At 30.0% G+C, this 57,671-nt stretch carries 53 protein-coding genes, 6 tRNA genes, 1 other RNA gene and 2 pseudogenes (1 of these 62 running past the window's edge); 29 read left to right on the forward strand and 33 right to left on the reverse strand.

All coding sequences use genetic code 11. From position 1 onward, the window contains the following. Positions 1-124: 124 nt before the first annotated feature. The 16 genes from L8W68_RS03210 to tig form a co-directional block, all read right to left on the reverse strand. A complete protein-coding gene (locus L8W68_RS03210; protein ID WP_263674989.1) occupies positions 125-991 on the reverse strand; it encodes a hypothetical protein in 867 nt (288 codons plus the stop codon). Between the two features lie 101 nt (positions 992-1,092). Then, a tRNA-Leu gene (locus L8W68_RS03215) sits at positions 1,093-1,177 on the reverse strand. 5 nt (positions 1,178-1,182) lie between these two features. After that, positions 1,183-1,259: transfer RNA gene (locus tag L8W68_RS03220), tRNA-Arg, on the reverse strand. Between the two features lie 27 nt (positions 1,260-1,286). Continuing rightward, positions 1,287-1,363: transfer RNA gene (locus L8W68_RS03225), tRNA-Arg, on the reverse strand. Between the two features lie 3 nt (positions 1,364-1,366). After that, positions 1,367-1,443: transfer RNA gene (locus L8W68_RS03230), tRNA-His, on the reverse strand. 12 nt (positions 1,444-1,455) lie between these two features. After that, positions 1,456-1,533 (reverse strand) — tRNA-Pro (locus tag L8W68_RS03235). 86 nt (positions 1,534-1,619) lie between these two features. Further along, positions 1,620-2,342: a TerC family protein gene (locus tag L8W68_RS03240; RefSeq protein ID WP_039629122.1), complete on the reverse strand. Its 723-nt coding sequence runs from the start codon at positions 2,340-2,342 to the stop codon at positions 1,620-1,622. Between the two features lie 42 nt (positions 2,343-2,384). Beyond that, complete coding sequence (gene purN, locus L8W68_RS03245) at positions 2,385-2,957, reverse strand: phosphoribosylglycinamide formyltransferase (RefSeq protein WP_263674990.1); 573 nt, start codon at positions 2,955-2,957, stop codon at positions 2,385-2,387. Then, positions 2,948-4,294: an NAD(P)H-hydrate dehydratase gene (locus L8W68_RS03250; RefSeq protein ID WP_263674991.1), complete on the reverse strand. Its 1,347-nt coding sequence runs from the start codon at positions 4,292-4,294 to the stop codon at positions 2,948-2,950. The genes purN and L8W68_RS03250 overlap by 10 nt, the downstream gene beginning before the upstream one ends. Next, a complete protein-coding gene (rmuC, locus tag L8W68_RS03255; protein WP_263674992.1) occupies positions 4,278-5,618 on the reverse strand; it encodes a DNA recombination protein RmuC in 1,341 nt (446 codons plus the stop codon). The genes L8W68_RS03250 and rmuC overlap by 17 nt, the downstream gene beginning before the upstream one ends. Positions 5,619-5,620: 2 nt before the next feature. Next, complete coding sequence (locus tag L8W68_RS03260) at positions 5,621-6,310, reverse strand: NYN domain-containing protein (protein WP_039619378.1); 690 nt, start codon at positions 6,308-6,310, stop codon at positions 5,621-5,623. Positions 6,311-6,318: 8 nt separating this feature from the next. Further along, the gene (locus L8W68_RS03265; protein ID WP_263674993.1) at positions 6,319-7,827 is read right to left on the reverse strand and encodes a YifB family Mg chelatase-like AAA ATPase; all 1,509 of its coding nucleotides are present in this window, start codon (positions 7,825-7,827) and stop codon (positions 6,319-6,321) included. Then, a complete protein-coding gene (def, locus tag L8W68_RS03270) occupies positions 7,824-8,348 on the reverse strand; it encodes a peptide deformylase (protein WP_039642414.1) in 525 nt (174 codons plus the stop codon). The genes L8W68_RS03265 and def overlap by 4 nt, the downstream gene beginning before the upstream one ends. Then, on the reverse strand, positions 8,345-9,385 hold the full coding sequence (locus tag L8W68_RS03275) for a GGDEF domain-containing protein (protein WP_263674994.1): 1,041 nt from the start codon (positions 9,383-9,385) through the stop codon (positions 8,345-8,347). The genes def and L8W68_RS03275 overlap by 4 nt, the downstream gene beginning before the upstream one ends. Positions 9,386-9,399: 14 nt before the next feature. Next, complete coding sequence (clpP, locus tag L8W68_RS03280; RefSeq protein ID WP_039619386.1) at positions 9,400-9,990, reverse strand: ATP-dependent Clp endopeptidase proteolytic subunit ClpP; 591 nt, start codon at positions 9,988-9,990, stop codon at positions 9,400-9,402. Next, a complete protein-coding gene (tig, locus tag L8W68_RS03285) occupies positions 9,990-11,309 on the reverse strand; it encodes a trigger factor (RefSeq protein ID WP_263674995.1) in 1,320 nt (439 codons plus the stop codon). Before tig ends, clpP begins: the two co-directional genes overlap by 1 nt. Positions 11,310-11,418: 109 nt before the next feature. Between tig and folE the strand changes: the two genes are divergently transcribed. The 10 genes from folE (at position 11,419) to L8W68_RS03335 (ending at position 20,110) form a co-directional block, all read left to right on the forward strand. Next, on the forward strand, positions 11,419-11,991 hold the full coding sequence (folE, locus tag L8W68_RS03290) for a GTP cyclohydrolase I FolE (protein ID WP_039619389.1): 573 nt from the start codon (positions 11,419-11,421) through the stop codon (positions 11,989-11,991). Further along, complete coding sequence (fliI, locus tag L8W68_RS03295; protein WP_087699169.1) at positions 11,991-13,301, forward strand: flagellar protein export ATPase FliI; 1,311 nt, start codon at positions 11,991-11,993, stop codon at positions 13,299-13,301. Before folE ends, fliI begins: the two co-directional genes overlap by 1 nt. Positions 13,302-13,355: 54 nt before the next feature. After that, complete coding sequence (locus L8W68_RS03300) at positions 13,356-13,844, forward strand: hypothetical protein (protein WP_263674996.1); 489 nt, start codon at positions 13,356-13,358, stop codon at positions 13,842-13,844. Positions 13,845-13,897: 53 nt separating this feature from the next. Continuing rightward, on the forward strand, positions 13,898-14,077 hold the full coding sequence (locus L8W68_RS03305) for a putative motility protein (RefSeq protein WP_039619394.1): 180 nt from the start codon (positions 13,898-13,900) through the stop codon (positions 14,075-14,077). 77 nt (positions 14,078-14,154) lie between these two features. Then, complete coding sequence (locus L8W68_RS03310; RefSeq protein WP_263675037.1) at positions 14,155-15,300, forward strand: hypothetical protein; 1,146 nt, start codon at positions 14,155-14,157, stop codon at positions 15,298-15,300. Between the two features lie 127 nt (positions 15,301-15,427). Continuing rightward, positions 15,428-16,606, forward strand: a complete 1,179-nt coding sequence (locus L8W68_RS03315; protein ID WP_115646283.1) for a NifS family cysteine desulfurase — start codon at positions 15,428-15,430, stop codon at positions 16,604-16,606. A 10-nt stretch (positions 16,607-16,616) separates the two neighbouring features. Further along, positions 16,617-17,588, forward strand: coding sequence for an iron-sulfur cluster assembly scaffold protein (locus tag L8W68_RS03320; RefSeq protein WP_263674997.1), 972 nt, complete (start codon positions 16,617-16,619; stop codon positions 17,586-17,588). 81 nt (positions 17,589-17,669) lie between these two features. Next, positions 17,670-18,830, forward strand: a complete 1,161-nt coding sequence (nhaA, locus tag L8W68_RS03325; protein ID WP_263664068.1) for a Na+/H+ antiporter NhaA — start codon at positions 17,670-17,672, stop codon at positions 18,828-18,830. Next, positions 18,827-19,981, forward strand: coding sequence for a Na+/H+ antiporter NhaA (nhaA, locus tag L8W68_RS03330; protein ID WP_263674998.1), 1,155 nt, complete (start codon positions 18,827-18,829; stop codon positions 19,979-19,981). The genes nhaA (L8W68_RS03325) and nhaA (L8W68_RS03330) overlap by 4 nt, the downstream gene beginning before the upstream one ends. A 54-nt stretch (positions 19,982-20,035) precedes the next feature. Further along, positions 20,036-20,110 (forward strand) — tRNA-Glu (locus L8W68_RS03335). 190 nt (positions 20,111-20,300) lie between these two features. Here the strand turns inward: L8W68_RS03335 and L8W68_RS03340 are convergent. From L8W68_RS03340 to L8W68_RS03365, 6 genes are read right to left on the reverse strand one after another with little or no spacing between them, the layout of a single operon-like run. After that, positions 20,301-20,927: a trimeric intracellular cation channel family protein gene (locus L8W68_RS03340; protein ID WP_039627190.1), complete on the reverse strand. Its 627-nt coding sequence runs from the start codon at positions 20,925-20,927 to the stop codon at positions 20,301-20,303. Positions 20,928-20,960: 33 nt separating this feature from the next. Then, complete coding sequence (locus L8W68_RS03345) at positions 20,961-22,004, reverse strand: Cj0069 family protein (protein WP_214097910.1); 1,044 nt, start codon at positions 22,002-22,004, stop codon at positions 20,961-20,963. A gap of 54 nt (positions 22,005-22,058) precedes the next feature. Next, on the reverse strand, positions 22,059-23,147 hold the full coding sequence (gene aroC, locus L8W68_RS03350; protein WP_263674999.1) for a chorismate synthase: 1,089 nt from the start codon (positions 23,145-23,147) through the stop codon (positions 22,059-22,061). Next, positions 23,144-23,812, reverse strand: a complete 669-nt coding sequence (rnc, locus tag L8W68_RS03355) for a ribonuclease III (protein ID WP_257904746.1) — start codon at positions 23,810-23,812, stop codon at positions 23,144-23,146. The genes aroC and rnc overlap by 4 nt, the downstream gene beginning before the upstream one ends. Then, positions 23,805-24,245 carry a ribonuclease HI gene (rnhA, locus tag L8W68_RS03360; RefSeq protein ID WP_039668930.1) on the reverse strand — a complete coding sequence of 147 codons (441 nt, stop codon included), beginning with the start codon at positions 24,243-24,245 and terminating at the stop codon, positions 23,805-23,807. Before rnhA ends, rnc begins: the two co-directional genes overlap by 8 nt. Beyond that, positions 24,242-25,204 (reverse strand): hypothetical protein, encoded by a 963-nt coding sequence (locus tag L8W68_RS03365; protein WP_263675000.1) that lies wholly within the window; start codon positions 25,202-25,204, stop codon positions 24,242-24,244. Before L8W68_RS03365 ends, rnhA begins: the two co-directional genes overlap by 4 nt. A gap of 74 nt (positions 25,205-25,278) precedes the next feature. Here L8W68_RS03365 and dnaG point away from each other — a divergent pair, with 74 nt between their 5' ends. Continuing rightward, positions 25,279-27,066, forward strand: coding sequence for a DNA primase (dnaG, locus tag L8W68_RS03370; protein ID WP_263675001.1), 1,788 nt, complete (start codon positions 25,279-25,281; stop codon positions 27,064-27,066). A 65-nt stretch (positions 27,067-27,131) separates the two neighbouring features. Beyond that, positions 27,132-28,115: an MnmA/TRMU family protein gene (locus L8W68_RS03375; RefSeq protein ID WP_214135261.1), complete on the forward strand. Its 984-nt coding sequence runs from the start codon at positions 27,132-27,134 to the stop codon at positions 28,113-28,115. A 23-nt stretch (positions 28,116-28,138) separates the two neighbouring features. Here the strand turns inward: L8W68_RS03375 and L8W68_RS08255 are convergent. From L8W68_RS08255 to L8W68_RS03390, 4 genes and pseudogenes are all read right to left on the reverse strand, one after another. Beyond that, positions 28,139-28,519, reverse strand: a pseudogene (locus tag L8W68_RS08255) (methyl-accepting chemotaxis protein); the annotation flags it as partial. Between the two features lie 1,077 nt (positions 28,520-29,596). Further along, positions 29,597-30,220 (reverse strand): annotated as a pseudogene (locus L8W68_RS08260) (hypothetical protein); the annotation flags it as partial. 193 nt (positions 30,221-30,413) lie between these two features. Continuing rightward, positions 30,414-32,618 (reverse strand): penicillin-binding protein 1C, encoded by a 2,205-nt coding sequence (gene pbpC, locus L8W68_RS03385; RefSeq protein WP_263675003.1) that lies wholly within the window; start codon positions 32,616-32,618, stop codon positions 30,414-30,416. Next, positions 32,615-37,927, reverse strand: a complete 5,313-nt coding sequence (locus tag L8W68_RS03390) for an Ig-like domain-containing alpha-2-macroglobulin family protein (RefSeq protein WP_263675004.1) — start codon at positions 37,925-37,927, stop codon at positions 32,615-32,617. Before L8W68_RS03390 ends, pbpC begins: the two co-directional genes overlap by 4 nt. A gap of 73 nt (positions 37,928-38,000) precedes the next feature. On the opposite strand from L8W68_RS03390, the gene L8W68_RS03395 reads away from it, so the two are divergent. After that, positions 38,001-38,363, forward strand: a complete 363-nt coding sequence (locus tag L8W68_RS03395; RefSeq protein ID WP_263675005.1) for a hypothetical protein — start codon at positions 38,001-38,003, stop codon at positions 38,361-38,363. Between the two features lie 31 nt (positions 38,364-38,394). Continuing rightward, a complete protein-coding gene (locus L8W68_RS03400) occupies positions 38,395-38,709 on the forward strand; it encodes a hypothetical protein (RefSeq protein ID WP_263675006.1) in 315 nt (104 codons plus the stop codon). On the opposite strand, the gene L8W68_RS03405 is transcribed toward L8W68_RS03400, so the two are convergent. After that, positions 38,706-40,577 (reverse strand): mechanosensitive ion channel family protein, encoded by a 1,872-nt coding sequence (locus tag L8W68_RS03405; protein WP_263675007.1) that lies wholly within the window; start codon positions 40,575-40,577, stop codon positions 38,706-38,708. The two genes, L8W68_RS03400 and L8W68_RS03405, sit on opposite strands and share 4 nt — an antisense overlap. Then, a complete protein-coding gene (locus L8W68_RS03410; RefSeq protein ID WP_263675008.1) occupies positions 40,561-41,211 on the reverse strand; it encodes a carbonic anhydrase in 651 nt (216 codons plus the stop codon). Before L8W68_RS03410 ends, L8W68_RS03405 begins: the two co-directional genes overlap by 17 nt. A gap of 159 nt (positions 41,212-41,370) precedes the next feature. Between L8W68_RS03410 and L8W68_RS03415 the strand changes: the two genes are divergently transcribed. The 9 genes from L8W68_RS03415 to L8W68_RS03455 all read left to right on the forward strand — a co-directional run bounded on the left by L8W68_RS03415 (position 41,371) and on the right by L8W68_RS03455 (position 47,675). After that, positions 41,371-42,072, forward strand: coding sequence for a Bax inhibitor-1/YccA family protein (locus tag L8W68_RS03415; protein WP_039619421.1), 702 nt, complete (start codon positions 41,371-41,373; stop codon positions 42,070-42,072). 102 nt (positions 42,073-42,174) lie between these two features. Further along, positions 42,175-42,519: a preprotein translocase subunit SecG gene (gene secG, locus L8W68_RS03420; RefSeq protein WP_133319019.1), complete on the forward strand. Its 345-nt coding sequence runs from the start codon at positions 42,175-42,177 to the stop codon at positions 42,517-42,519. A 12-nt stretch (positions 42,520-42,531) separates the two neighbouring features. After that, positions 42,532-43,089, forward strand: coding sequence for a ribosome recycling factor (frr, locus tag L8W68_RS03425; protein WP_039668941.1), 558 nt, complete (start codon positions 42,532-42,534; stop codon positions 43,087-43,089). 2 nt (positions 43,090-43,091) lie between these two features. Continuing rightward, positions 43,092-43,700, forward strand: coding sequence for an orotate phosphoribosyltransferase (gene pyrE / locus L8W68_RS03430; RefSeq protein WP_263675009.1), 609 nt, complete (start codon positions 43,092-43,094; stop codon positions 43,698-43,700). Further along, a complete protein-coding gene (locus L8W68_RS03435) occupies positions 43,700-44,116 on the forward strand; it encodes an RDD family protein (protein WP_263675010.1) in 417 nt (138 codons plus the stop codon). The genes pyrE and L8W68_RS03435 overlap by 1 nt, the downstream gene beginning before the upstream one ends. Beyond that, positions 44,113-45,135: a ribonucleotide-diphosphate reductase subunit beta gene (locus tag L8W68_RS03440; RefSeq protein WP_173786944.1), complete on the forward strand. Its 1,023-nt coding sequence runs from the start codon at positions 44,113-44,115 to the stop codon at positions 45,133-45,135. Before L8W68_RS03435 ends, L8W68_RS03440 begins: the two co-directional genes overlap by 4 nt. 124 nt (positions 45,136-45,259) lie before the next feature. Then, positions 45,260-45,427: a hypothetical protein gene (locus L8W68_RS03445; protein WP_039619427.1), complete on the forward strand. Its 168-nt coding sequence runs from the start codon at positions 45,260-45,262 to the stop codon at positions 45,425-45,427. A gap of 10 nt (positions 45,428-45,437) precedes the next feature. After that, complete coding sequence (locus tag L8W68_RS03450) at positions 45,438-46,955, forward strand: disulfide bond formation protein B (RefSeq protein WP_263675011.1); 1,518 nt, start codon at positions 45,438-45,440, stop codon at positions 46,953-46,955. Positions 46,956-47,045: 90 nt separating this feature from the next. Next, the gene (locus L8W68_RS03455; RefSeq protein ID WP_133319188.1) at positions 47,046-47,675 is read left to right on the forward strand and encodes a protein-L-isoaspartate(D-aspartate) O-methyltransferase; all 630 of its coding nucleotides are present in this window, start codon (positions 47,046-47,048) and stop codon (positions 47,673-47,675) included. Here the strand turns inward: L8W68_RS03455 and L8W68_RS03460 are convergent, their stop codons facing one another. After that, the gene (locus tag L8W68_RS03460; protein WP_263675012.1) at positions 47,676-48,035 is read right to left on the reverse strand and encodes a GNAT family N-acetyltransferase; all 360 of its coding nucleotides are present in this window, start codon (positions 48,033-48,035) and stop codon (positions 47,676-47,678) included. Positions 48,036-48,176: 141 nt separating this feature from the next. Between L8W68_RS03460 and L8W68_RS03465 the strand changes: the two genes are divergently transcribed. Continuing rightward, positions 48,177-48,917 carry a carbonic anhydrase family protein gene (locus L8W68_RS03465; RefSeq protein WP_263675013.1) on the forward strand — a complete coding sequence of 247 codons (741 nt, stop codon included), beginning with the start codon at positions 48,177-48,179 and terminating at the stop codon, positions 48,915-48,917. Between the two features lie 11 nt (positions 48,918-48,928). Here L8W68_RS03465 and L8W68_RS03470 read toward each other — a convergent pair whose 3' ends face one another. Beyond that, a complete protein-coding gene (locus L8W68_RS03470) occupies positions 48,929-49,561 on the reverse strand; it encodes a poly(A) polymerase (protein ID WP_263675014.1) in 633 nt (210 codons plus the stop codon). Then, entirely contained in the window at positions 49,561-51,369 is a 1,809-nt protein-coding gene (gene typA / locus L8W68_RS03475; RefSeq protein WP_039629177.1) for a translational GTPase TypA, read from the reverse strand. Before typA ends, L8W68_RS03470 begins: the two co-directional genes overlap by 1 nt. A gap of 127 nt (positions 51,370-51,496) precedes the next feature. Between typA and L8W68_RS03480 the strand changes: the two genes are divergently transcribed. The 4 genes from L8W68_RS03480 to L8W68_RS03500 are packed head-to-tail and all read left to right on the forward strand — an operon-like array spanning position 51,497 to position 56,207. Next, the gene (locus L8W68_RS03480) at positions 51,497-51,835 is read left to right on the forward strand and encodes a hypothetical protein (protein WP_263675015.1); all 339 of its coding nucleotides are present in this window, start codon (positions 51,497-51,499) and stop codon (positions 51,833-51,835) included. A 3-nt stretch (positions 51,836-51,838) separates the two neighbouring features. Beyond that, positions 51,839-53,518: a flagellar hook-length control protein FliK gene (locus tag L8W68_RS03485; protein WP_263675016.1), complete on the forward strand. Its 1,680-nt coding sequence runs from the start codon at positions 51,839-51,841 to the stop codon at positions 53,516-53,518. Positions 53,519-53,569: 51 nt separating this feature from the next. Further along, a complete protein-coding gene (locus L8W68_RS08265) occupies positions 53,570-54,577 on the forward strand; it encodes a flagellar hook capping FlgD N-terminal domain-containing protein (RefSeq protein WP_412175268.1) in 1,008 nt (335 codons plus the stop codon). 4 nt (positions 54,578-54,581) lie between these two features. Beyond that, positions 54,582-56,207 (forward strand): flagellar hook protein FlgE, encoded by a 1,626-nt coding sequence (locus L8W68_RS03500; RefSeq protein WP_263675017.1) that lies wholly within the window; start codon positions 54,582-54,584, stop codon positions 56,205-56,207. 10 nt (positions 56,208-56,217) lie between these two features. Here L8W68_RS03500 and L8W68_RS03505 read toward each other — a convergent pair whose 3' ends face one another. Beyond that, a complete protein-coding gene (locus tag L8W68_RS03505; protein WP_263675018.1) occupies positions 56,218-56,661 on the reverse strand; it encodes a hypothetical protein in 444 nt (147 codons plus the stop codon). A 52-nt stretch (positions 56,662-56,713) separates the two neighbouring features. Here L8W68_RS03505 and ffs point away from each other — a divergent pair. After that, positions 56,714-56,811: signal recognition particle sRNA small type (ffs, locus tag L8W68_RS03510), an RNA gene on the forward strand. A gap of 4 nt (positions 56,812-56,815) precedes the next feature. Here ffs and L8W68_RS03515 read toward each other — a convergent pair. After that, positions 56,816-57,671: the 3' portion of an HD domain-containing protein gene (locus L8W68_RS03515; RefSeq protein WP_039629186.1), read on the reverse strand. It continues 368 nt past the right edge of the window; only the last 856 of its 1,224 coding nucleotides appear in the window; its start codon lies off the right edge, out of view; it ends in the stop codon at positions 56,816-56,818.

The following is a 57,671-nucleotide window of genomic DNA, read 5'->3' on the forward strand; positions in this document are numbered from 1 at the left end:
ATAGAATAAGAGATATAAGAGGATAAAAAAACTCCAAAAATTTTAGCAAGGCTTTTAAATTTTTGCATAAAACATATTTAACTATAAAGTTAAAACGCTTGTTTTGCCAAAACAATATACGGTTTTAACCAAATAGTTCCATAGCGTCTTTGTATGCACTAACTAATGAAGCTAAAGTAACAAAACCACCGATAATTAAAAAAATCATTTCGATTTTTTTTCTTTTATTCTCTTTTATCTTTTCCTTTTTATCTTCTTCTTGATTTTGTTCAATATGTAAAATATCAACAAGATTTTCTATCTGGATTTTAAGTTCTTGATGTTGCTCTAAAATATTGTAATATTGAAATATAATTTTCCATATTGCATGTTTTTGTTGGTAGTTATAGTGCACTGGATTACTAAAAAAATACTTTAGATTAAAAACATAAAAATCTTTTTTAATATCAATAACATCATGATAATTTTCTTTATCTATAATGCTTGAAGTTAAATTTAAATAATACTCCATTTTCTCACGATAAGCCAAAGAAAGCGCGAACATAGTCATTGTATCGTTAAATTTACTTTCACAATTATTAAATCTAGCCTGAAACAAAAAGCCTTTTTCTGAAAACACAACTTTAATATCTGGATTATCATAACAATTTGATTTATCTATTTTTAATGTAGAACTACCTCTTAATAGTTGCGATATTTTACCATCATTCATGTTTTCATCAATATATACAACTATATGATCTATCACACCTTTTTTAAATTGACAATACTCTTGACTTACCGAGACTCCATCTTTTATACATATAATACATATATCAAAAATTTTATATATTAATATTGTATCTTTGGCATACTTTTGATCTTCTATATTGGTATAAATTTCTAAATTTTGAGCCAAAAAGGTATGAAAAAAATCTTTTGTTCTTGTATCTTTTTTAAATTTATCCTTGCAAAAATTTTCGATAATTTTAACTTGATATGTATTTATCATGACATCTTCCTATTTTATAATATTATAAATTTAACTTATTGTTATAAATACGATTAAGATGAATTGTAAAAATTTAAATGCTTAAAAGAATTTTAAAATAGTGGTGCGGATGAAAGGACTTGAACCTTCACGCATTGCTGCACCAGATCCTAAGTCTGGCGTGTCTGCCAATTTCACCACATCCGCAAAAGTGGTACGCTCAAGAGGATTCGAACCTCTGACCTACGGCTTAGAAGGCCGTTGCTCTATCCAGCTGAGCTATGAGCGCATAAAAATAAAAGTAACAATGGGCTTATGGTGCGCCCGATAGGAATCGAACCCATAACCTACAGATCCGAAGTCTGTCGCTCTATCCAGTTGAGCTACGAGCGCTGATGGGGTGAGTGATGGGAATCGAACCCACGACCCTCAGGACCACAATCTGATGCTCTAACCGACTGAGCTACACTCACCATTTATAAAAATGGTCGGGGTGAAAGGATTCGAACCTTCGGCCCCTTGGTCCCAAACCAAGTGCGCTAACCAGACTGCGCTACACCCCGATGTACAAAAATAAAGCGTTATTTTACATAAAAAAATATTAAAAGTCAAGATAAAAAAATATTTAGCATAAAAAATGCTAAATATTTTAAGAATTGTCTGTTTGTTTTTTTTGTGAAATGATATTTAAAATTTCTACTATCAAAGAAAAAGCCATAGCTGTATAAATATATGCTTTATCTATATGGATATCAAAACTTTCACATACTAAAACAAAGCCTATCATTACTAAAAATGCCAAGGCTAAGATTTTAATGCTTGGATATTTTTCTACAAAATCTGCAATTGGTTTAGAGGCAAAAAGCATAACTAAAACTGCAATAATCACGGCAATAATCATAATCTCTATATCTTGAGCAATGCCCACAGCAGTAATAACACTATCAAGAGAAAATACTATGTCTATCACGGCTATTTCAGCTACTACAACCCAAAGCTTATTGCTAATTTTTATATTACTTTGACTTTCCTCTTGATGCATTATACTTTCTTTAATTTCCTTAATAGACTTAACTATTAAAAACAAACCTCCAAGCAAAAGCACCAAATCCCTACCTGAAATTTCATTGCCTAATATACTAAATAAAGGTGTGACAAGTTTCATTACCCAAAATAAAGACAATAATAATAAAATTCTAGTAATCATCGCAAAGGCAAGACCTAGAATTCTACCCTTATCTCTATGTTCTGGTGGTAATTTAGAAACTAAAATCGCTAGAAAAATGATATTATCAATCCCTAGTACAATCTCCAAAGCTGTAAGAGTAAGCAATACCACCCAAGCATCTACACTAAAAATCCATTCAAACATTTACTTTCCTTAAACAAAAAGCGTAATTATAATGATGAAAAATTAATCATTTTCAAAAATTTTTACAATGGTTTCAGGCAAAAGTGTATGTTCAAGCTGGTGGATTTTATCTTCAAACTCTTCAAAGCTTAGCTTAGCTTTTTCAAACGCCTTTTGTGCAATGATTTTACCACCATCAAGCTCTTCATTAACCCAATGCACACTAATGCCCGCTACTTTCATATCACTTTCATAGCTCTCTTTGATAGCATGAGCGCCTTTAAATAAAGGAAGTAAAGAAGGATGAAGATTAATAGCTTTTATATTTTGAGTGAAAATAGGACTTAAAATTCGCATAAATCCTGCTAAGATGGTCAAATCTGCTTGACTTTCTTTTATAATTTTTACTAATTCTGCATCAAATTCTTCTCTTGAAGTAAATTTTTCATGTTCTATGATTTTAGTATCAAGGTTATATTTTAAAGCTCTTTGTATGCCATAAGCTTCTTTTTTATTGCACACACACAAAACCACTTCAAAGGTATTTTTACCAAAAGTTTTTTTATGTAATTTTTCTAAAATATTTTCCAAATTACTTCCATTACCACTAAATAAAACTGCTAATTTTATAAGCATTTTAACCCCTTTATTAATTTTAAAGCATCAAAACTAATTTTATTTTTCTTATAATTTTTAGCTACTAAAGCATGAGCTAATACTGCATTTTTAGCAGCTTCTAAAGCATTAAATTTAACTCCAAGTAAAGCTGCTATCATGCCACTTAGCACATCCCCACTTCCACCTTTTGCCAAAGACTCATTGCCACAATTTACCACAAAAAGTTTTTCTTTTTGAACGATGATGGGATTGGCCCCTTTTAACACCAAAGCACATTGGAATTTAAAACTAAATTTTCTTGCATAAAAAAAGCGTTTGTTTTGAATTTCTTCTACACTTACATCCTCATTAAAACAAAGTTTTAAAAGCATAGAAAACTCTTTAGGATGAGGGGTTAAAACAACATCTTCTCTGTTAAGATATGAAAGCAAATTTTCACTTTGAAAGCAATTTGCATCTAAGACTAAAGGAATGTTTTTTAATCTTTCATCTTTTAAAATACTTAAATCATCAAGTCCCATACCTATAGCAGCTGCATTTATTTTGCCTTCAATATCATCTTTTAGCATAATCAAAGGCGAAAAGCTTTCTTTAGCCACTAAAGACACAAGCCCCGCTCCAAACTCTAAAGCACCAAGTCCAGCTAAAGTACCCGCGCTTTTATTGGCAAAAATATAAACATGGCCAAAATCACCTTTATTTGAGTTAGCCTTTTTTGTAATGAGTTTTAAATCTTTTTTTTCTAGTAAAAAGCTTGAAGTATTTTGCATATAAGGTTTTAAACCCAAATTCGCAATTTTAATTTTACCTACAAATTCTTTTGCGAAATCTTCTAATAAAATTTCTTTAATTATCCCCATGCAAAGAGTATAATCAGTCTTAAAACATAGTTCTTGTCCAAGCCCGCTAGGAATATCACAAGCTATTTTTAAAGCTTTGCTTTTAGCAATTTTTTTAAAAATTCTTTGTAAATTTTCATCTAAAGCTTTATTTAAACCACTTCCAAAAACACAATCAACTATAATGTCAAAATCTTTAAATTTAGGTTCTTTTTTTAAGAAATTAAAACCTATATTTTTTAAAATTTGCTCTTGCTTGGTAAACACTGTACTTTTTTTATATGGTACAGTATAAGCAAAAGCTTTTTTTAAGTGTCTAATGGCCACAAGTCCATCAGCTCCATTTCCACCAGTACCAAGCAAGAATAAAATTTTAGCATTTTTTATGTTTTTACTTTTTTTCTTAATCAAATTTGCAAGCTCTATACCTGCATTTTCCATCATTAAAAACTCATCCAAACCTTTTTCAATAAGCTCTTTTTCATAAGAAATATTATCTTTAAATACTGCTTTCATCACTCATCTCACATTTTATAAGCTTTTGGGTTTTAGCGCCTAGTTCTTTAAGTTTTATCACTCTTGAAGCAATATTTCCACTTCCATGAGTAAGTTTTGTTTGCATATTATCTACATTTGTGTTTAATCTTTTGATGTTTTCTTTGATTTTTTCAAAATCATCTAAAACACCTGCAAATTTATCATGAAATTTACCAAGCTCATCAAAAGCTTTTAAGATATTTTCATTACTTTGTATATTTTTCCATGAAATATTTATCGTATTTAGCGCCATAAAAAGAGTGTTTGGTGTAGTTAAATAAACCTTTTTTTTATAAGCGTATTGATAAATTTCAAGATCTACATTTAAAATCAAATCTAAGATATTTTGATAAGGTATAAAAAGCAAAACAAACTCATAAGTGTGTTTATCATACTGCATATAAGGCTTTTTGGCTAACTCATCAATTCTTGATTTTAGATTATAAGCTAGATCAAGACAGGTGTTTTGACTAATATCTTCAAAAGCAAAATCACTTGGTAGAGAAAATTTTGCATCTATGATTATACTTTTTTGTTTATCTAAAAATACTACCGCATCAGGAATATAGGTTTTACCCTCATCTTGAAATCTCTCTTGCAATTTATACTGCACGCCCTCTACCAAACCACTATTTTCTAAAACAGATTTTAGTTGCAATTCTGCAAAATTGCCACGAATTTTTTTATCACCCTTTAAAATTTTAGCTAGTTTATCTGCGTTTTCTGTTATATTTTGACTAAATTTAAACATATGATCGATTTGTGTTTTAATGCTAACTTCATTTTGGCTAAGTTTTTCACTGTATTCTTTAACACTTTTTTTCACAGGCAAGAAAATTTCTTCTAAGATTTTTTTTGTATCTTCATTGAGCATAAGTTTGTTTTGGCTTAAAATATTAGCATTTTGTTTTTGTAAATTTTGCTCTAATTCTTGTTTTAATTCTGCTAAACCTTGCTTGTATTTTTCTTCTAGTTTTATTAAAGTTTGAGTGTATTCTTCTTTTAAGTTCGCACGCTCTTTTAAATGTATATTTAAAAGTTCTTGCTGGGTTTGTTCTTTTTGAGCTAATTTTGCTTCTAAAGCTTCATTTTTAGATAAATATAATATTTTTTCATCTAAAAGTTTGGAATTTTTTTCCATAAGTGTAGTTTTTTCAAGCTCTAAATTGGCAAGTTGATTTTGTAAGGCTATATTGCTTTGGTTTAAAAACTCCAATTTTGCTTTTTCTTTTTGGATTTTAAACACATACCATATAAAAGCTAAAATTACAACAACTAAAAAGGCTATCAAGATATTTTCCATTTTTAAGCCTTTGTTTTTTCAATAAGAAAATAAATATTTTTTTCATTACCTTCTTTAAATTGTTTCATTTGTGGTAAAAACTCTTTTACTAAAGCTCTAAAATTTTTAAAACCAAAATTTTGAGGGATAAAATTTGCGTGTTTTCTATTCATATTAGTGCGAATTTGAGCATATTCAGCACGGCCTTTTTCTTCTATTAAGGCTTCTGTGATATTGATTAAATCTTTGATATATTCTTTAGTGCTTAATATTTTTTCTTTGGATTCATCTTGATCTAAATAAAAAAATTCACTAAAAGAATTCACATAAGATTTTACAGCTTGTTTTAAACCCATACCTATAACTTGCTTTTTGCCCTCTTTAAGTCTTTGAATTAAACTAGTATAATCACTATCACTTGAAACAATGACAAAAATATCAATATCTTTTTCATAAAAAAAACTCATAATCTCAGTGATTAAGTACATATCGCTTGAGTTTTTATTAGCTATAAAATTAAATTGTTGCATAGCGATAATAGAGTATTGTGCGATTTGTTCTTTCCAATTTTGTATATTTTTTTGTGTCCAATCTCCATAAATTCGTTTTATAACGATTTCTCCATAATCAGAAGCGATATCAAAAATAGATTTTGCATATTTTGAAGGAATATTTTCTGCATCAATAAAGATCGCCACACTTTTGTTATCCATTTTTTCTCCTATGTAGTTCTCATTCTAAAACTTAATGCTTTTAAAATATGAGTTTTTAAAATCAACTCACTTTGCTCTAAATCTGCAATGGTTCTTGCTACTTTTATGGTTTTATTTACCCCTCTTTGAGAAAGATTATATGAATTTATAGCCTTTTGTAAAATTTCATTCGCAGTAGAGTCTAAAATACAAAATTGCTTCAGCTGTTCATCATTTAATTTAGCATTAAATTCTTCTTGTTTTCTTTGCTTTTGAAATAAAAATCCTTTAAAAACCATTTCACTCATCTGTTTAGAGCTTAAACTTGTTTTATCTTCATGCGAAATCTCATCCATGGCCACATAAAGATCAATCCTATCTAAAATAGGAGATGAAATTTTATTTTTATATTTTTTAATTTCTATCTCTTGGCAACGACATGTAAGACTTTTAGAAAATAAATTTCCACAAGGACAAGGATTTTGCGCACAAGCAAATAAAAATTTAGTTTCATAAATTACTTTGGTATTAACTCTTGAAATAAGAATTTTAAAATCCTCTAGTGGCTCTCTTAAACTTTCTATGATTTGTTTTGAAAAATGAGGAAACTCATCAAAAAACAAAACCCCTCCATTTGCAAGTGCTATTTCTCCTATCTTGGCATTTTTGGTTCCTCCACCAAAAATACTAGCTCTAGTACTTGTATGATGAGGACTTCTAAAAACCCTACTAGCACTAAAATCATCATCTAAAGAGTTTAATGACTTATAGGCATTTTGGGCTAAAATTTCTTTCAAACTTTGTGGTGGCATGATGAAAGGAAGTCTTTTAGCACACATACTTTTACCACTACCTGGACTACCTTCAAATAAAATATTATGCATACCCAAAGCTGCTATTATGCAAGCAAATTTAGCATTTTCTTGACCCTTAACTTCTTTAAAATCATAAGGGTAAATAGAATTTTTTATATATTTTTGATTATTAATTTCTATGGCATTTTCAAACAAAGGATGAGCATTATTTATATGATAATTCTCATAATTTTTTTCTTTAAAAAAATCCATAGCTTGAGCTAAATTTTCCAAAGCATAGATTGTTAAGTTAGGTATCATCGAAGCTTTTTGTGCTATGGCTTTTGGTACCACTACTTTGGCATTTTGTACTTTTGCACTTAAAAAAAGTAAGATAGAAAATAAACTAGCAGTACTTTTTATACTTCCATCTAATCCAAGTTCTCCAAAAACAAAAAAGTCATCTAAATTTTCTTTTTGAAATAAAATCAAAATCGCAATAGCCAAATCAAAATGAGAGCCATTTTTAGGGATATCTGATGGACTAAGATTGATAGTGATTTTTTGAGCTGGGAAATTGAAATTTTGACTTAGTAAAGTTGCCTTAACTCTTTCTGTGCTTTCTTTGATAGTAGAATTTGCAAGGCCTACTATACTAAAACCTGGCAAACCTCTTGTGAAAGTTGATTCTACATCGATAATATCAAGCTCTGTAGAAAAACTTGCACATTTTAGTTTTTTCATTTGTTCTTTTTGGATTTTTTCTTAAAGTCTTTATCAAATTTTTGGCGTTTTAAAAAAGAAAGTTTTTCTATAAATAAATGTCCATCAAGATGATCAACTTCATGTTGAATAGCCACTGCTAAAAAATCATGCGCTTGTAAACTTTGTGGCTTGCCAAATCTATCTTGATAATCAAGTTGTATATTTTTATAGCGCATTACATCTTCATAAAAACCTGGTATGCTTAAACAACCCTCGTTGCAAGAAATTTTTTCATCATCTAAAGGTGTTATAATAGGATTAATAATTTCTAAAAGAGTTTGCTTATCTTCTTTTTGCTCACCTTCTTCATCACCAATATCTACAAGCAAAGCTCTAATTGGTACATCAACTTGAATAGCAGCTAAACCTACACCCTTATTAGCTATCATTGTTTCATACATATCATCTAAAAGTATATGTAAATCTTTATCAAAATTTTCTACTTTTTTTGACTCTAAAAATAATCTTGGATTAGGATAGGTAATTATTTTTCTTATCATTTTTCTTTTTCCACTATTATAAAGGGTTCTAAATTTTTTCCTGAATCTTTTAAAGCTTCAATGCATTTTTCTATTAATTCTTCACCCTTGCTATCTCGATTAACAGCACTTATAGCCACTTCAACATCTACTTCTATTTCTTTATCTGCTAGGAAAAAATTTGAATTTTCTAAAGATTCTAAAATTTTATTGCATATTTCTTGTGCTTTTTCTAAATTTGTATGAGAAATCATCATAGCAAAAATATTGTTTCCACAATGAGCTACTATATCACTTGAAGAGACATTTTTACTAAAAATTCTACACACGCCTTTTAAAAAAGCATTTTTTTCTTTTTGAGTATAAGTTTGCTCAAGAATTTCTTCTTTTACTCTAAAAAATATTAAGGAAGTATGATAGTTATATTTTGCATTGCTTTCAATGCTTTTTTCTAAATTTTCTAAAAAATATTTTTTATTATAAACTCCAAATTTAGAGTCAAAATCACTTTGCTCTTCTATATGTTTATAAGTTTGTCTAACCTCATCAAAATTTTCTTTAATCTCATCTGAATATTTATCTAAAATACTAGAAAATCTTGAAATATCTGCTTCAAGAGCGTGAATTACATTAGATACTGCTAAATTTCCTGTGCTAATTGCAAGTTCTGAATTACGTCTTCTTAGCATATCTTTAACTGTTTCAAGATGCCTATAAATCATAGCAATGTATTGCAATAATGCCGAAGTAGAACTAAAACTTTTTTTGATTTCTTGCTCTATATTTGCACGTTTAATACCATCATCATTTTGCTCAAATTCCATAATCTCACTAACTTTTTTCTTAAAAGCTACCGGACGTTCTTCAAGCATTTTTTGAAAATAAACTCCGTAATTAGTTGGTGTTGGAGGTATATTATCTTTCACAAGCTCAGTCAAAATAGACTTTGCAAATTTTTCAAATTCACCTCCACTAATTTTTTGAATTTTTGGAGCTTCTTTGGCTGGAGTTGGATCGCTACTTAAATTTAAATCAGCAAACAAATCATCATCTAACATTGCTATGTTTTTCCTTATTTAAAACTTTTTTCCAAAACCTTATCGATTAAGCCGTATTCTTTAGCCTCTAGCGCACTCATAAAAAAATCTCTATCGGTGTCTTTTTCTATTTTAGAAAGTTTTTGCTTAGTATTTTTAGCCAAAATATCATTTAAAATTGCTTTTAATCTTAGAATTTCTTTTGCTTGAATTTCTATATCAGTTGCTTGTCCTCTTGCCCCACCTAGTGGTTGATGGATCATAATTCTTGAATTTGGTAAAGCAAATCTTTTCCCTGGAGCACCACAACTTAGCAAAAATGCACCCATTGAAGCAGCTTGACCAATACAAATAGTACTTACATCAGCTTTAATATAATTCATCGTATCATAAATACTAAATCCACTGGTTACAACCCCACCTGGTGAGTTAATATAAAGATAAATATCTTTTTGAGGATCTTCAGCCTCTAAAAACAAAAGCTGAGCTACGATAGAAGCAGCAAGATCATCATTGATCTCGCCACTTAGCATGATAATTCTATCTTTTAAAAGTCTTGAATAAATATCATAACTTCTTTCGCCTCTACTTGTTTTTTCAACCACATAAGGTATGTATGAGCTCATTATTTTTCACTTTCTTTTTCAGTTTTCTTTTTATCGTTTTTTTTGAAAATATCAGCAAAAAGTTTTTCTTCAATTAAAGACATTTTAATGGCAGGTAATGCACCTTGTTTTTTGTAATTGTCTAAATGTTCTTGCGGGTTAAAGCCATATCTATAAGCTTCAAAATAAATCGCTTGGATTAATTCTTGATCGCTTACTGCAACATTTCTAAGTTTTGCTAGCTCATCTATAATGAAAGTTAATTTTACGCTTTTTTGTGCATCTTCTTTGAAACTTTCCCTTTTTTCTTTATATTTAGCCTCATCTTTAAATTCTTTTAATTCTTCTTCGCTTAAAGTTCTCAAAGAGCTTCTAAATTGCATATCTGTTTCTTGTTCTACTATATTTCTTGGTAAAACAAAGTCAAACTTAGCTACCAAAGCTTCTGCAAATTGATTTTTAAGCTCATCATTGATAAGTTTAAAGATTTTTTCATTTTTTAGTTGCTCTTTTAATTTTGCGTCTAATTTTTCAACACTTGGTTCTTTTTCTTCAGGCAACAAGCTTTTTAAAAGCTCTTCATTTAATTCAGGTAATTTAAGTTCTTGAATTTCATGAATTTTTACTTTAAATACCGCATCTTTTCCTGCTAAATGCGCTGCGCCATATTCTTTTGGAAAAGTTACATTAATATCTTTTTCCTCACCTGCTTTTAAACCAATCATACCTTCTTCAAATCCTGGTATGAATTGTTTTGAACCAATTTCTAAAACATAATTTTGAGCTTTTCCACCATCAAAAGCTTTACCATCAACAAAACCTTCAAAATCAAATTTAGCAAAATCGCCTTCTTTTAAAGCTCTTGCTTCTTTAATCGCTTCAGGAGTAGCAAATCTCTTTAATAATTCTTCTTTTTTTGCATCAATTTCTTTTTGAGTTACTTTTGGTGTATTATAAGTTGGAATTAGTTCTTCATATCCATCTAATTTTACTTCTGGTCTAAAAGATAATACCATTTGAGCCTCAATAGCACCATCTTTTCTATCAAATTTTTCAAAATATGGCTCACCTACTAAATCTTTAGCCTCTTTTTGAACTTCTTTTAAAGCACCATCTACAGCATTTCTTAAAAGATCTTGCTCCGCATCTCTTGTAAGCTCTTTTTCATATCTTTTAAGTATAGCAGCAACAGGAACTTTTCCTGCTCTAAAACCATCCATTTTCATAGTTTTAGACGCTTTTTTAGCTAATTTTTCAACTTCTGCTTTAATAGCTCCTTGAGCAATTTTCACAGTAGCATTTGCATTTGCAAAATCAATTAGTTTTGCTGTAACTTCCATAATGTTTTCCCTTTTTAAATAAAATTTTTTGATAATATACCAAAATTTTCCTTATCACTTTATATAAAAATAAAAATATGTTAAAATTTTAATTTTTGATGGAGAAAAAATGCAAGAAAAATTTGAACAATCAGTAAAAAATATGTTAGAAATTATCGGGGAAAATCCACAAAGAGAAGGACTTTTAAAAACTCCTACTAGAGTTTTTAAAGCTTTTGAATTTTTAAGTAGCGGTTATAAACAAGATCCAAAACAAATACTAAATGATGCCTTATTTGAAAGCTCAAACAATGAAATGGTTTTAGTAAGAGATATAGAATTTTATAGTCTTTGTGAACATCATCTTTTGCCTTTTTTTGGGCGCGTGCATGTTGCGTATATACCAGATAAAAAAGTCGTAGGACTTAGTAAAATTCCACGCCTTGTAGAAGTTTTTGCAAGACGCTTACAAATTCAAGAACAACTCACAGAGCAAATCGCAGAAGCACTAATGGAACATGTAGGTGCAAAAGGCGTTGGGGTGGTTATTGAAGCAAGGCATATGTGTGTTGAAATGCGTGGGGTACAAAAGGCAAATTCTACTACTAGCACTTCAGCATTAAGAGGTAGCTTTTTAAAAAGTGAAAAAACAAGAAAAGAATTTTTTACCTTAATTAACTCAGCAAAACAGGTTAGATTTTAATGGGTTTAGAAAAACTTCGTAGCAAAATTGCTTCACAAAATCTTGCTAGTGTTTTTGGACAAATTACTAAAATTTCAAGTACTAGTATAGAAATAAATGGCTTAAAAACTAGCATAGGTGATATTATTAAAATAGTTTCTAGTGAAGATGAGAGTAAAGAAGCTATGGCTATGGTGGTAGAAGTAGATGAGAATTTAAGTTATTTAAGTCCTTTTGGCTTTGTGGAAGGTTTTAAAATAGGCGATCGTGCTTTTATTAATGATGCGGGTATGCAAATAGGAGTTAGTGATGAACTTTTAGGAAGAGTGGTTGATCCTTTTATGCGACCAAAAGATGGTAAAGGACCTATTGAGGCAAGTAAATTTATGCCTATTATGCGTGCACCTATTGATGCAATGAAACGAGGTTTGATAGAGGAAGTCTTTCCAGTAGGAGTTAAAACAATAGATGCGCTTTTAACTTGTGGGGTAGGACAAAAGCTTGGGATTTTTGCAGGAAGTGGGGTTGGTAAATCAACCCTTATGGGCATGATAGTAAAAAATTCCAAAGCTCCCATTAAAGTCATAGCTTTAATCGGTGAGCGCGGTAGAGAAATTCCTGAATTTATACAAAAAAATCTTGGTGGCAAACTTGATGATACTGTCATCATCGTTGCAACAAGCGATGATAGCGCGCTGATGAGAAAATACGGAGCATTTTGCGCTATGAGTGTGGCTGAGTATTTTAAAGAACAAGGCAAAGATGTGTTATTTATCATGGATAGTGTAACGCGTTTTGCTATGGCTCAAAGAGAAATAGGCCTAGCTCTAGGTGAGCCTCCTACGACAAAAGGCTATCCGCCAAGCGTTTTAAGTCTTTTACCTCAGCTTATGGAGCGCGCAGGAAAAGAAGAAGGTAAAGGCACTATAACGGCTTTTTTTACCGTGTTAGTTGATGGAGATGATATGAGTGATCCAATAGCTGACCAAAGCAGATCAATACTTGATGGCCATATAGTACTTAGTCGCGAACTTACTGACTTTGGAATTTATCCGCCTATAAATATACAAAATTCAGCCTCAAGGGTTATGGGGGATATTATTAGTGATGAACACAAACTAGCTGCTAGAAAATTTAAGCGTTTAAATTCCTTACTTAAAGAAAATGAAGTTTTACTTAGAATTGGTGCTTATCAAAAAGGTACTGATAAAGAACTTGATCAAGCCATTACTAAAAAAGACTTTATGCAACAATTTTTAAGTCAAAATCCTGAAGAAAGTTTTGAATTTGAAGATACGATTAATATGCTAAAGATGATTGATATGCAATAATTGGAATGATTTTTGCTTTTTTTATAATAAAAAGTCATGAAAAAAGGATGGATCATGTCAAATGTAACGTTTTTAGATCATCAACAAAGTTTAGGTTTAAAATATACTGATATTTGTCAAAATATTTTTGAAAGAGAAATCTTTACACATATGTTTTTAGAGTGTGTAAGCTTTGTTTTACTAGAAGATAAAGCCAAGTTAAAATACTTAAAGATTATTAATTCAAAAGAAGAATTTATCGTTGAATTTAAAATTAATAATCAAAAAAAATCTTTTATTATCAATGATAAAAAAAGCTTGAATGTAGAATTTAGTGCAAAAAGAATGACTCAAGATGAGTACGAAAGAGAAGTAGCTAGAATTTATCAAATAGAAAGATATTTAAAAACACAAAGTAATCTTCAAAATTTTTCTAGCGAAATTAGTGCTACCATGAAAAATCTTTTTAAAGATATGGATGAGTTTAAAAACTATATCGATATGCTTGAAGCAAAAGAAAACACTCACAATCACTACTTATCAAAAATTTATAATATAGCTTAATATTAACCAAACTTTGCCGATAATATTACTAATCCAAACAAAAGGAGTATGTTATGGGCGAAGTTACTAACAATCAAGCAAGTTTAATGCTTAACATTGCAACTACTATGATGAAAAAAACCATAGAAGCCAATGAAAATGCAGTAATGCAAGTACTTGAAGGCGTAAATGCAAACCCTGCTCCAACTACTACTCCTAGCACTAGTTCAGGATTGCTTGACATTTACGCTTAATTTTTCTCTTCGATTCAAAAATTTTGGCATAGCTTTTGCTTTTTTAAAGCTAAGCAATATTTTTGAAGAGAAGAGTTATGTTTGTAAATTCTAATGTTAATCCGTACCAGAATTTTGCAAATTATCCTTTTGCAAAAACTGGACACGCAGAAGAAAAAAAAGAAAATACCAATATTAAAAGTGATTTACTTGATATAAAAGGTTATAATTTAGATTATAAAGTAACTTATGCAAGTGAATTTGGTTTTAGAATCAATGAGCAAGGTTTTTTTGAAAAAGATCTTAATAAAACAGCTGCTTTACCTCTTGATTATGATATTAATATAAAAAGTATAAGAGAAATTTCAAAACAACTTATAAAGCTTGATGAGAATTTAAACTATAACAAAATAGACTTACCAAGACTTTTAAACACTTATCACAATACATTAAAAACTATAAATCCACAGTTTCAAAACAATGACAATAATTTTTTAAGTAAAACACAAATTTCTGAGTTAAATCAAGGCTATAGCTATACTTATGAAGGAAAAATTTTAAAAGTTTATGAAAATGCCAAAAGCTTACAAAATGCAAAAGAAACAAATAAAAATCTAAATACCTTAATGCTTGATAATAAAATAGGAGATTTTGCATTCAATGCAAGCATTGAAAACACGGCTAGCAATCCTATTATAAAACCTTATTTAAACCGTCAAGGCGCAGTTTCTAAAAGTGGATTATTGCTTAATTATATATATCATGATTTAAAAGAACAAAATCATCAAAAGGCTAATTTCTTTTTATCTCCTATTGAGTTAGATATGTCTTCTAATGTAAATTTTCAAAAACTCATGAGAGGTCAAATGAGCATGCAAGATTATCTAAGTGAAAGCAATAAAGAAAAAATGAGTTTTGATTTATACTTACATATTAATGGGGTAGATAAAAACAATACTTCAGAAGATAAGCTTTCAGTTTTCTTTCAACAATACATTAACTATCAACATAGTATCAATATGCAAGAATTTGCCAATTCAAGTTCTATTTATAGTCTTTATAGTGAGCAAATTAGCAAAGATTTTGAAGCTTTAAAAAAAGAGTTCAATCAAAATGATTCTAATATAGACCTTGAAAAAATAAACACCCAAAAAGAACTTTTAGATACTCAATTTTTAGAAAATCGCAAAAGACAAGCAAGTATTAATAAAATTTTACACTCTTATTTAAATGCTATGGCTTAAACTTGTGCTAAAATAATAACAAAAATTTTTGCACAAGTTAAAAACTTACTTGATTTAATATTAAATTTAATATTTTAGTGTATATTAACAAAAAAGATAAAAATTATCCTAATTAAAGGAGTATAATTTGAAAGTATATTTAGATAACAATGCAACAACACAGCTCGCACCAGAAGCTTATGAGCTTATGAAACCTTTTTTAAAAGAACATTATGGCAATCCAAACAGTCTTCATCAATGGGGTAGTGCAACTCATCCTGCTTTAAAAGAAGCTATGGATAAACTTTATGCAGGACTTGGAGCAAGCGATTTAGATGATATCATTATCACTTCCTGTGCTACAGAAAGTATTAATTGGGTATTAAAAGGTGTGTATTTTGATAGAATTTTAAATAGCGATAGAAATGAAGTAATTATTTCTAGTGTAGAACATCCTGCAGTAGCAGCTAGTGCTATGTTTTTAAAATCTTTAGGAGTAAAAGTCATAGAACTTGGCGTTGATCATGAAGGTGTTTCTAGTGTAAAAGATTTAAAAGAAGCTATTTCAGATAAAACTGCGCTAGTAAGCATTATGTGGGCAAATAATGAAACTGGTATGATTTTTCCTATAGAAGAAATGGCTCAAATTGCTCATGAATATGGAGCATTATTTCATACTGATGCAACTCAAGCTGTTGGGAAAATCAAGGTTAATTTTGCAAAAGCTGGAGTTGATTTTGCTTCATTTTCTGCACATAAATTTCATGGTCCAAAAGGTGTAGGTGGACTTTATATTAAAAAGGATATAGAATTAACTCCGCTTTTACATGGTGGTGAGCATATGGGTGGTAGAAGAAGTGGAACTTTAAATGTACCATATATTATAGCAATGGCAGAAGCTTTAAGAATTGCAAATACTATGCTTGATTTTGAAAACTCACACATTAGAAGATTAAGAGATAAATTAGAAGATTTAATTTTAGCTATGCCTGATACAAGTGTAGTTGGAGATAGATCAAGAAGGGTTCCTAATACCATCTTAGCAAGTATTAAAGGTGTAGAAGGCGAAGCTATGCTTTGGGATTTAAACAAAAATGGTATAGCAGCAAGCACTGGTTCAGCCTGTGCTAGCGAAGCACTTGAGAGCAATCCTATCATGGAAGCAATTGGTGCTGAAAATGATTTAGCTCATACTGCTCTAAGACTTTCTTTATCAAGATTTAACACAGAAGATGAAATTGATTATGCAGCAGAGCAAATAAAAAAAGCAACGCAAAGACTTAGAGCAATCTCAAGTACTTATGCATATAAGCCTGAAAATATTTAAAGGATAAAAAATGGCAAAGAATAATTTAATTGGCGGATCAATTTGGGATGAGTATTCTCAAAAAGTACAAGATAGAATGAATAACCCTCAACATATGGGCGAATTTACACAAGAAGATGCACAAAAAGCAAATGCAAAACTTATTGTTGCAGATTTTGGAGCTGAAAGCTGTGGCGATGCGGTTAGGCTTTATTGGTTGGTAGATGAAAAAACTGATAAAATCATTGATGCTAAATTTAAAAGTTTTGGCTGTGGTACAGCAATAGCAAGTAGTGATACTATGGTTGATCTTTGTATAGGTAAAACCGTAGATGAGGCTGTAAAAATTACAAATTTAGATGTTGAATTTGCTATGAGAGATAACCCTGAAACTCCTGCAGTTCCACCGCAAAAAATGCACTGTTCGGTTATGGCTTATGATGTTATCAAACAAGCTGCAGCGCATTATAAAGGTGTTAATCCTGAAGACTTTGAAGATCAAATTATAGTTTGTGAGTGTGCTAGGGTAAGTCTTGGAACCATCAAAGAAGTAATCAAACTAAATGATTTACATACAGTAGAAGAAATCACGCAATTTACTAAAGCAGGTGCTTTTTGTAAATCTTGTGTTAAGCCTGGAGGACATGAGAAAAAAGATTATTATCTTGTAGATATTTTAGCTGAAACTAGGGCTGAAATGGAAAGAGAAAAGCTAAAAGATCAAAGCAAAACAGATATTGCTTTTGATGATATGACCATGGTTAAACAACTAAAAGCAGTAGAGGCTGTTTTAGATAGCGATGTGCGTCCTATGTTACACGGTGATGGTGGAGATTTGGAAGTAATCGATATCCAAAAAAGTGAAAATAAAAATATAGATATATACATACGTTATCTTGGAGCATGTAGTGGCTGTTCAAGTGGGAGTGGTGCAACCTTATATGCTATAGAAAATATCTTACAAGAAGAACTTAGTCCAAACATACGCGTTATACCTGTTTAAGCAGTTTTTCTGCTTAAACTTTAAATTTCAAGCCTTTTTATGTTAAAATAACACGTTAATAAAAATTTAAAAAGGCTATTTATGCAAAGACTTCAAACCTTTGTTAAAAGTGAAACTTTTCCTGGTGTTTTGCTAATATTTTTTACCGTACTTGCACTCATTTTACAAAATAGTTCTTTAACGGATCAATATACCAACTTTTTAAATATTCCTTTTGGTTTTCAAGCAGGAAGTTTAGAAATTTTTAAACCTTTGCTTTTGTGGATCAATGATGGACTTATTGCGATTTTTTTCTTTGCCATAGGACTTGAGTTAAAATATGAAGTTACAAGAGGACAACTCAATAGTATAAAAGCTATGTCTTTACCTGTATTTGCTGCACTTGGCGGTATGATAGTACCGGCCTTAATTTTTGCGTTTTTTAACTATAAAGATCCTTTCGCTTTGCAAGGTTGGGCTATACCAACAGCTACTGATGTGGCTTTTGCGGTTGGTATTTTAATGCTTTTAGGTAAAAGAGTACCTACTTCTTTAAAATTATTCTTACTTTCTTTAGCTATTTTTGATGACTTGGGTGCGATTATTGTGATTGCTTTATTTTATACAAGCGAACTTTCAGTTTTTGCTATGATTGCTGCCTTAGTGTGTATTTTAGCGCTTTATTTGCTAAATCATTTCCATGTTACCAAAAAATCTTTTTATATCATCATAGCTATAGTATTTTGGATAAGCATGTTAAAAAGCGGGGTGCATGCGACTTTGGCGGGTGTGATTACTGCTTTATTTATACCACTTCAAACAAAAAGTGGTGAGTCTTTTTTAAAAGAAATAGAACATGACTTAGCACCTTGGGTGAGTTATTTCATCTTGCCTATTTTTGCTTTTGCAAATGCAGGCGTTGATTTAAAAGATATGGATCCAAGCTTTATGTTTTCTTCGGTTAGCTTAGGTATTATTTTAGGATTATTTTTAGGAAAACAAATAGGTGTCTTTTTATTTTCATATATTAGTATAAAACTAGGCTTAGCAAAACTTCCACAAAATGTTAATTTCAAACAACTTTACGGGGTTTGTATACTCACAGGTATAGGTTTTACTATGAGCTTTTTTATAGACGGCCTAGCTTATCAAAATAGTGACATTTTTGCGTATTCAGACAAGCTTGCTATTTTAGTAGCTTCATTATTAAGCGCTATAGTTGGATATGCTTACTTAAAACTTATTTATAGTTTTAAAAAATGAAATTGAAAAGTTTCCAAAACTTTTTATCACTTGAAATTTTAGGAGGATTGTTGCTTTTATTAGCAACAATCTTTGCCCTACTACTTAAAAATAGTCCTTATGGACAACACTATATGGATTTTTTAAGTGTAGAAATGGGTGTAAAAGTGGGTGCTTGGGAACTTTTCAAGCCTTCTTTATTGTGGATTAATGATGGTCTTATTGCAATCTTTTTCTTTGCCATAGGACTTGAATTAAAAAAAGAATTTGTTCAAGGAGAGTTTAAAACTCTTAGTAATATTACCCTACCCTTAATGGCTGCTATAGGCGGTATAGTTGTCCCTGCTTTAATATTTTGTGCTATCAATTTTAACGATGCTTATGTTTTAAAAGGTTGGGCTATACCTACTGCAACTGATACTGCATTTGCTCTAGTTATACTTGCAATGCTAAAACAACGCATACCAAGTTCTTTAAAAATATTCTTAGTATCTTTAGCAATTTTTGATGATGTAGGAGCTATTTTAATCATTGCTATTTTTTATACAGGAGAGCTTTCAACTTTAGCCTTTTTTGTTGCCTTTTGCTGCATTGTAGGTTTATTTTTACTTAATCGTTTAGGTAATGAAAGGAAATCATTTTATTATATACTTGGAGCATTGCTTTGGCTTAGTGTATTAAAAAGTGGAGTGCATGCAACTTTAGCAGGTATCATCACAGCTTTATTTATACCTGTATTTACAAAAAACAATCATGCTTTATTAGAGGAAATCGAGCATGGTTTAAAATTTTGGATAGCTTTTATAATACTACCACTTTTTGCTTTTGCCAATGCAGGGGTTGATCTTTCAAAAATTGAAGCACATATGCTATTTAGTGGTGTAAGTGTAGGGATTTTCTTGGGCTTATTTGTTGGAAAACAACTAGGTGTATTTGGCTTTGCTTATATGGCAATTAAACTTAAACTTGCAAAACTGCCAAAAGATGCTAATTTTAAACAACTCTATGGAGTTTGTATACTCACAGGCATAGGCTTCACCATGAGCTTTTTTATAGACGCCCTTGCCTATGAAGTAAGTGATATATTTAATTTTGTAGATAATTTTGCTATTTTACTAGCTTCCTTAGCTTCAGGTGTATTTGGCTATTTTTATCTGCGTTTTGTAAAATAATTAAGTTTATTTTAAATTAAATAAGGTATAATTTCATTTCTTAATTTAACTTTTGGCCCATTCGTCTAGCGGTTAGGACATCGCCCTTTCACGGCGGTAACACGAGTTCGAGTCTCGTATGGGTCACCACTCTTTTAACTCCTAAATAAAAATAATATAAACAATAGTTTCAATATTTAAGCTTAATATAAATTTAATATATCAAATAAATATTCTAAAATAAAATATAAATAAATATTGCTTACTAGCAAAGCTCGCAGGGATTTTATAAAAACATTATAAATAACAAAACTTGCATTTTAAAATCTAAAAAATAAAATTAACTTTCTTTATTTTCTCCATCCTTAAAAGAAAATATGGGCAAACTTAAACCATAATATATAGCCAAAAGTCTTGCTATGGTTCCTACAATCAATGAAGCAAGAATTACCCATAACTCATCTACGCCTAAAATATACAATATATAATACAAAGCCCCTGTTAATATAGCAACACCCGCATAAATTTCTTTTTGAAATACAAGTGGTATCCTAGCGCATAGTATATCTCTTAATATCCCACCAAATACACCAGTAATCACAGCTGAACTCACAGCCACTATAAAACCATATCCCATTTCTATTGCAATTTGTGCACCTAAAACACTAAAAACAACCAAACCTATAGCATCTAAAATCAAAAAAAGTTTTTCAAGTTTTATAACATATTTAGCAATTTTTGTTGTAATCATAGCTGCAACACAAATTAAAATCACATACTCAGGAGTTTTAATCCAAGTTAGCGGATGATGATCAAGTAAAATATCTCTAATCGAACCTCCGCCAATAGCTGTTACCAAAGCTATAAATATCACTCCAAAAAGATCCATTTTATGTCTTCCTGCAGCAATAGCTCCTGTCATCGCATCAACAGTAATTCCGATAATATAAAGTATAGTTAAAAGCATAATGAGTTTTAAAAAACCCTTGTAAAACAAGGGTTAATTTTTACTTACGATATCAATGATATTTTGAGCTACTTTTTTAGCAATAGGCTCAACAAATTCAGCAGGAGAAGTAAATCCTACGCAAGAGCAATTAATCTCACCTAAAACATATTTATCTTTACCATTTTCATCTGTATCTAAGATAAAATCAGCAGTCCAAATCAAAGGAATATCATAATTTCCAAGTTTTGAACGAATTTCAGGTAAGGTTGCTAAAAACCAATCTACTAATTCTTGCCAATCTTTTGGCTCATCATATCTGTATTTTGCACCTGAAAAAAGTGTAGCAGAGAATGCATCAGCACCTTCTGCAGGCTTTTTATGTACTACATAAATTGGAGTATGATAAAGCATTAAAATTCTAATTTCACCTTCTTTAATGCGCGGTAAGAAAGTCATATCTACAAGCATACCATTATCACCTATAATGTATTGCTCACAAAAGTCCATAAACTCACCAAGCTCTCTTTCTTCTGTGTGATTATCTTTTGCTTCTGTGCATTTGATTTTTGCATTTAATGGCACGCTCACAGCCCCTGCTGGTAGCTCATCTATCAATCTTACACGCCAAATTCCCTCACCTGTTGAACCACGATTTTGTTTTAAAACCCTCTCACCCTTTGCTAAAGTTTTTGGGAAACTTTCTTTAAAAGTTTTGATATCATAATACGCATAAGTATCTTCAGGTACTAAAGCTGTTTTATTAAGCTTAGTAAGTGCATCTTTAGCGCCATATCCTATCATCGCATCAGGATGAGGCATACCTATAACACCATTTGCGCAAAGTTTTCTAAGCATATCAAAATACTCATTTTCTTCTTTTAAATTTCCTGGGTTGATTCTAGAAACATAAGCATCAGCATTGTTTTTTACATATTCATAAATTTCATCTTTTTTTTCTACTTCAAAAAAGATAACCTCAGCATTCCAACCTTGTTCTTTTAAGGCATTTACCATAGGCATAGTATCTTTTCTATGGCCATCTTCACCTTTATCGCTACCACCTCTAACTTCAAAAAACACAATATTTTTTTTCATATTTCTCCCTTTTTAAAGATATTTTATCATCATATCTAAATAAGTATTAAATTTTTATTTATTTTTTCCATAAACTCGTTGTAAATTTTGCAAATTTGAGCTTGCATTTAAAAGCAAAGCATCAGCCATGCAAATTGCTACCATAGCATTTACCACAACACTACCTCTTATACCCACACAAGGATCATGCCTGCCTTTTAACTCGTGTATAATATTTTCTCCTTGAGTATTTTGTGTTTGTTGGGGTAAAAATATAGAAGGAGTTGGCTTAAAATATGTTTTTATATCGATAAAATTCCCATTAGAAATTCCACCCAATATACCTCCGCTATGATTACTTAAAAATACTTCATCTTTTAACTCATCATTATTTTCGCTTCCATACATATAACTACTTTGAATGCCACTTCCTATTTCTATAGCTTTAACCGCATTTACCCCCATAATCGCATGAGCAAGCTTAGAATCAAGCTTATCATACAAAGGCTCACCTAAGCCTTTAATAGGGTTTTTTACTCTAGTAAACACTCTAGCACCTATACTATTTTTAGCCTTTTTGGCTTTTAAAATTTCATCTTTAAAACTTTGCTCTAAATTTTTATCTAAAGCATAAACTTCACTATTTTTAGCATAATCAAAATCAAACTCATCATTACTAAGTTTGCTATCAATGCTTCCTACTCCAAAAACTCCGCTCATTATCTCTATGTCAAATTCTTTTAAAAGCATTTGCGCCACAGCTCCTGCTGCTACTCTTGCTACGCTTTCTCTAGCACTAGCTCTTCCACCGCCTCTATAATCTCTAATGCCATATTTATGATAATAAGTAAAATCAGCATGTGCGGGACGAAACACATCTTTTTCATAATCTTTTGAGCGTGTATTTTCATTATACACCAAAACACTTATAGGAGTTCCTGTCGTATAACCCTCAAAAACCCCACTTAAAACTTGAGCCTTATCTTCTTCTTTTCTAGGAGTGCTAAATTTATTTTGACCTGGCTTTCTTTTATCTAGCATTTCTTGCAAAAAATCAAAATCAAATTTCACCCCTGCTGGCATACCATCTATCACACAACCTATAGCTTGACCATGGGATTCGCCAAAGCTTGTAAATTTAAATCTTACTCCAAAGCTATTCATAGTTTTCCTAATTTCTCAAGTGCGATTTTAGCACATTGTTGTTGGGCTTCTTTTTTACTACCTGCTGTAGATCTTGCTACTTCTATGCCTTGAATTTTCACTGCGATTTCAAATTGCTTTTTATGATCAGGCCCAAAAGCTTTCACCACTACATACTCAGGTGTACCTGCCATATTTGCTTGTGTAATTTCTTGAAGTCTTGTTTTATAGTCTTTAAATAAACTTTGTGTATCAATATGCGGATAAACTTCATTAAGCAAATTTAATGCTATATTTTTAGTTTTTTCAAAACCTATTTCTAAATACAAAGCTCCCATTAGTGCCTCAAAAGCATCAGAAAGTATGGAAGGTTTATTGCGTCCATCGTTATTTTCTTCTGCGATAGACATAAAAATACATGCTCCAAGATCAAGTTTTTGTGCTAAAGTTGCAAAAGATTTTTCATTTACCAAAGCTGCTCTAAGTTTAGAAAGATTTCCTTCTGAGTCTTTTTGAAATTTAAAAAACAAAAACTCTCCCACTACTAAATCCATCACAGCATCGCCTAAAAACTCTAATCTTTCGTTATTATAAGGCTTTTTATAGCTTTTATGCGTCAAAGCTTCGATGAGTAATTGCTCATTTTTAAAATGATAATTTAATCTTTCTTGGAGTTTTTTAAGCATTTATTGACCTTTCTTCTTGGAGCTTTAAGGCTGCATTTCTTGCTAGCTCATCACAACGCTCATTTAATTCATGGCCATTGTGTGCTTTGATCCAAAAAGCAGTTATTTTATGATCTTTAGCTACATTTAAATACTCTTTCCAAAGATCAATATTTTTTTTACCCTTAAAATCTTTTTTTACCCAACCTTCAAGCCATTCATTAATACTTTGTACCATTAAATTTGAATCTGTGTATAACTTTACCTCACATGGTTCTTTTAAAGCTTTCAAAGCCTCTATAATAGCCATTAACTCCATACGGTTATTTGTTGTATTCTCACACGCCCCACTTTGTTCTTTTTGATGATTTTTATAAGTTAAAACATAAGCCCACCCTCCAAAACCAGGGTTGTTTAAACAAGAACCATCGGTATAAATTTCAATATTTTTCAAGCTTTTACCTCATAATAAATTTCACATTTTCCAAATTCATAACAAAATGGACAATGATAAAAAAACAAAGGGCTTTGATTTTTACAATTATTACACACATAAGTAAAGCTAAGATTTGCACTTAGCTTATTATCGTTTAAAATTTTTAAAATTTTTAGTTTATGATTTTTGATAGGAATAGCTTTTGTGCTTAAATTTTTTGCATAAAAAAACTCATGGTATTTTTCATCTTCAAGATTAAGCGGACTTTTACATTCATTAAGCAAATCAATAACATTTTCAAATTGAGGCATTTGAGTAAGTTTATCTTTATAGTGTAAAAAACAAAGTCTTAAAATATACTCATTATCTTTGCTTAAAGTTAAAATTTCTTTCAGTTTTTGCTCTTGCTCTTTAGAACTTGCTTGAATTTTCAAAGCTTTTATCAAAGTTTTTTCTGCATATATATTTTCTCCTAGCTCAAACAAACACTCTAAAACATCCAAAACCTTATCATAATCTTTGAGTTTTAAATAAACAATTTTTAAAAGTTTTAAGCTTTCTTTATTACGTGCTTTGATTTTTAAAGCATTCAATAAAGCCTCTACGCTACGCTCTAAAAATCCTGCTTTTAAATAAACTTGTGCTAGTGAAAAAAAGATAAATTCTTTTTGGCTTGCTTCATTTGCTTTTTGCAAAGCTATGAGATAAATCCCCACAGCTTTTTCAAATTCACCACTTTTGGTAAAAATTTGAGCTAAGAAATTTAAATTTTCTATACTTAAATTAGCATTTTTTAAAATTTGTTGGTGTGTGGAATTAATTTCAAATTTTTTTACAAAACGATCAAGTTTGCTTTTTTGATCTTTACTTGCAAAAATACGCCATATATAATGTGAGCTAGCTATGATAAAAACCAAAGCAGTTAAAACAATAAGACCAAATAAAGGATCGCGGTATTCTACAAAGAAAAAATCCATAACCTTACAACTTAATTTTCAAATTTATAACAATTATAGCTAAATGCTTATATAATTTTCTTTAAGGTTTAAAGATGATAGAACAAGCAAGTATAGAACAACTTTTACAAAAAACAGATATTGTTGATATCATAGCTCATTATGTTGAAGTAAAAAAACAAGGCTCAAGCTATGTTTGTGTTTGTCCTTTTCATGATGATAAAAATCCTAGTATGCATATTAATTCTATTAAAGGATTTTATCATTGTTTTGCATGCAAGGCTGGGGGTAATGTTTTTAAATTTGTAATGGATTATGAGAAATTAAACTTTGTTGAAGCAGTGGAAAAAGTTGCTTCATGGAGTAATTTTTCACTTACTTATACCTCGCAAAAACAAGATAATAAAAAATCCATCATTCATATCTTGCCTACTCTTAATGCTTTTTATAAGCAAAACCTAGCTAAAAACAAAGAAGCTTTAGCTTATCTTTATAAAAGAGGCTTAAATGATGAGGATATTAGAACCTTTGAGCTAGGCTTTGCGCCAAGTTCTAATGAAACACTAAGACTTTTACAAAACGAGCAAATCACTCAAAAAGAAGCTTTAGAGGTAGGTGCGATAAAACAAAATGAAAATGGCGCTTATGCAAGTTTTATCAACCGCATTACTTTTAGCATTTATGATCATAAAAATTTACTCATAGGCTTTGGTGGTAGAACTTTAGATGAAAACAATATGGCAAAATACGTTAATTCCCCCCAAAGCAAACTTTTTGATAAATCACGCGTTTTTTACGCACTCAATTTAGCAAAAGATACCATTTATAAACAAAAAGAAATGATAATTTGTGAGGGCTATATGGATGCTATAGCCTTTCATAAAGCAGGATTTAAAAATGCTGTGGCAGTTTTAGGAACAGCTTTGGGTGAAAATCACATACCTTTGATAAAAAGATTAGAAGCAAGGGTGATTTTGTGTTTTGATAATGATAATGCAGGGCTTAATGCTGCTGTGCGTTCGGCACATTTGCTTAGTTTAGCAAAAATTGATGGAAAAGTAGTCTTAATAGAAGGTGGAAAAGATCCGGCTGAACTCGTAGCAAGCCATCAAGAAAAATTACTTTTTAATATTTTAGAAAAAGGCGTAGAGCTTGGAGAATTTTATATAAGAAGTTTGATTGCAAGTTGTGATTTAAACTCAGCACTTAGTAAGCAAAAAGCCTTAGAAGAGGTACAAAAATACACTTTTAATCTTGAGCCTTTAGTAGCAAATTCCTACACTATCTTAGTAGCAAATCTTTTGGGTGTAAATATTAATGATATTAAACTTTCTAAAAATACAAGAAAAAACATAAACTTTACTAATTCCATCAAACAAAGTAAAATCAATAATATAAGCGAGTTAGAGCTTTTGAAATTTTTATATGAAAATAATGAAATCATAGGGCTTTTTAAACTTTTAAGCGCAAAAGAATATTTTTTACACCAAGATATTACTAAAGCTATTTTAGAGCAAAAAAACTTTGAAGATCCTAGTATAAGAGAGCTTTATGAATTTGAAAATATCAAAAACTTAAGCAATTTAGAAGAATTTTTATATGCTATTTGCAAGATCAACCTTGCATATTTTAATAAATTAAAAAGTTTAAATTTAAAACAAGCCTTTAAAAAACAAATTTATAATTTGCTCAATCAAAATTTAGAAAAAATCAAAAAAAGCTATCAAAATGATGAAGTTTTTTTTAATCACTTGATAGAAGTTTTAAAAAGCGTGCATTTTTTAGATGATGAGGAAAGCTTGGAATTATTTTTAAATAGACTACAAAAAAATATCAAAGATAAAAAAGCAATTCATTATAACTTTGAAGAAGAAGTTTTTTAAATAAAAACTTGCACAAAAATTAAAAAATATTCATTACAATATGCCAAAAATTTCGAAAGGAAAAAATGAAAGCATTAGCACTTTTTAGTGGTGGTCTTGATTCTATGCTTGCTATAAAACTCATAAGCTCTCAAGGTATAGAAGTAAAAGCTTTAAATATCAATATAGGCTTTGGTGGCACAAGTGATAAAAGCGAACTCATGGCAAAACGCGCTGCTATGGCAGGGGCTAGTTTTGAAATGATAGATGTAAGAAATGCATATTTGCAAGAAGTTTTATTTAACCCTCAATATGGATATGGAAAGCATTTTAATCCTTGTATAGATTGTCATGCTTTTATGTTTAAAACTGCTCTTTCTATGTTAAAAGATGAAAACGCAAGCTTTATCATCACAGGAGAAGTAGTTGGTCAACGCCCAATGAGCCAAAGAAATGATGCTATGGCTAAAGTAAAAAAACTAGCCCTTGATGAAGAAGATTTAATCTTGCGTCCAATGTGCGCTAAAAATTTACCTTTAACCAAACCTGAGCGTGAGGGTTGGGTTGATAGAGAAAAGTTAGAAAACATAAGTGGAAGAAGCAGAAAAAGACAACTTGAACTAGCCGCCAAATTTGGTTTTGAAGATTTTGAAAGTCCAGGTGGTGGATGTTTGCTCACACTTGAGAGTTTTTCAAATAAAATCAAAGATTTCATTAAATTTGATAAAAATATGCAAGTTAATGACGCACAACTTTTAAAATACGGACGCCACTTAAGACTTCCAAATGGCTCTAAAATGATAGTGGGTAGAAATGAGCTAGAAAATCAATTTTTAAAAGAATTAAAAACTCAAAAGTATGAAGAATTAAAACTTTTTGATTTAATAGGTGCTTATTCTTTAGTAGATGAAAACATCAATCCACAAGATCTTGAACTTGCTCTAAGCATAGCACTAACTTATGCTAAAACTCAAAATAATACAAAATACAAAATAGGCTTTAAAGATAAAATTTTCCAAAGTATGGCTTTTGAAGATAAAAATAAAATTCAAGAATATTTTATAAATTAAACTACCCTTTAAAGGGTAGTTTTTTAGAATTTCTTTCTTCTAACCTCTGCTACAATATCAGCTGACATAGAATCAACTTCATTTGCTACAGAATTAGTCGCATGAGCAATTTGCGAGTTTTCTTTAGTTAAACCATCTATTACTGAAACAGATTGATTAATTTGTGAAATTCCTAAAGCTTGCTCTTTAATACTCTCACCCATTTCATTAATAGATTGAACTAAGATATTAGTATTAGCTTCAATCTCGCCTAAAGACTTTTGAGTTCTTTCAGCTAGATTTCTAACTTCATCAGCAACAACAGCAAAGCCACGTCCGTGTTCTCCTGCACGTGCAGCTTCAATAGCTGCATTTAATGCAAGTAAGTTAATTTGATCTGCAATATCTCTAATAACATCAGTTACATCTTTAATATCACTACTTTGTTTAATAACCTCTTCAGTTCTTGCTGCTACTGCATTCATAGAAGCACTCATTTCTTCAACAGCAGCTGCGCTTTCTTGTAAAGAATCAGCTTGTTTTTGTGCGCCATCATTAAGCTTTAAAACACTCTCTTTTAAAGCATCAGCTTTAGTTTGAAGCATTTCCCCTTGTTTTAATGAAGCTTGAAGCATTTTTCTTATTTCTTCTCCGACTGCATTAAGCGATTTTTCTATCTCACCATCAGCATACTCAAGCTTATCTGAAAAATCAAGATTTTTAAAACTTTTAAAAACTCTTTCTATTTCATTTAAATCTTTACCAATTTTCATTTGCATATCATCAAGCATTTTGTTTAACACTTCTTTCAATTCCACAAGTTTTGGATTAACAGGATTTGCTTTTATTCTTTGAGTAAAATGTCCTTTTTCTATATCACAAGATACTTCTAAGATATTTTGCACAGTTATGTCATCTTTTTCTAAACAAGTATGTATATATTGAACATTATCATTAATCATTAATGCCATTTTTCCAAGTTCATCATTATATCTAGGAATTAAAACCTCAACGGTTGAAGCCTCATGATTTAAGTATCTAAAAAATTTCATTAAATGATCTTGAAGTCTTTGTACTCTTATAGAAACTATTCTTTTTACCAAAGTACCAATCACAACTACTATAACAATTATCGCTATAATAGAATTAATCAAAATAATATTTCTTAAATCCACAATAGAAGCATATACAGATTCATTTGGGACAATAGCCAACATAGCCCAGTGAATTCCTGTATTTGGCCATATTTCAAACACCCTTATAGCCCCATGATATTCGCTACCATCATCTGCTACATAATTAATCGGACCAGCATAAGCTGTTTTTTGCAAATCCACTATAAAAGCTGCGTTTTTATTCACATCAGATATTTTTTTTGTAACAAATTCAGCATTTGGGTGCGTAGCTATAACACCATTACTTGCTATTAAAATTCTTCTTGCGCCTTGATAAATTGATCTTGAAGAATCATTTAAAAAATCAGCTGTAGGCTTAAGATCAAAAAGCATACCAACAACACCTATTGCCTTACCTTTTTTATCAGTTATAGGTGCAGCTACATTAAGCCCTAAAAATTTATTACCATGGATGTTATACCATCTTGGTTCACCAAAATAAAGCTTATTTCCATTCATTAAGTTTTTAATGGCTCTAGTTTTTGCAATCTCTTCACTTGCTGCTAAAGTTTGCATACCGCCAGCATTGTTAATATCTACATCTCTCATTAACACCATAAATTCATTATTATTTGAAAAATATTTTGGATCAACTCCTATGTTTTTATACATAGTTCCATCTTGCAAATAATAATATCCATAAGCTATATCACGGTTTGCGTCAATAGCTTCTCCAAGAATATTTTCTATCCTTTTTGGGTTTATAGCACCTTCTGAAATAAGATTGTTTAAAGTTCTTTGTGTACCAATAGTACTAACAAATAAAGACCTAATACTTGCTTCAGCTTGATTTCCATAACGATGTACAGAAGCTGTGAGTGTATTTTCTATTTGTGTATTTAAAATAGCTGTGGATCTGTTTATAATCAAAAAAGATAAAATACTTAAGATTAAAACAACCGTTATAATAGCTATTGCAACTATTTTAGCACCAAGACTCCAATTACGCATTTTTTTCTCCTTAGATATTAAGTGGTAAAAATTTTTTGTTATTATAAATCTTTTTTATTAAAAAATAATAAAAATTATTATAATTTTATTTATTATTTTAAACAAAATTATAAAACTTTACATTTTTACACCAAAGCCTATAAAATTGGGGGGGGGGATACGCGTTTTTTAGCTATATTTTTCTTATTTTTGTTTAAAATATATTAAAAGTAATAAATTCAGCTTCTCCGGTCTCACTAATAATATTAAGAGTATATTTACCTTTTTTTAAATCTAAAGGTAAAAGCTCTTCTTTTCCTTCAAAAATCAATTCTTGATTTAAATACCAAAAAAGTTTTTCTTTTTTAGGATTTATAAGCTTAATTAACAATTTTTGCTTACTTTTTAAATCTTTTGGCAAAATGATATTAAGATTATTTAGCGGATATATGATTTTTAAATTTTGACTAGAACTTTGCAAATTTTGCTTTTCTTTTGCAAAAAAAGCTTGTGCATTAGAAGGTAAATTTAAAACAATCTTTTTCTTTGCATGAAGGAAATTTTCATCTAAAGAATCAACTTCTTTGTTTTTATACATAAAAACTTCCTTTAAAAATGGTGAAGTTCTTAAGACATTTGCACTTTGCGGGTAAAGCACTTCTTTAAAGTCAAATTTATAATCATATCTATACCCTGTTTGATTTTCAATTTTGATAGAAACTAAATCATTAGGCTTTTCAAATTCTAAATTAACCCCCTCAAGTAAGGCTAAAAGCTCAAAAAACAATTCCCCTGCTATATTTACACCATATAAATTTGCATTTGCTTCGCCATTAAAATTTCCAACCCATACTCCTAAAGTGTATTTTGGAGAAGTTCCTATAGCCCAAGCGTCTTTTCTGCCATAACTTGTACCTGTTTTCCAAGAAATGATGGTATTAAAATCATATTGTCTTAAACCTGCTCGATCTAAATCCTTTAAGGTTTGTAAGGTTAAAAAGCTTGCTCCATCACTAATAAGCTTTTTATCTTCTTTAGTAAATGCATTTTCTTCATATAAAAGTTCTTTAAAATTTCCATAATTTCCAAGCCCTAGATAAATTTTTACCATATCTTCTAAGCTAAATTCTTTTGTGCCCAAAATCAAAGAAAGTCCGTATTTTTTAAAATTTTCATCTTCAAAATCTAAAATATCTTTGAGTTTATAAAAAAACTTCTCATACCCATATTCTGCAAGCAAGCTTACAAAAGGAATGTTAAGTGATTTTTGTAAAGATTCTTTTACGCTAATAAGGCCATGGTATTTTTTATTTGCATTTTGCGGGGCAAAGTTAGAAAAAAATGTAGGCACATCAAGCATTAAAGATTCAGGTGCTATAAGCCCCTCATCTATAGCAAAAGCAAAAAGCAAAGGTTTTAAAGTTGAACCCACACTACGCTTTGCTATCACTCCATCAACTTGACCAAAACTTGCAAAATCATAAAAATCATTAGAACCTACATAAGCTAAAACTTTATTTGTTTTAGTATCTGCTAATAATATAGCTAAATTTTTTATACCCTTTTGCTCTAATTTATAAGAATATTCCTTAGCTTTTTCTTCAAATTTGATTTGAATTTTTTTATCTATACTAGAAATGATTTTTTCCTTATCCGCTAAAAGCCTACGCGCTAAATGCGGAGCTAAGTTTTTTCTTGCTTTAAAGCTAGGAAGTTTTTCAGCCTTTGCAAGAGTTAAAATATCTTTAGAAAAATATCCCTTTTCAAAAAGCCTATCAAGTAAAACATTGCGTTTTTTTAAAAGCTTATCTTTGTTTTTTTCAAGATTAATCAAACCTGGATTATTAGGAAGCACAGCAAGCAAAGCTGCTTCACTCCAAGTAAGATCTTTTAAATCTTTTTCAAAATAAAACAAACCCGCACTTGCAACACCTACTAAATTTCCTCCATAGGGAGCATTGTTTAAATAAAGCTTTAGAATTTCATCTTTTTCATAAGCGCTTTCTAAAGCAAAAGCTTTGATGATTTCGTTAAATTTATTAAAATATGTGCGTTTATTTTGCTCTAGAAGTTTGATTGTTTGCATAGAAATCGTGCTTGCACCACTTCTTATACTTGAAAAAAGATTATTTTTAAAAGCTCTTATAAGTGCTAAAAAATCTACTCCATAATGAGAATAAAAATTTTTATCTTCATACAAAATAACTGCACTTTTTAATTTTTGTGGTATAAACTCACTCTCTAAATGCCATTGTTCATTAGCATCTAAAAATACACTAAGAATTTCTTTGTTTTTATCAAGCAAAACCTTGCTATAAGTGCCTTTAAATAAATCCTTGCTATCAAAACTAAAATAAACTAAGCCTATGTAAAAACATAGGCTTAAAAAACATATCGCAAGGCTTATTTTGATTTTCACTGCACTACTTTGACTCTTTTACTCTCACTTAAAGCTTTATAAGCATTATCATACATTGCTTCAGCATAAGCTCCACTCAAAGTATAAACACCCGGAGTAACAGCACTTAATTTCACAAAAAATTCTCTTGATTCATCAAAATACAAAGGAAAGAAATACATAATCTTATCATCTCTTATATCCACAAAATCATAATAAGAATTTTTCACAAAATCAGGAGCTTCATCATCTAAAAGATCATGCACTATCTCCCATCCACTTGGTAAAATTTGAGTTAAAGCTATATTAGAAGTACCTGGATAATTTTTATTTGATATTTTTAATTTCATATAAAAAATTTGAGAACTTTTTATAGCGCTTTCATCTATTTCGTTTCCATTTTCATCATAAAAACTTCTTTCTATATGCATACGCTGTGCAAAAGGCTCAGCAATACCTTTTTTAATACCCTCTACTCCAAAATGTACAAAAGTATCTTCTTTAGCTTCTATCAAAGCACCGCCTTGATTAAACTCAAATTTAGAAAAACTTGTATTGAACTTTTTACTCTCACCATTAATTTTTACTCTTGCATTGATGGTTTTAGAGCTTTCATCACTAAAGCTATTTGCCAAAGCATATAAAGCATAGCCTGTGCTTTGAGTACTAAGCCAAGCTTGGCTTTCTAAAGTTGTTTTAATATCATCTAATAACTCATCATTATCTTTACCATAGATTATTTTATACGCATTTGCAATAATAGCTTCATCTCTTAGAAAAGATCCATAAGTATGAGTATAATTAGCTTTTCCATCAGGCTTTGTGCTTAAATTTTTAGCTATATTTAAAGCTACCTCATCAAAACCTGCTAATTTATAAGCTGCGCCAAGTTGCCAAAGACTTACATTATTTAGGCTTTGCAAATAAGTACTATCTTCATAAATGGCATTCATTATGCTTAAATTTGGCTCTTTAGCTAAGGCTAAAAGATATAAAGAATTTATTCTAATTTCTTTATTTGTTTGAGCTTTTAAAACATAGCGTTTTTGATAATCAAGCCATGCTTTAAACATTCCCTCACTCACATAATAACCTCTTTCTTTGGCTAAAATCATAAACATACCCGCATAATTACTTCCCCAAGCATCAGAATCTTTAAGTCCTTGCCAATAAGCAAAACCACCATTAGCAGTTTGAAAATTTGCGTATTTACTTAACAATGCATTGATATTGTTAATATTTTTTTGTTCATTTGCCCCTTGATCAAGTTTTTGTAAAAAGAGTTGCGGTAAAACTGCTGAAGTGCTTTGTTCTATACATCCATAAGGATAATTTTGCAAGTATTTTAATCTATGATTTATATTTAAAATAGGCTTAGAACTCACACTTAAAAATGCTACTGGATTAATATAATCTTGTGTGATTTTAAACTCCATAGAAGTATTTGCAGGAATTTTAAAAGATTTACCCTCATAAGTAATAGTATTTAGTGCTTTTATATCAATTTGCGTATTTTGAGTATAGGTGTAATCTTTTGCATTTAAACTTAACTCTATTTCTTCTACTCCAAGCTTGTTTGAATTTACTTTTGCATTAACATAAATATCTTTTGTTTTTTCATTGCCAAAATCAATTAAAATTTCATCGTTTTCAAAATTTATGAGTGAATTTTTTGTTTTTAGTTTAAGTTTTGCATTTTTTACATCATCATCTACTTTAAATACTTGTACCAAAAGCTTAAACTCATCATCAAGCCTTAAGGCCCTTGGCAAAGTTTCAAGCATTACAGCAGGTGCGCTAACTTGGATATCTTTAGAAGCGCTACCAAAACCTGCTAAGTTGTTTGCCACTACCATAACTCTAACCGAACCTAAGTATGATGGCATATTAAATTTTAATTTTGCATAACCATTTTCATCACTTTGTACTGGCTCTTGAAACAACACAACAGGTTTAAAGCGTCTTGCTTTTTCATCATTTTTGCTTTTATTTGCTCTACTTTCTAAGAAAACATCACCACCCGTAGTTAATACCTTAGAAGCATTAGAAATATTTTTAGCAATGATTTTATCATAGGTATCATATATACTCATGTTAAAGCGTGTTTTTTGGTAAAAATACCCCCAAATATCTGGGGTTTTAAAAGCATTCACATCAAGCAAGCCCTCATCTACAATAGCTACAGTATAAGTATAACTTTGCTTGTTTTTACTTTGAATTTCTACTTCAAAATCTTGTTTTGGCATGATTTTATCCGGTACTTTTAAATCAAGCTCGATTTTACTTTGCTCATCTACTACATTTAAAGGCACCACGCCAAAAAGTCTTAAAGCTCTATCGTTAGTGTATTGATCATAATCTTGAAGTAAAATCACACTCACATAAACATTTGGCATATATTCTTTAAGAATAGGAATTTCAACCTTTGTAATATCTTCATGTGTATCTATCACAAAGCGTTTTAAAACCTTTGCATTATCATTTAAAGTAACAATAGCTTTTGCGCCCTTAACACTTTCAAATTCAATATAAGCTGTTTCGTTTGGTTTGTATTCTTTTTTATCACTTTTAATCTTTAAAGAACTCACTATATCAGCATTACTTGGCGCACCAAAACTACTAATATAAAAAAACTCTCCTGCGCTTGTTTTACTTTGTGTATCTTCAAGCTCTATAAACATTTCACCATGATATTCTTTTGGATCAAATTCTATTTTAACCGGTTTGTCCTTACTTAAAATACTTCCTTGAGTAATGATTTGTGTGTTTTTATCTTTTTTGAGTGATTTTAAAAAATCATCATAATTATCATAATCCCACCACCAAGAATAATCATTTGCATAAATAGTATATTTAATCTCCCTATTTGCTATCAAATTCTCATCTAAATCACTCACAATAGCTTCAAAATTGATAATAGAACCTGAGTTTAAATAGTGATTTTTTAAACGCTTAATACCCACAAAATACTCATGCAATATTACTTGTGAATTTACAAGCGCTTCAACTGATCTTGAACCTTTTTCAAAAACCCTGGCTCTTATACTAGCTTCAAGGTTATATGGGGTATTTTTTAAAAAGTCATTTAAAGCAAATTCTTGCTTTGTAAAGCCATTTTCATCTAACATACCTTTTAAATTATCTTGATATTTTTGCACTAAAACACTAGGATTTGAAAAAATATATTCTGGGTATTTTGAATTTTTATATTCTTTTTTACTCACAAATAAATCAGCTTGATATTGTAAATTACTCGCTGGTGTTCCAAAAAGATATTTTGAGCTAATATTAAAATCTAATTTTTCATTTTCTTTTATACTTTTTGGAGCTTGCATAGATACTTTTATACGATTTGGCACTATATTTTGCACTAAAATTTCTTTATCAAAAATCGTATTTGCAAATTCAACCCTAGCTAAATACACTCCACTTAAAGCTTGTTGATCAAGTGAAACCTTTTTGTAAAAAGTTCCATTGCTTAAAGGATCAAGTTTAATTTTATCTAAAAGCTTTTTATTGCGTGGATCAAAAAAACTTAAAAATATAGGGTGATTAACAGCTCCTTTATCATTTCTTGCAACCATAGTTAAATGGATATCATCACCTGGTCTATAAACCCCTCTTTCTGTGTAAATAAATACTTTATTTTGAGAAGTTAAATCAAAACCATCTACATCAAAACCATCATATAATAAAGGTGAGCTTAAACGCAAGATAGAAGCTTGTTTATCTTTTGAAGCAATGATAAATAAAGCTTTCGATTCATCAATATCATCAAAAACAGCCAAACCATTATCATCACTCATTTTAGAAGCTAAAACTTGATTACTTTTACTAATCACATCAACCTTAACCCCATCTAAAGCCTTTTGCGTAGTAAAATCTCTCACATCTACAAATAGCTTTTTGTTTAAATTTTGAGCAATCAAAGCTATATCTGAAAAAATTAAATTCTTACTTACTTTTGCTTTTTGATTAAAAAATCTATATTTTTTCCAACTCTCCATTCCCTCATCAAAAGCATAATCAACATCTTCTTCTTTAAAATAAAGCTTGACTATAAACACACCACTTAAATCTTTTAAACCATCTAGCACTATTTCATTTTCTTGCCATTGATTTTTAGTATTTTTTATATCAAAATCTTTTTTTAACACTATTTCGCTAGTATAATCACTCTCTGAAAAAATATCACTATCATAATCACTTAAATTTTTAGCACCTTGAAGATTTTTATATCTTAAATATTCACTTAAATTATTTGAAAACACTTGATGAACTTCCAAATGAACCTTTTTAATATTCATACTCTTAAAAGCTATTTTTTTACTTGCTTTGCTAGATAAAAATACACCTTGATTTGTAAAACTTATAGCAGGTTCATAGTCTTTTAAGCTTACTTGAGTTTTATAATCTTCTTTTGTGCCAATTCCATCAGCACTTTTAATCCCTTGAGCAAGTTGAATTTCATAAGTTTTATTTGGAGAAAAATCACCTGTAAGTTTAATTTTATTTCCAAAAGCTAATGCTTTAAAATCTACTTTGGGAGTAATAAAAATCAATTCTTTTAAATTTTGATCTTGCGAAATATTTTGAGAAAAAAGTAATTCTATGTTTTTATTAACTATATTTGCATTTTGAAAAACAAATTCGCTCTTTGCAAGTAAAATATATTCTAAATCTATATTGTTTTCTAAACCTAAAATGTCTTTATTAAAAACCACTTTTACATTAGTATTAGTATTTTTAATACTCAGCGCTTTAGAATACACACTTGCCATATCACCTTGAATGATAATTTTATCTATTTGAATTTCTTTTTCTTGTGCAGTAATCTTAATAGCTTTTAACAATTCGTCTTTATCAAAAGTATAAAAACTTTGAACATTTAAAACTAATACACTCTCATCATTTGAAATATTTTGAAAATATCCTTTAATATCTAGTTTTTCAAAAGGAGTTTGGACTTTTAATTGCACTTTTTCGCCAGCTATAATATCATTTAAGTCTATAAAAATATCGTATTTTTGATTTGCTTTTAAAGCTGTTAAAATATTTAATCTTGTGGGTGTTTCAAGCTCATATTTTACTTTTGTCTTTTGACTATTAACAACAATTTCTCTTTCTTTTATAACGCCTATTTCTTGATTAATAATATTAGTATTAAACTCTATAAAAATACTTTGTGTATTTTCATTAAAACCATAAGCTCTTATAGCAGAACTTTTATCCTCATTTTTAGAGCAAGCAAACAATAAACTTGCAAGCAAAAAAGCAAAAAAATAATGTAAAAATCCTCTCATATAAACCTCATTTAGTAAATTTTTCAAATTATATCTAAATTCACTCTTGCTTCACTCAAAAAATTATATAATTCTTGCATAAAAAAATAAAGGAGAAAAAATGAAAAAGAAAATCGCTACATTATTAACAGCTTTAAGCCTTTCAAGTCTTGCTTATGCAGATGGAATTTATGGTGTAATAGTAGATGTAAATGATGGTGCAAAGACTATTTTAATTGACACTACTTATGGTCAAAAAACGAATGTAAAAATTCTACCAAATACAGAGATTGATATGGATGATTGTGGTATTTTTGGTATGGATAAATACGGCACTTTTAGAGATTTAAAAGTAGGAACTTTTATAGAAGCTGAAGTTTTCCATGACTATGCTCAAACAACACCAAATCCACAAACACCAAATCAAGTTCAAAATATAACCGCTAAAGAAATCAAAATCGAATGCAAAAAAAGAGCTTATTAAGCAAAATAACTCCTAAAAAGGAGTTATTTTAATGCGTTTTTTTCTTATATTAATTTGCATTAGCACTTTTGCATTTGCTTATAAAGTTCAAGGAATCTTAAAAAACACCACTGCAAATACATTAAGCATTCAAACAAGTTTTGACAATAATTTAATCATCACGGTTTTACCCCAAACACGCATTGATATTTATAGCTGTGGAATTTTTGGAAGCAATAAAAAACAAGCTAACGTACAAGATTTAAAAAAAGGAAGTCTTGTTAAAGTTAAGGGTAGTAAAAATGGAAGTATTATCATCGCTGAGAAAATTATAGTAGAATGTGATGATCAAAGAAGAGCTTATTAAGATAATAACTCTTCTTTATCTTCTTTGTTGATTTTTTCTATATAAAGGCTTTGTGAAGGAAAAGCAAAGCTAAGCTTATTTCTTTCAACAATTTTCATCAACTCAAGCAAAATACTTTGTCTTGCCTCTCTAAAACCTGCAGCATCTACTGCTTTAGTATAAAAATATACTTCTATATCGATAGAACTTGCACCAAAACCACTCACAGCCACATAAGTATTGTTTTTATACCCTTCTAAGTCATTTACTGAAACTAAATTTTGTCTATATCTAGCACGGGTTCCACCATGATTTAGCGCACTATCATCAACTTGAGCTATCAAAGGACTAGTTGCTAATAAATATCTTATATCTTCTACGCATTGTTCAAGTTGTTCAGGTCTTGCATCATAAGTTACACCGATAAATAATTTTACATGACGCCCTATTTTTCTTTTGCTCCAATTTTTTATATTTGTTCCCATGATGGTTGAGTTTGGTAAAAATACTAAAGAGTTATCAAAAGTCCTAATAGTGGTTTTTCTAAGTCCAATTTCTACTATAGTTCCTTCTATACCTGAAATTTCCACCCAATCGCCTTGATTAAAACTATTATCAAAAAGCAAAAGCACAGAAGCAAAGAAATTTGCAATAATATCTTTAGCTGCTAATGCCACAGCCAAACCACCAATACCTAAAGATGCAATCAATGCTGAAATATTAAACCCTAAATGCGCTAAAACAAATAAAACAGCTATCACTATAATGATAAAATATAAAATTTTAATGATTAAATTAACCACTTCGCGCTTGCCACTTTTTTCAGCTAGCTTTGCCACAATCACCATACCATAACTATCAAAAATATTTATCACAAGCCAAGCAGTTAAAATAACATAAACAATTGATAAAATATTACTAATTCTTATATCAACAGGCGCAGGATAGTAAAAAATAGTAAAACAAATTCCTATAGCATAAGCAAACAAAAACCAACCCACTGGCCCTTGGAGTTTTTCTAGAAAATGAGTTTTTATCTCCACATTTTCTGAATTTTTTCCAAATAAATGTATCAATACAAAATACAAAATTTTTGCAAGATAAAATTTCAAAGAATAAAAAAAGACAATTACAGCGATGGAAATGACTATTTTTCCAACATTTACACTACTTATAGAAGTTTGTTCATTGATATAATTAATTGCATTTTGCAAGCCCAAGCCTGTAAATAAAAAGTTAGTTTCAAGCAAGCTAGCATTGTTTCTTAAATAAACTAAAATTTCATTGTAAGATTTAATAGCATTTCTTAAATTGTTTTCATTGATTTCTAAGGTTCTAAGCTGAGCAATATCATTAATTTTTTCTTTATCTAAAGTAAAATTAAACACCATATCTTCTTTAAGCACATCAATACTTTTATCAATAATGCTTCTTATAGTCTGACTTTGTGCTCCTTCGATAAAAACTTTTTCTAATTCAAAGATACATAAGTAAAAATGTTCTGCAGAGGTTAAATTTAAAAGTTTGATTTTATTATCCACATAATCATAATATCTTTTTTTAGCTTGAGCATTTTCAACACTTTTTTGTAAAGCATTTTTAGTTTTTAAAAAATCTTTTGCTTCTTTATCATCAATTTTTTGAGATACCATTTTTAAAGGCAAAGTGGTTAAAAGCGCAGTTTTTTGTTTTTCTATTTCTTTAATATTATCTTGAAATTCGCTACTATTTGTATCACTATTTTTAAAGCTTTCCAAAAGTAAATTAAGCTCTATATAATTTTGCACTAGGGCAAAAATACTATTTTTATCTTCTAAAATATTTTTTTCTTGCGCTTGCAAGGTATTAATAAATAAAAAAAATAAAACAATACTAATAATCTTTTTCATACTTTTTTACCCTCTCTTGAATTAAAACAAAATTTTCAAAATTAAAATCATATTCATAAATTTCACCTGTTTCTATGATGTAATACCAAGCATGGAGTTCAATATCTTTTTTATTTAAAGCCTCTTCAACACCTGGATAAGTTAATAAATTTTGCAAAGAATTTACCAAATTCATTTTTTCAGTCATCCAAGCACGCATAGCTAAATCATTACCTGCAACTTTTAAAACCTTATTTTTTATAGGCTCAAGTAAGGTAAGCCATTTTTTAACATTAGGCATATTTTTTAAATCATTTTCATTTGCATATAAAGCCGCACAGCCACCACAATTACTATGACCGCAAACTATAATATTTTTTATATGTAAAGAATTAAAAGCATACTCAATAGCTGAAGTTGTTGCTAAAAAATCATCTCCTACTCTATAAGGTGGAACTATATTGCCTATATTTCTTACAACAAAAAGCTCTCCTGGACCTGTATTAGTGATTAAATTGGGTATAACTCTTGAATCAGCACAACCTATAAAAAGCGTGTGGGGATTTTGTTTATTTTTTAAACTTTCAAAAAGCTCTGCATGCTCTTTGAAATCTTCTTGCATAAATTTTAAAGCACCTTCGATCAAGTCTTTCAAGAAAAGTCCTTTTTTGGGTTTTAATAAAACATTATACTAAATTATTTTTACTTAAAATAAATCTATAAATTTATTTTTTGTTGCATTTTTATGTGGTTTTAATCTTTTATTTATCTTTTTTTTGTAAATTTTAGTTTTAAAAATTATTGGAGGATTTTAATGAGTCTTTATGATAGAGATTATTCTAACTCTAAAACTCAAGAATTTGAAGGTTATGCTAGAAGCGATTTAAGCATTTTTATAAAACAAACTTATCAGCTTTTTGCTGCTTCATTGTTAGCTGCAACAGCGGGTGCTTATATAGGAATTTTTGCCCTAGCGCATTTATTTGCACAATCTCAAGCAACTTTTTGGATTTTATTTATTGTTGAAATTGGTTTATTGTTTGCATTACAATGGAAAAAAAGAGAAGCTCCGCTTAATTTAATTTTACTTTTTGCCTTTACTTTTGTTTCAGGACTTACTTTAACACCACTTTTATATTCAGTTTTAGCACTTCCTGCAGGGGCTAGCATCATCGCTCAAGCTTTTGCTTTAACAACAGTAGCTTTTGGTGCTTTAAGTGTATTTGCTATGAATACAAAAAGAGATTTTACTATGATGGGAAAAATGCTTTTTATAGCTTTAATCGTTATCGTAGTAGCTTCTTTAATTAATCTATTTTTCCAAAGCTCACTTGTGAGTTTAGCAATTTCTGGTATTGGTGCGATTTTATTTTCTTTTTACATTCTTTATGATACTCAAAACATCATTAGAGGAAACTATGAAACACCAATCGAAGGCGCAGTTGCACTTTATCTTGATTTTATCAACCTTTTCATCTCTCTTCTTAATATTTTAAGAAGCTTTAATAGCAGATAAAAATTTGCGAGATTTTTTCTCGCAAATTTTATTTACCTCTTTCAAGTTTTTATCAAACTTTTTAAGTTACAATACTCATTTTATTTTCAATAAGGAAAATTCATGACTACTCTTTTAATTATTTTGCAATTTGCAATTGTTGTGATTATTTGTATTGCGGTTTTATTACAAAAAAGCTCAAGTATAGGACTTGGAGCATATAGCGGAAGCAATGAAAGTTTATTTGGAGCAAAGGGTCCTGCGGGGTTTTTAGCTAAATTTACTTTTGTAATGGGTGTTTTACTTATTGCTAATACAATTGCTCTTAGCTATATGTATAATAATGCTAATTCTAACTCACTTGCTGAAAAAGCAGAACAAATTTTACCAAAAGCACCTGAAACAAATACAACTAGCATTCCAGTTGCACCAAGTGCCCCAATTAGCGAAAGTAATACTAGCAAATAAAAAGGACAAACCATGCTAAATGAAATTTATACTAAACAAAAACAACAATCAGATAAAAGCTTAGAAGCTTTAAAAAAAGATTTTACTACTATAAGAACTGGTAAAGTAAATATCAACATACTTGATCATATTCATGTTGATTATTATGGTAGCGCAACCCCACTTAATCAAGTAGCAACAGTTTTAGCAACCGATGCTTCAACTATTAGCATTACTCCTTGGGAAAAATCAATGCTAAAAGCCATAGAAAGCGCTATAGCTGCAGCAAACATAGGAGTAAATCCAAACAATGATGGCGAAAGTGTAAAATTATTCTTCCCTCCTATGACAAGAGAACAAAGAGAAGAAAATGCTAAAAATGCCAAAGCTATGGGAGAGAAAGCTAAAGTAGCCATTAGAAACATTAGAAAAGACGCAAATGATGCAGTTAAAAAACTAGAAAAAGATAAAGCAATTTCAGAAGATGAAGCTAAAAAAGCTTATGATGAGGTTCAAAAACAAACTGATAATTACACAGCAAAGGTAGATGAATTAGTTAAAAATAAAGAAGCAGAACTTTTAAAGGTTTGATAATGAACTTAGAACAAATTTATAAAGATTGTGGAGCATATTTACAAGGGCATTTCTTGCTTAGCTCAGGAAAACACTCTGAGTTTTACCTTCAAAGCGCTAAAGTTTTAGAAAATCCAAAACTAGCAGGTGAGCTTTGTGATGAGCTTGCAAAAGTTATTGCTAGTTTTGATATTGAATTTGATAGCATTTGTTCTCCTGCTTTGGGTGGAATTTTAGCAGGTTATGAGCTTGCTAGAGCTTGCGATAAACGCTTTATTTTCACTGAGCGCATAGAAGGAGTGATGAGTCTTAGACGTGGTTTTGAAGTAAAAAAAGGCGAGAAATTTATCGTTTGTGAAGATATTATTACAACAGGTGGTTCTGCACTTGAGAGTGCAAAAATCATCGAAAGTTTAGGTGGGGAAGTAGTAGGTTTTGCAGCTTTAGCAAATCGTGGTTTTTGCGCGGTAAAAAATTTAAACAACCCAAGAAAAGAAAATGCAAAATTGCCTGAAAACTTACCACTTTTTGCACTAGGAAATTTTGAATTTGATATTTATGAAGCAAATGCTTGTCCACTTTGTGAAAAAGGCACCAAAGCTATCAAACCTGGTAGTCGTGGAAACTAATGAAAACTAAAGCAAAAATAGCTACTCGCTTTTTAAGATTTAAAGCTTTTTTGATTGATCTATTTTTGCTTTATGTACCTGTTTTATATTTATTTTATTTTACACTTGGCTCTAAAGAAGCCTTTTTAAACAATCAACTTATAATTTTTTTATGTTCTTTGCTTTTTGGGCTTATACAGGCCTTATTTTTAGCAAAAAAAGCTCAAAGTCCTGGACTTAAAGCTTATGATTTATATTTAATTGATCTTAAAAATGGCCAAAAACTTAATTTTTTTAGAATACTCTTACGCTATATGATTTTTATCGTAAGTTTTGGTTTATTAATCGGCTTTTTGGTAAGTTTTTTAAGAAAAGATACTTTGGCTTTGCATGATATTTTAAGTCAAAGCGTTATTGTCACAAAGGTAGAAAAATGAATAGAAAAAGAATTTACAACCCAAAATCAAACGAAACTTTAAATGATAGAAAAGTATTTAATGGTAATCCTCATGGGATTTTAAATTTTACTAAAGCAAAATACACTTGGGCTTTAAAGCTTTGGGATTTAATGGAGGCAAATACTTGGTTTCCAAAAGAAGTAGATACAACCAAAGACGCGCTTGATTATCGCTGTAATCTAACCGTAGCAGAAAAAAGAATGTATGATTTAGTTTGGTCTCAACTTATCTCAATGGATAGTTTTCAAACAAACAATCTTGCTGATAATATCAATCCTTACATCACAGCACCTGAAATCAATGCAGTTTTAGCAAGACAAGCTTATGAAGAAGCAAACCATTCAAAATCTTATGCGGTAATGGTTGAAGCAATCTGTGAAAATACAGACTTAATTTATGAAATGGAAAAACATGATGAAACTTTAAGAGAAAAAAATGATTTCATTTCAAGCATTTATGAAGAATTAGCCGGTGAAGTGGATGATAATAAACTTTTGCTTGCAATGGTAGCAAATCAAATCTTAGAAGGGGTGTATTTTTACAGTGGTTTTACTGCTATTTATGCTTTAGCGCGTGCAGGGAAAATGCTAGGTTCAGCACAAATGATACGCTTTATACAAAGAGATGAGATTACTCATTTGTTATTATTTCAAAATATGATTAATTCTGTACGCAAAGAAAGACCTGATTTATTTAATGACACTAATGTAAGTAAAATCTATGATATGTTTAAAAAAGCAGGCGAACTTGAAATTAAATGGGGTAAATACATCACTCAAAATCAAATCATGGGCTTTACAGATGATATTATAGAAGAATATATTCATTATCTTGTTGATCAAAGACTAATCGCAATTAATCTTGATAAAATTTATAATGCAAAACATCCTATTAAATGGGTGGATGATTTTTCTAAATTTAATGATCAAAAAAGCAATTTCTTTGAAAGCAAAGTTACAAATTACTCCAAAGGAAGCTTAAGTTTTGATGACTTCTAAGTCACAAAACTACTCATTTTTTTATACTTTTTAAATCAAATCTCTTTTTTAATTTAATATTTTATTTTTATTTATTCTAATATAGTAAAATCGGCGGTTTTTATTTTATTTATAAGGAGTAATTATGGAGTTTTTAGAACTTTTGTTAATCTTTATCGCCATAGTTCTCATGATAGTTAAACCAGAAAAAGAAAAACTAGCTTTTTCTATACTTGTAATTTCATGGGCTATTATGGTATTTGACTATTTAGGTCGCAAATCAGGCGCAATCTTAGGCCTAATGAATCTATAAGGTGGCAAATATGTGTGATATTAACAAAACTAAATTCTTTTACTTTTTAATGTGTTTAGCAGGCTTTTTAGTTATCTTAATGCCTGTTGGAACTGCAAACTTAATTTTTGGCTATATGCTAGGTGATAGCCCTTGTACTTCTTGTTGGGGTCAAAGAGAATCAATGATTTTCATCGGTGTAGCGGCTTTATTTATTGTGCGCTATGGTGTGAAAGGTAAATTTTTAGCTTTCCTTTTAATCGCAACTGCTTTTGGTTTATGGCAATCATTCAACCATGTTAGTTGGCATGCACATCGTGATCTTGATCAAGGTTTTGGCTTACCTATTTTTGGCTTACATACTTATTTTTGGGCTGAAGTAGTATTTTGGGCTGTAGTTTTATTGCTTGGTGTTATTTTTGCTTTTGCTCCAAAATTTGGTTCTTTTGAAAAAGAAATGGAAGGAGCTAGCTTTAGAAAACTAACCAAATTTAACTTAGCTGCTATGGTTATTGTTGCTTTTATCGTAGCTTCAAATGTATTCCAAGCTTTTGTAAGTACTGGTCCTATCCCATATAGCGGACAAGGCGATCCAGTTCGTTTTAGTTTAAATCCTAAATACATCATTTGGTCTGATTCAGGTTGGAGTAAAAGCTGGAAAAGTTTCTCTATACTTGGAGCACGCGATGTAAAAGAACCTGATTTTGCTTTTGCGCCTGCTAGCGAGAAACTAGGTATTCAATTTGATAATAATATTAGTAATGCTCCATTTGCAAATATCGATGAGAGCTTAAAAATAGCTAGCGAAACCAAAATAGAATTCCCTAAAGCTATCAATACACTTGATTATATCAATGGAGAGTATGTTGCAAGTTCAAAATGGGAAGTATTTTTCCTAGATAATAATTTTAGCACTAAAGTTGATTTTGTTTTAGATCCATATTTTTCAGCTACAATCAACCCTATCGTAGGAATTATCCCTTATTTAGATAACAAATACATCTTAATGGGTTCTAATAAATCTTTCTTAAGATTTGCTCAAAATCCTAACGCAGATGATGCTTTACAATATGCACACTTTATGAAAGGTGCAGATAAATTTGAAGGAACTGGCAAGGATTTGGGTCGTGGTAGAATTGATACAGTTAGAGCTAAATTCCACCATATCTTAAGTACAACTACCAATGGAAAATATATGTACACAGCAACTGTTCCAAACAATAAAGACGCAAAAACTTTTGTAATTTCTAAAATTTCTTTAGCAGATAGAGTTCTTTCAGCTGAATTTACTCCTAAAGCTAACTTAAAAGAAGGAAAAACTTTAGGCGATCTTTATATAACTTCAATGGCGTTTAAAGATGGTAAAATTTATGCATTAAGTAAAAAACATAATGTTATTGCTGTAATTGATCTAGATAAAGAAGAAGTTGTAAAAACTATTTCTTATCCAGAAAATATAACTAACGCAAGAAGCTTATTCTTTAAAGATGGCAAAATGCACATCTTATCTTATCAAGATGGATCAAACATCCTTTATACACTTGATTAATCTTAAGGCGTTTTTACGCCTTAAGGATTTTAAAGCTAGATAAATAAAATTTAAGATAAAATAACGCTTTTTATCAAGGAGTGCTTATTGATTCATATATTTGAACAAAAACAATGCCAAACCATGGCAGAAGAAATTCGCAAAAATACTTTCATCAATGAAGAATTATTTGAAGCTTTTTGTTCTACTCCAAGAGAAATTTTCTCACCTTTAAAAATGCATGCTTATAGACTTGATGCGCTTCCTTTAATGGGCAATCAATGGATAAGCTCGCCTTTAACCGTGGCTAAAATGACTATGGCGCTTGATTTTAAAGAAGCTGATAGTGTTTTAGAAATAGGTTGTGGTAGCGGGTATCAAGCTGCGATTTTAAGTAAGCTTATTAGAAGAGTTTTTACCATAGAACGCATTGAAAAACTTGCAATTAGTGCTATAGAAAAATTTAAAAAACTAAACTATGCTAATATTCATGTAAAATTTGATGATGGGCAAAATGGCTGGAAAAATTATGCACCTTATGATAGAATTTTACTCTCAGCTTATATAGAGCATATCCCAAATGTATTATTTGATCAACTTGAAAACAATGGAATTTTAGTAGCTCCTTTACTCATAGGAAATCAACAATTCATCACTAAATTTACCAAAAAAGATGGTGAGATTAGCAAAGAAGTTTTAGATGAATGCCTTTTTGTACCTATCAAAGATGGCAAAGAATAGTTAAAATTTCATTTTTAAAATAATAAAACCATATTCATCTTTATATTCACTCTCTTGTAAAAAACCATTTTTCTGATAAAATTTATATGCCTTATAATTATCTTTATTTACTTCAACATATTTCAAATGATAATCATTTATGGCTTTAGATATTAAAGTAGTGTCTATACCTTTGTTAAAATATTTTGAACTTAAAAACAACATTTCAATTTTATCATCCACAAATGCTAAAAATCCAATCATTTTGTCTTTATTATAACAAATCAAATAATTTAAACTAAAGAATACTTGAGAATTTAAAAGATCATTTTTAATCTTTTCTCTATCAAAATCAGATAAAAAATCATGGGAATGTTTCACACTATCCTCCCATATATCGATCAATTTATCCTTAATATTATCTATAATTTCTTTAAAATATTTAATTTTAATATAATTATTTTTAAATATAAGCTTCTTGTAGGATTTATTTTTTTATAATTATATTAAAAAAGGAATATTATGAGTTTTAAAAAAATACTTTTTGGCTTATTTACTACTAGCATGCTTTTTGCCTATGAGCAAATGCCTCAAAATGCCTCACATGGAAATTTCATAGACAAAGACAAATGGAAAAATTTAGATAAAAACTGGATTTACTGTGAAAGTGGTTTAAATCAAGATTTTATCAATATAAATAGTAAAAAGGCTACAAATAAAAATCATTCTTTAGAATTTAACTACTCAAATGATTCTTTTGGTTTAATAAATGATGGTTATACCATAAAAATGTATTTTGCAAGCAATGGAAGTCATATCGTGCTAGATAATACAGCTTATAATTTATCTCATTTTCACTTTCATAGCCCATCAAAAATTTCTATTGATAAAAAGCCTTATCCTTTAGAAATTCATTTTAGCCATGTAAATCAAAAAGGTGATATAGCAGTGGTTGTGCTGTTTTTACAAGAAGGTGCGGAAAATCCTTTTATTAAAAAAATCATCCGTGCTTTTCCTAAAAAAGAAGGCGATAAGCTTTATGTTCAAAGCTTAAGCGCTAATGAGTTATTACCAAATAATCTTCAATCTTTTTACATCTTTAAAAACAAACTCAACAAGCCTTGTAATCAAAAAATCACTTGGATAGTTTTAAAAGATATGAGCTATGCCTCTAAAGAGCAAATTCAAATCATACAAAATTTAATGGGAAAAAATGAGAATTTGAAAATACAAGAAATTAATAATTTAGAACAAAATGATTAAGTAAGCTAAACTTAATCATGTATAAAAGCTTGAATTTTTTCCAAATTAGCTCTAAAAATTTTAAAATTTAACTCACTTGAAATTTTTAAATCAGCAAAAAAAGGATTTTTCAAACTTGCTATGAGTAAATAATCATCTTTTTTCAAAACTCTTTGTGTAGAAAATTCTTTATCCTTTACTTTTTCAAAAATACTTTCACTCGAACTAATATCTTCTTTTAATTTCTTACTATAAAGCAAAATTCCACAAAAGAAATTCCCAAATTCATCTTTAAATTTCACATCATAAAGAATAAAATCATCAAAAATAAAAGAATTTTGAGAATGATAAGTTTTTAAAGAAAAGTCAAAAGCAATTTTTTCAAAATCTTTCTGATAAAAGCCTTGTTTATCAAATTTAGCATTATTTTGTTTTAAAAATTCCTCACACATTTTAAATACAAGCTCATTGCGTCCCCACATAAGCTTTCTTCCTAAAATTCTAAAAAACAAAACTCCTGCTAAAACAGCAAAAAACAAAGCTATAATCACATCTTTGCTAAATTGAAAAGCAAGAAAAAATATAACCAAAGCTTCAACAAATGCTAAAATTTGTAAAGCTTTGAGTCTTTTATTTAAAGCTTGTCTTATGGCTTCAAAATCCATTAAGACTTAGCCTTTTCCATTCTTTTTCTTTGAGTAGGATCAAGATATCTTTTTCTAACTCTAATATTTTGTGGAGTAACCTCTACAAGCTCATCTTCTTCTATCCACTCTAACGCTCTTTCAAGGCTTAATTTTCTAGGTGGTACAAGCTTAATTGCATCATCGCTGCCACTTGCCCTAACATTAGTTAAATTTTTACCTTTAATAGGATTAACATCTAAATCATTTGGGCGTGAATGCTCACCTATAATCATACCTGTATATACTTTTGTTTGAGGATCGATAAACAACACCCCTCTATCTTGTAAGTTAAATAAAGAATATCCTAGTGCAACACCATTTTCCATAGAAATTAACGCACCATTATTTCTTTTTTCAACTGCCCCGCTAAATGGACGAAACTCTAAAAAGCTATGGTTCATCACACCCTCGCCTTTAGTATCTGTTAAAAATTGTGATCTAAATCCTATAAGCCCACGCGCAGGAATTTCAAACTCAAGTCTTGTTTGGCCATCTCCAGTTGGTGTCATAGTTTTCATTTCAGCTTTTCTTTTACCTAGTTTTTCAATCACTACTCCTGTAAAATCATCAGGCACATCAATTACTAAATGCTCAAATGGCTCTGTTTTAACTCCATCTTCTACCTTAACGATAACTTCAGGTCTACCCATACAAAACTCAAAACCTTCTCTACGCATATTTTCAGCCAAGATAGTTATTTGAAGCTCGCCTCTTCCGCTTACTTTAAATTTACCCTCACCTGTGCTTTCATATTTCATAGCAATATTAGTTTTCATCTCAGCTTCTAAGCGTTCTGCGATTTTATTTGAAGTTACATGCTTGCCTTCAGTACCCGCTAAAGGACCATCATTTACTGAAAATACTATACTTAAAGTTGGTTCTTCTATATGTAAAGGATCAAGTGGCATAGGGTTGTTTGGATCTACAACGCTATCTCCTACATCTAAAGCTTCAAAACCTGCAATCGCTACAATATCACCTGTTCCTGCTTCTTCAATATCCATTTTTTCTAGACCCATAAAACCAATAAGTTTTGAAATTCTTCCATTGATTTTAGAACCATCTGCCTTAGCAAGCATTACATTTTGATTTTTCTTTACTTTACCATTAAAAATTCTTGCAATTCCTATTTTACCAACGAAATTATCATAACCTAGAGTAAAAACTTGAAGCTGTAAAGGGTTTTCATCGCTACCACTTGGAGCAGGTACGCGCTCAAGTATAGTCTTAAACAATGGCTCCATATTAGTGCTTTCATCTTCAAGTGCAAGTTTTGCATAACCATTTTTAGCAGCTGCATAAACCACTGCAAAATCAAGTTGCTCATCATTTGCCTCTAAAGCCACAAAAAGATCAAAAATTTCATTGATTACTCTTTCAGGATCAGCAGCTGGTTTGTCGATTTTATTAATAACAACAATAGGTTTAAGCCCTAAAGATAAAGCCTTTTTTACCACAAATTTAGTTTGAGGCATAACCCCTTCTTGCGCATCAACTAAAAGCAAAACTCCATCAACCATTTTTAACACACGCTCAACTTCACCACCAAAATCAGCATGGCCTGGAGTGTCTATGATGTTTATTTTGGTGCCTTTATAATTAATAGCAGTATTTTTAGAAAGTATAGTAATACCTCTTTCTTTTTCTATATCGTTGCTATCCATTACGCGCTCTGCTATTTGCTCACGCTCGCTAAAAGTTCCTGATTGCTTTAAAAGCTCATCTACCATTGTTGTTTTACCATGATCAACGTGAGCTATAACAGCTATATTTCTAATATTATCCAAGTTTTTCTCCAAAGTCTTAAATTTAAAATCTAATATTATATAAAAAAAATGCTTAAAAATTAAGATTAGCAAATTGGAACACTTGTTGCTTTTGTCTTGGATAAGAATTATTTTTAAGGAGAAAAATATGTCAAACCTAAATACTCAAATCTTTAACGCTAACTTAGAAAAACAAGGAACTTCAGTTTTAAATAGTAAGCATTTTATGGAACTTTTAAATTATTTAGAAGTTGCAAATTCAAACGAAGAAAAAGAACTAAACTATGCAAAGCTTTCAAGCAAAGTAAGTGAAATTTTAGATGATGCTCATAATGAAAATGCAGTTTTAAATGCTAAAAATATAGAAGAATTGTTAGTAATATTTAAAAACTTTAATCTTTCTCATGAAAATTTAAAACTTGATTGTGCAGCGCAATTGCAAAATTTATTTCCAAATTTAGCAAAAAATAATTTTTTAGTAGGTTAATTAATGTCAAATATCCAAGCAGGCGATGCTTTAAACTTACTAAGCATCGCTCCACAAAATGAAAATCCTAGCAAAGAAAGTACTAATTCACAAAGCGATGGAGAGGAATTTTTAAATTCCTTATTGCAAGCAATAAACGAAAAAGATGGAAGTTTACCAAAAGACTTTAAAGCACCACAAAAAGAAAATAAAAATGAGAGCTTAAAAGAAGCCATTGATGATAAAGCTCAACTAGATGAAAAAGATGCTATAAAGCTTTTTGAAGGTGCAAGTTTTATGCAAATTCTTTCTTTATTAGAGGTTTTACAAAGCGATAGCAAGGATATAAAATTAAACAAACTTGTCCAAGATAATACTGCTATTTTAGCTCTTGAAAAAAACTTGCACAAGTTAAAAAATATAAAAAATATTAATGAGCTTTTTAATATAGCAAAAGAGCTTGGATTAAATATAAAAAACATAAAATTTGAGCAAATTAAAGATTTAAAAGAAGCCTTTCCAAATCTTGACAAAAAAGGCTTCTTTAAAACACCAAATTTAAATAATAAAGACTTAATTGAACCACAAAAACAAAACAATACTAATGTTTTTCAAGATTTAATCAATCAAAAAATTACCAAACTTTTAAAAGAAGAACCAAATACAAGCAAAAATGCAAAAAGCAAAGAAAATGAAGGTGTTTCTTTGCTTTCTTCTGCTTTAAAAAATATAGAACTTCCAAAAAAAGATGTAAAAGCAAAAGAAAATATTCAAAACATAGATTTTAAAGAAAAATTAGTAGAAAAAATTCAAGATAACAAAGAAATCAAAGACACAAAAAATATAAAAAATATTAGTAAAAATGATAAACTAAATGATATTGAGCTTATCAATCTAACTCAAAATCCAAACTTAAAAAAAGAAATTAAAAACAAAGAAAAGATAGATTTTAAAGAGATATTAAAAAATGAAAAATTAACCACCAGCGAAGATAGCTTTAGTAAAAAAATAAGTTCTGTTTTAGAAAATTCAAAAGATTTAAAAACCGAATTAACAAATACAAAAAATATCCAAAATTTACAAAATCAAAATCAAGATTTGAAAATTAACTTAGAAAATTTACTAAACACTCAAGAAAAACAATTAAAAACAGATAAAAATACTCAAAACACAGACAGTTTTAGTGATATTTTTAAAAGCACTAAAGAAGTTATAAAAGATGAAAAAGATCATAGCGAGGAAAATTTAAATTCTTACGTGAAAGAAATGAATAGAGTTTCTAATAATTTTGTAAAAAATCAAAATATTCCTATGAAAGAAACTTTCAATGATTTTGCTCAAGAATTTAAAGAAAAACTAGAAAGTTATAAAGCGCCTATAACACGCTTTAGTATAACTTTAAATCCACACAATCTTGGAGAAGTAGAAGTTACCCTAGTCCAAAGAGGATCTAATCTAAACATCAGCTTTAATTCTAATCAAAATACTTTAAATCTTTTCATACAACATCAAGCTGAGTTTAAAAATGCTCTTGTAAATATGGGCTTTACAAATTTAGAAATGAATTTTAACAACCAAGAAAGAAAAGAGCAAAATAATCCACAAAAACAAAAAAATAACAACAATAAAGAAGATAAGGTGAATTTTGAAAAAGAAATTCAAGAAAAACCAAGCTTAGAGATGGTTTTAGCTAAATATTTTTAGTATGGAATATTTTTTGCTTTAAGCTTTAAAAACATATAAAAAAGGATTTTTATGTCAAATATAAATACACAAACTCTTCAAGGTCCTTTAGCAGCACTTAACACCAAAGATATGCCAAATGCTAAAGGAAATGCTAGAGCTGGGGAAGGCGATAGTGGGTTGATTTATAACCCTGGAGCAGAGCTTGACAAGGATGCATTTTTAAAGCTTCTTTTGATAGAACTTCAACATCAAGATCCAACTGATCCTATGGATACTGAAAAAATGCTTACTCAAACAGCACAACTTTCAGCACTTGAAATGCAAGATAATACTAATAAAACTATGACTCAGCTTGTAGTAGCAATGACTAAATTACAAAATTCTATTGCAGCAAGTACTGGTATGAGTGCATTAGCTGCGGTTGGAAAACTTGCAACGGTTAAGGATAATTATCTTGTAGTGGCAGATGATGATATACAATTTCAAATTAATATGTATTTACCACAAGAACCACAAAAAGGTAAAAAGACTGATATTGATATTGAAGGTTTTGAACTTAAGAAAAATGGTGAAGATAAACTAGATATCACAGGTAAGGTAGATAAAGAAATAGCAGGGCCTGGAGAAACTATATATGTAAAATTAGTTGATGATAAAGGCCAAGAAGAAACTGTTAAAGCAGTAGTTGGAGAAGATCAAACCTTTAAGGTTATAGGACATACTCCAAGCGTTGATATCAAAACAGCTAAGATTGATTCAGCTTATAAATCAGATAGTGAACCTGTAACATTTACTATTTATAATGAAGCAGGCGATCCTGTAAGAACAATGAAAGTTAAAGATATGACTGCAGGTATGAAACAAATTGTTTGGGATAGAACCGATGATAGTGGAAATCCTGTACCATCTGGAAAATATTATGTAAGAGCAAGCTATATAGGCGAAGATGGAACGACAGTAAACTCAACTTACGGTGCATACCCGATTACCGGTGTTAAATTTGAAGATGGCGAAGCTCTAGTTGGTATGGGCGGTAGCTGGGTTAAATGGGAAGATATTAAAGAAATTACAGGATAAAATCATGTTTACAGCATTTTATAATGGGGTAAATGGAGTAAAATCCCAAAGTTATGGTATAGATAATACTGCTCATAATATAAGCAATGTCAATACAGTCGGTTTTAAATACTCCGATGTAGCTTTCAAAGATGTATTTTATAGCACCATAACAACGCAATCCTATAACAAAGGTCAAACTGGTTATGGTAGTGTAGCAGGAGCTACTAATGATATTTTTGAACAAGGACCATTAGTTTCTACTGATAATGAATTTGATGTGGCTATTGCCGGAAAAGGATTTTTTGGTGTAAGTAATGGCAATGGGGTTTATTATACTAGAAATGGTGCTTTTAAACCTGATGCAAATGGCTTTTTAGTAGATTCAAACGGAAATTATGTGCTTGGAACTATGAATCCATCATTAAAAGAAATTCAACTAAGTGATAGAGTTTCAAATATGTTTGGTCAAGTTATGGGACAAAAAGTTACCACAGCTTGGAGTGGAACACCTGGACAGAATTTCCAAATGGGTGGAGTTAATACTCAAGGACCTATTTCTGTACCTAAAAATCTTTATTTGCCACCTCAACCGACGCAAAATATCACTTGGAGTGGCAATTTAGACACAAGCACCAAAACAGAAGCAGTAAATGTAGATGTAGATGCTTCTAAATTTGAATTTAGTAAAAATGAAGATGGTAGTGTAAAAATTTCAGGTAGTGTAAAAGATGAGCAAATTTATGGCTTAAAACCTGGCGATACTATATATTTTAAAATTACTGATGAAAAAGGTGCTAGTCAAACATTACAAGCTACCTTAGATGAGAATTTAGCTTTTAGTATTGATAATCAAAAACTAGATAAAGTAGATTTAGAAACAGCTAAGCTAGAATCATCTCATTTAAGCGTAGAAAAAGAAGTGGCTGATAGCTCAGAACTTTCTGCAAAATTAATCAATCCTGATGGTTCTATTAGTTGGGTAAGAGTTAAATTAGATAGAGTTTTACCACAAAATGGCACAGACTTAGAATACAAAGCTGTTGCTCAAGTGTATGATAATGATGGAAATAAAATAGGTGGAACTACCGAGGGCTTAATCACCTTTAATGAAGCTGGAGCTTTAGTTTCTAATACCTTAAATTCAGTAGATAACAACGGCACAAGAGTTAATATAAATCTTGGTTCATATTATGATCCAAATATACCAAATTCAGGTTATGATGGACTTCATGCCTTACAAAACAAACAACCTTCAGTACATACACAAACAGATGGTAAAGGCGAAGGGTTTTTAAATAATTATTCTATTAACACAGATGGTACTATCATTGCCACTTTTACTAACGGCGATCAAATAGCCATGGCAAAACTTGCTTTGTTTAATTTTACAAACGAACAAGGCTTAGAAAAGCTAGGAGAAAATCTTTATGGACAAACTAGCAACAGTGGCAATCCAACCTTTTTGCTTGATGCTAATGGAAATTTCAGCACAGCAATCTTTAAAGGCTCTTATTTAGAGCAATCTAATGTAGATTTATCGGTAGCTTTTACAAATTTAATTACTTTACAAAAAGCTTATGATTCAAGTAGTAAAAGCATCACAACAGCTGATCAAATGATACAAAAAGCAATCAACATGAAACGCTAATTTTAGCCTTTCATGATGGTTCTTTTGAATTTTTTTCTAAAATATATTTTATTTCTTGCTCAAAAAACTCATACACCCTAAGTTGTACCAAAGCTTCTTCTTCATTTTTATCCATTAAACGCTCAAGCCTATGGAAATTAATCTTTTTTGCATATCTTGGATTTTTCTTTAAAAGCAAAGCAATATTTTTAAGTAAAGCATCTAAACTAAGCTCATTTTTTAAAACTCTATCTACATATTCTTTAGAAGTTTGTACTAAAATCGCCTGCCTGCTTTTATCATCTGGATAAACTTCATTTGCAATATCAGCCAAAACTTGCCAAATTTCTGCTTTTATATTTTTATTTGCCACGATAATAGCAGCAAAAGATTTTGCTCTAAATTCTAAAGACAAATGACTAGGAACAAAAAATTCTCTAAATTTAGATAAAAAGTTTGCAAATATACTCAACATGCTTCACCTCAATGTTTTTTAAGATATTTTAAGGTATTATTTCAACTGCCTTCTCTTAGACCTGTGCAATGCTATTTTTAAGCACCGCTTCAGGGTGGGAACACAGCAGAGCACTTAGACTTAGTGTGTGCCGCAGTCATCTGGGAGAGGGTTTTTAAAGTTTAAAATACCCTTTAATATCCTCACAAATTCTAAAGAAATTTACCCCGTTAATAGTCGGATTTGTTTTAAAATACTCATACATTCCCACAAAACCACTTTCAAGCTCTTTAGACTTTACTCCATAGCTAATCGATAAAGCTGCTTCTATAAAAGCTGCTAATTTATCACAATACTTCAAAGCCTTTCCATCAATAGCCTTAAAACGATCCTCATTAACCGCATCTAAACTACCACTATAAACACTTGGTTTGTTATTAAAAATACGATTTTCAAATTCATTTTTTACAAAGGCACTTTCTTCATTTTGTCCTTCTCTAATACCAAGTATATAGCTAAATTCTTCTCTAAAAGATAGTGGTATAAAAGGTAAAATTTTCTCATTAATAAGCTTCATTTCATACTCATTGATGATTTCATTTAAACCATCTATGCCATATTTTACCGGAGAGATGATATCTCTAGTTAAACTTTCAGGCAAATCATGAAACAAAGCGCAATAAAAATTGCTTTCTATTCTACCATCGCATGCTTTTACTTCTAAAGAATAAAAATAAGACAAAATAGCCACCACAAGCATATGTCCTAAAACCGCAGTTTCAGGAATCCTTGGAGTTTGCGCCCATCTTTTTTGAAAACGCAAGCGTCCGCTTAGATCGATTATTTTAGAAATTTTTTGATTAAGAGCTATTTTTCTTGCACCGATTAATTCATAATAATCTTCTAATTCTTCTTCAACCTTAGCCTTAATCTCATCAATATCACTTAAAAACGAGCTAGTTTGATAAACTATATTAAACTCCCACCTTGTCGCAAAATACGAAGCAGCTTTTAAAATAAGCCTTTCTTTC

Origin of the sequence: Campylobacter sp. FU_497 (assembly GCF_025772425.1) — a bacterium.
GTDB classification, from domain to species: Bacteria; Campylobacterota; Campylobacteria; order Campylobacterales; family Campylobacteraceae; genus Campylobacter_D; species Campylobacter_D lari_C.

What these genes read in the sequence shown, in the direction of transcription:
- L8W68_RS03210 (WP_263674989.1), bottom strand. Translation starts at nt 991, where the DNA reads ATGATAAATACATATCAAGTTAAAATTATCGAAAATTTTTGCAAGGAT.
- L8W68_RS03240 (WP_039629122.1), bottom strand. Translation starts at nt 2,342, where the DNA reads ATGTTTGAATGGATTTTTAGTGTAGATGCTTGGGTGGTATTGCTTACT.
- purN (WP_263674990.1), bottom strand. Translation starts at nt 2,957, where the DNA reads ATGCTTATAAAATTAGCAGTTTTATTTAGTGGTAATGGAAGTAATTTG.
- L8W68_RS03250 (WP_263674991.1), bottom strand. Translation starts at nt 4,294, where the DNA reads ATGAAAGCAGTATTTAAAGATAATATTTCTTATGAAAAAGAGCTTATT.
- rmuC (WP_263674992.1), bottom strand. Translation starts at nt 5,618, where the DNA reads ATGGAAAATATCTTGATAGCCTTTTTAGTTGTTGTAATTTTAGCTTTT.
- L8W68_RS03260 (WP_039619378.1), bottom strand. Translation starts at nt 6,310, where the DNA reads ATGGATAACAAAAGTGTGGCGATCTTTATTGATGCAGAAAATATTCCT.
- L8W68_RS03265 (WP_263674993.1), bottom strand. Translation starts at nt 7,827, where the DNA reads ATGAAAAAACTAAAATGTGCAAGTTTTTCTACAGAGCTTGATATTATC.
- def (WP_039642414.1), bottom strand. Translation starts at nt 8,348, where the DNA reads ATGATAAGAAAAATAATTACCTATCCTAATCCAAGATTATTTTTAGAG.
- L8W68_RS03275 (WP_263674994.1), bottom strand. Translation starts at nt 9,385, where the DNA reads ATGTTAGATGATGATTTGTTTGCTGATTTAAATTTAAGTAGCGATCCA.
- clpP (WP_039619386.1), bottom strand. Translation starts at nt 9,990, where the DNA reads ATGAGCTCATACATACCTTATGTGGTTGAAAAAACAAGTAGAGGCGAA.
- tig (WP_263674995.1), bottom strand. Translation starts at nt 11,309, where the DNA reads ATGGAAGTTACAGCAAAACTAATTGATTTTGCAAATGCAAATGCTACT.
- folE (WP_039619389.1), top strand. Translation starts at nt 11,419, where the DNA reads ATGCAAGAAAAATTTGAACAATCAGTAAAAAATATGTTAGAAATTATC.
- fliI (WP_087699169.1), top strand. Translation starts at nt 11,991, where the DNA reads ATGGGTTTAGAAAAACTTCGTAGCAAAATTGCTTCACAAAATCTTGCT.
- L8W68_RS03300 (WP_263674996.1), top strand. Translation starts at nt 13,356, where the DNA reads ATGTCAAATGTAACGTTTTTAGATCATCAACAAAGTTTAGGTTTAAAA.
- L8W68_RS03305 (WP_039619394.1), top strand. Translation starts at nt 13,898, where the DNA reads ATGGGCGAAGTTACTAACAATCAAGCAAGTTTAATGCTTAACATTGCA.
- L8W68_RS03310 (WP_263675037.1), top strand. Translation starts at nt 14,155, where the DNA reads ATGTTTGTAAATTCTAATGTTAATCCGTACCAGAATTTTGCAAATTAT.
- L8W68_RS03320 (WP_263674997.1), top strand. Translation starts at nt 16,617, where the DNA reads ATGGCAAAGAATAATTTAATTGGCGGATCAATTTGGGATGAGTATTCT.
- nhaA (WP_263664068.1), top strand. Translation starts at nt 17,670, where the DNA reads ATGCAAAGACTTCAAACCTTTGTTAAAAGTGAAACTTTTCCTGGTGTT.
- nhaA (WP_263674998.1), top strand. Translation starts at nt 18,827, where the DNA reads ATGAAATTGAAAAGTTTCCAAAACTTTTTATCACTTGAAATTTTAGGA.
- L8W68_RS03340 (WP_039627190.1), bottom strand. Translation starts at nt 20,927, where the DNA reads ATGCTTTTAACTATACTTTATATTATCGGAATTACTGTTGATGCGATG.
- L8W68_RS03345 (WP_214097910.1), bottom strand. Translation starts at nt 22,004, where the DNA reads ATGAAAAAAAATATTGTGTTTTTTGAAGTTAGAGGTGGTAGCGATAAA.
- aroC (WP_263674999.1), bottom strand. Translation starts at nt 23,147, where the DNA reads ATGAATAGCTTTGGAGTAAGATTTAAATTTACAAGCTTTGGCGAATCC.
- rnc (WP_257904746.1), bottom strand. Translation starts at nt 23,812, where the DNA reads ATGCTTAAAAAACTCCAAGAAAGATTAAATTATCATTTTAAAAATGAG.
- L8W68_RS03365 (WP_263675000.1), bottom strand. Translation starts at nt 25,204, where the DNA reads ATGGATTTTTTCTTTGTAGAATACCGCGATCCTTTATTTGGTCTTATT.
- dnaG (WP_263675001.1), top strand. Translation starts at nt 25,279, where the DNA reads ATGATAGAACAAGCAAGTATAGAACAACTTTTACAAAAAACAGATATT.
- L8W68_RS03375 (WP_214135261.1), top strand. Translation starts at nt 27,132, where the DNA reads ATGAAAGCATTAGCACTTTTTAGTGGTGGTCTTGATTCTATGCTTGCT.
- L8W68_RS03395 (WP_263675005.1), top strand. Translation starts at nt 38,001, where the DNA reads ATGAAAAAGAAAATCGCTACATTATTAACAGCTTTAAGCCTTTCAAGT.
- L8W68_RS03400 (WP_263675006.1), top strand. Translation starts at nt 38,395, where the DNA reads ATGCGTTTTTTTCTTATATTAATTTGCATTAGCACTTTTGCATTTGCT.
- L8W68_RS03405 (WP_263675007.1), bottom strand. Translation starts at nt 40,577, where the DNA reads ATGAAAAAGATTATTAGTATTGTTTTATTTTTTTTATTTATTAATACC.
- L8W68_RS03415 (WP_039619421.1), top strand. Translation starts at nt 41,371, where the DNA reads ATGAGTCTTTATGATAGAGATTATTCTAACTCTAAAACTCAAGAATTT.
- secG (WP_133319019.1), top strand. Translation starts at nt 42,175, where the DNA reads ATGACTACTCTTTTAATTATTTTGCAATTTGCAATTGTTGTGATTATT.
- frr (WP_039668941.1), top strand. Translation starts at nt 42,532, where the DNA reads ATGCTAAATGAAATTTATACTAAACAAAAACAACAATCAGATAAAAGC.
- pyrE (WP_263675009.1), top strand. Translation starts at nt 43,092, where the DNA reads ATGAACTTAGAACAAATTTATAAAGATTGTGGAGCATATTTACAAGGG.
- L8W68_RS03435 (WP_263675010.1), top strand. Translation starts at nt 43,700, where the DNA reads ATGAAAACTAAAGCAAAAATAGCTACTCGCTTTTTAAGATTTAAAGCT.
- L8W68_RS03440 (WP_173786944.1), top strand. Translation starts at nt 44,113, where the DNA reads ATGAATAGAAAAAGAATTTACAACCCAAAATCAAACGAAACTTTAAAT.
- L8W68_RS03445 (WP_039619427.1), top strand. Translation starts at nt 45,260, where the DNA reads ATGGAGTTTTTAGAACTTTTGTTAATCTTTATCGCCATAGTTCTCATG.
- L8W68_RS03450 (WP_263675011.1), top strand. Translation starts at nt 45,438, where the DNA reads ATGTGTGATATTAACAAAACTAAATTCTTTTACTTTTTAATGTGTTTA.
- L8W68_RS03465 (WP_263675013.1), top strand. Translation starts at nt 48,177, where the DNA reads ATGAGTTTTAAAAAAATACTTTTTGGCTTATTTACTACTAGCATGCTT.
- L8W68_RS03470 (WP_263675014.1), bottom strand. Translation starts at nt 49,561, where the DNA reads ATGGATTTTGAAGCCATAAGACAAGCTTTAAATAAAAGACTCAAAGCT.
- L8W68_RS03480 (WP_263675015.1), top strand. Translation starts at nt 51,497, where the DNA reads ATGTCAAACCTAAATACTCAAATCTTTAACGCTAACTTAGAAAAACAA.
- L8W68_RS03485 (WP_263675016.1), top strand. Translation starts at nt 51,839, where the DNA reads ATGTCAAATATCCAAGCAGGCGATGCTTTAAACTTACTAAGCATCGCT.
- L8W68_RS08265 (WP_412175268.1), top strand. Translation starts at nt 53,570, where the DNA reads ATGTCAAATATAAATACACAAACTCTTCAAGGTCCTTTAGCAGCACTT.
- L8W68_RS03500 (WP_263675017.1), top strand. Translation starts at nt 54,582, where the DNA reads ATGTTTACAGCATTTTATAATGGGGTAAATGGAGTAAAATCCCAAAGT.
- L8W68_RS03505 (WP_263675018.1), bottom strand. Translation starts at nt 56,661, where the DNA reads ATGTTGAGTATATTTGCAAACTTTTTATCTAAATTTAGAGAATTTTTT.